Source organism: Methanolobus mangrovi, assembly GCF_031312535.1.
Taxonomy (GTDB): Archaea; Halobacteriota; Methanosarcinia; order Methanosarcinales; family Methanosarcinaceae; genus Methanolobus; species Methanolobus mangrovi.
Genome location: NZ_CP133594.1, coordinates 1,037,821 through 1,095,491 on the forward strand (window position 1 = coordinate 1,037,821; position 57,671 = coordinate 1,095,491).

Annotated in this window: 41 protein-coding genes and 3 pseudogenes; 21 read left to right on the top strand and 23 right to left on the bottom strand. The window is 39.8% G+C overall.

Annotated features, from left to right (window positions below; all coding sequences use genetic code 11):
• The first annotated feature begins 190 nt into the window (after positions 1–190).
• Positions 191–2,974, top strand: coding sequence for an aconitate hydratase AcnA (gene acnA / locus RE476_RS05055; protein ID WP_309309317.1), 2,784 nt, complete (start codon positions 191–193; stop codon positions 2,972–2,974).
• 162 nt (positions 2,975–3,136) lie between these two features.
• Positions 3,137–4,234: a citrate/2-methylcitrate synthase gene (locus RE476_RS05060; protein WP_309309318.1), complete on the top strand. Its 1,098-nt coding sequence runs from the start codon at positions 3,137–3,139 to the stop codon at positions 4,232–4,234.
• An 8-nt stretch (positions 4,235–4,242) separates the two neighbouring features.
• Here RE476_RS05060 and RE476_RS05065 read toward each other — a convergent pair whose 3' ends face one another.
• The gene (locus RE476_RS05065; RefSeq protein ID WP_309309319.1) at positions 4,243–4,677 is read right to left on the bottom strand and encodes an SRPBCC domain-containing protein; all 435 of its coding nucleotides are present in this window, start codon (positions 4,675–4,677) and stop codon (positions 4,243–4,245) included.
• 367 nt (positions 4,678–5,044) lie between these two features.
• On the opposite strand from RE476_RS05065, the gene RE476_RS05070 reads away from it, so the two are divergent.
• Complete coding sequence (locus RE476_RS05070) at positions 5,045–5,251, top strand: hypothetical protein (RefSeq protein ID WP_309309320.1); 207 nt, start codon at positions 5,045–5,047, stop codon at positions 5,249–5,251.
• Between the two features lie 51 nt (positions 5,252–5,302).
• Here the strand turns inward: RE476_RS05070 and RE476_RS05075 are convergent, their stop codons facing one another.
• From RE476_RS05075 to RE476_RS05115, 9 genes are all read right to left on the bottom strand, one after another.
• Positions 5,303–5,707 (bottom strand): molybdopterin dinucleotide binding domain-containing protein, encoded by a 405-nt coding sequence (locus RE476_RS05075; RefSeq protein WP_309309321.1) that lies wholly within the window; start codon positions 5,705–5,707, stop codon positions 5,303–5,305.
• Entirely contained in the window at positions 5,707–6,960 is a 1,254-nt protein-coding gene (locus RE476_RS05080; RefSeq protein WP_309309322.1) for a formylmethanofuran dehydrogenase subunit B, read from the bottom strand. The genes RE476_RS05075 and RE476_RS05080 overlap by 1 nt, the downstream gene beginning before the upstream one ends.
• 36 nt (positions 6,961–6,996) lie before the next feature.
• The gene (locus RE476_RS05085; RefSeq protein ID WP_309309323.1) at positions 6,997–7,458 is read right to left on the bottom strand and encodes a (Fe-S)-binding protein; all 462 of its coding nucleotides are present in this window, start codon (positions 7,456–7,458) and stop codon (positions 6,997–6,999) included.
• 68 nt (positions 7,459–7,526) lie between these two features.
• The gene (locus tag RE476_RS05090) at positions 7,527–7,805 is read right to left on the bottom strand and encodes a ferredoxin-thioredoxin reductase catalytic domain-containing protein (RefSeq protein ID WP_309309324.1); all 279 of its coding nucleotides are present in this window, start codon (positions 7,803–7,805) and stop codon (positions 7,527–7,529) included.
• A 135-nt stretch (positions 7,806–7,940) separates the two neighbouring features.
• Positions 7,941–8,279 (bottom strand): cupin domain-containing protein, encoded by a 339-nt coding sequence (locus tag RE476_RS05095; RefSeq protein WP_309309325.1) that lies wholly within the window; start codon positions 8,277–8,279, stop codon positions 7,941–7,943.
• Between the two features lie 68 nt (positions 8,280–8,347).
• A complete protein-coding gene (gene hcp, locus RE476_RS05100) occupies positions 8,348–10,033 on the bottom strand; it encodes a hydroxylamine reductase (protein ID WP_309309326.1) in 1,686 nt (561 codons plus the stop codon).
• Between the two features lie 317 nt (positions 10,034–10,350).
• Entirely contained in the window at positions 10,351–14,295 is a 3,945-nt protein-coding gene (locus RE476_RS05105) for a PAS domain S-box protein (RefSeq protein WP_309309327.1), read from the bottom strand.
• A gap of 322 nt (positions 14,296–14,617) precedes the next feature.
• Positions 14,618–15,283: a winged helix-turn-helix transcriptional regulator gene (locus tag RE476_RS05110; RefSeq protein ID WP_309309328.1), complete on the bottom strand. Its 666-nt coding sequence runs from the start codon at positions 15,281–15,283 to the stop codon at positions 14,618–14,620.
• A 64-nt stretch (positions 15,284–15,347) separates the two neighbouring features.
• Entirely contained in the window at positions 15,348–15,803 is a 456-nt protein-coding gene (locus RE476_RS05115; protein WP_309309329.1) for a peptidase domain-containing protein, read from the bottom strand.
• A 461-nt stretch (positions 15,804–16,264) separates the two neighbouring features.
• On the opposite strand from RE476_RS05115, the gene hdrA2 reads away from it, so the two are divergent.
• From hdrA2 to RE476_RS05150, 7 genes are all read left to right on the top strand, one after another.
• Positions 16,265–18,619, top strand: a complete 2,355-nt coding sequence (hdrA2, locus tag RE476_RS05120; protein WP_309309330.1) for a CoB-CoM heterodisulfide reductase HdrA2 — start codon at positions 16,265–16,267, stop codon at positions 18,617–18,619.
• Between the two features lie 41 nt (positions 18,620–18,660).
• Positions 18,661–19,935 carry a 4Fe-4S binding protein gene (locus RE476_RS05125; protein WP_406600988.1) on the top strand — a complete coding sequence of 425 codons (1,275 nt, stop codon included), beginning with the start codon at positions 18,661–18,663 and terminating at the stop codon, positions 19,933–19,935.
• 84 nt (positions 19,936–20,019) lie between these two features.
• Positions 20,020–21,921, top strand: coding sequence for a Glu-tRNA(Gln) amidotransferase subunit GatE (gene gatE, locus RE476_RS05130; RefSeq protein ID WP_309309332.1), 1,902 nt, complete (start codon positions 20,020–20,022; stop codon positions 21,919–21,921).
• A 76-nt stretch (positions 21,922–21,997) separates the two neighbouring features.
• Positions 21,998–23,005, top strand: coding sequence for a TolB family protein (locus RE476_RS05135; protein WP_309309333.1), 1,008 nt, complete (start codon positions 21,998–22,000; stop codon positions 23,003–23,005).
• 93 nt (positions 23,006–23,098) lie between these two features.
• Complete coding sequence (carA, locus tag RE476_RS05140) at positions 23,099–24,196, top strand: glutamine-hydrolyzing carbamoyl-phosphate synthase small subunit (RefSeq protein ID WP_309309334.1); 1,098 nt, start codon at positions 23,099–23,101, stop codon at positions 24,194–24,196.
• Positions 24,196–27,420, top strand: a complete 3,225-nt coding sequence (gene carB / locus RE476_RS05145) for a carbamoyl-phosphate synthase large subunit (protein WP_309309335.1) — start codon at positions 24,196–24,198, stop codon at positions 27,418–27,420. Before carA ends, carB begins: the two co-directional genes overlap by 1 nt.
• A 26-nt stretch (positions 27,421–27,446) precedes the next feature.
• The gene (locus tag RE476_RS05150) at positions 27,447–28,628 is read left to right on the top strand and encodes an argininosuccinate synthase (RefSeq protein ID WP_309309336.1); all 1,182 of its coding nucleotides are present in this window, start codon (positions 27,447–27,449) and stop codon (positions 28,626–28,628) included.
• A gap of 167 nt (positions 28,629–28,795) precedes the next feature.
• Here the strand turns inward: RE476_RS05150 and RE476_RS05155 are convergent, their stop codons facing one another.
• Positions 28,796–29,236, bottom strand: coding sequence for a universal stress protein (locus RE476_RS05155; protein ID WP_309309337.1), 441 nt, complete (start codon positions 29,234–29,236; stop codon positions 28,796–28,798).
• An 87-nt stretch (positions 29,237–29,323) separates the two neighbouring features.
• Positions 29,324–30,637 (bottom strand): type IV pilin N-terminal domain-containing protein, encoded by a 1,314-nt coding sequence (locus RE476_RS05160; protein WP_309309338.1) that lies wholly within the window; start codon positions 30,635–30,637, stop codon positions 29,324–29,326.
• A gap of 360 nt (positions 30,638–30,997) precedes the next feature.
• Between RE476_RS05160 and RE476_RS05165 the strand changes: the two genes are divergently transcribed.
• From RE476_RS05165 to RE476_RS05180, 4 genes are read left to right on the top strand one after another with little or no spacing between them, the layout of a single operon-like run.
• Positions 30,998–31,663: an acyltransferase gene (locus RE476_RS05165; protein WP_309309339.1), complete on the top strand. Its 666-nt coding sequence runs from the start codon at positions 30,998–31,000 to the stop codon at positions 31,661–31,663.
• A 56-nt stretch (positions 31,664–31,719) separates the two neighbouring features.
• Complete coding sequence (locus RE476_RS05170; protein WP_309309340.1) at positions 31,720–32,805, top strand: DegT/DnrJ/EryC1/StrS family aminotransferase; 1,086 nt, start codon at positions 31,720–31,722, stop codon at positions 32,803–32,805.
• Positions 32,799–33,737 carry a UDP-N-acetylglucosamine 3-dehydrogenase gene (locus RE476_RS05175; protein WP_309309341.1) on the top strand — a complete coding sequence of 313 codons (939 nt, stop codon included), beginning with the start codon at positions 32,799–32,801 and terminating at the stop codon, positions 33,735–33,737. Before RE476_RS05170 ends, RE476_RS05175 begins: the two co-directional genes overlap by 7 nt.
• Positions 33,738–33,742: 5 nt before the next feature.
• Positions 33,743–35,176 (top strand): nucleotide sugar dehydrogenase, encoded by a 1,434-nt coding sequence (locus tag RE476_RS05180; protein WP_309309342.1) that lies wholly within the window; start codon positions 33,743–33,745, stop codon positions 35,174–35,176.
• 19 nt (positions 35,177–35,195) lie between these two features.
• Here RE476_RS05180 and RE476_RS05185 read toward each other — a convergent pair whose 3' ends face one another.
• From RE476_RS05185 to RE476_RS05195, 3 genes are all read right to left on the bottom strand, one after another.
• The gene (locus RE476_RS05185; protein ID WP_309309343.1) at positions 35,196–35,804 is read right to left on the bottom strand and encodes a VanZ family protein; all 609 of its coding nucleotides are present in this window, start codon (positions 35,802–35,804) and stop codon (positions 35,196–35,198) included.
• A 48-nt stretch (positions 35,805–35,852) separates the two neighbouring features.
• The gene (locus tag RE476_RS05190; RefSeq protein WP_309309344.1) at positions 35,853–36,752 is read right to left on the bottom strand and encodes an NAD-dependent epimerase/dehydratase family protein; all 900 of its coding nucleotides are present in this window, start codon (positions 36,750–36,752) and stop codon (positions 35,853–35,855) included.
• A 122-nt stretch (positions 36,753–36,874) separates the two neighbouring features.
• A complete protein-coding gene (locus RE476_RS05195; RefSeq protein ID WP_309309345.1) occupies positions 36,875–37,033 on the bottom strand; it encodes a hypothetical protein in 159 nt (52 codons plus the stop codon).
• A gap of 420 nt (positions 37,034–37,453) precedes the next feature.
• Between RE476_RS05195 and RE476_RS05200 the strand changes: the two genes are divergently transcribed.
• On the top strand, positions 37,454–38,347 hold the full coding sequence (locus tag RE476_RS05200; RefSeq protein ID WP_309309346.1) for an MraY family glycosyltransferase: 894 nt from the start codon (positions 37,454–37,456) through the stop codon (positions 38,345–38,347).
• Between the two features lie 354 nt (positions 38,348–38,701).
• Here RE476_RS05200 and RE476_RS05205 read toward each other — a convergent pair whose 3' ends face one another.
• Positions 38,702–43,273, bottom strand: coding sequence for a putative Ig domain-containing protein (locus RE476_RS05205; protein ID WP_309309347.1), 4,572 nt, complete (start codon positions 43,271–43,273; stop codon positions 38,702–38,704).
• 307 nt (positions 43,274–43,580) lie between these two features.
• On the opposite strand from RE476_RS05205, the gene RE476_RS05210 reads away from it, so the two are divergent.
• Positions 43,581–44,564, top strand: a complete 984-nt coding sequence (locus tag RE476_RS05210) for a glycosyltransferase (RefSeq protein ID WP_309309348.1) — start codon at positions 43,581–43,583, stop codon at positions 44,562–44,564.
• Positions 44,565–44,656: 92 nt separating this feature from the next.
• Positions 44,657–45,011: pseudogene (locus RE476_RS05215) on the top strand (transposase); the annotation flags it as partial.
• On the opposite strand, the gene RE476_RS05220 reads toward RE476_RS05215, so the two are convergent.
• Positions 44,989–45,729, bottom strand: coding sequence for a glycosyltransferase family 2 protein (locus tag RE476_RS05220; RefSeq protein WP_309309349.1), 741 nt, complete (start codon positions 45,727–45,729; stop codon positions 44,989–44,991). The pseudogene RE476_RS05215 and the gene RE476_RS05220 sit on opposite strands and share 23 nt — an antisense overlap.
• A 491-nt stretch (positions 45,730–46,220) precedes the next feature.
• Here RE476_RS05220 and RE476_RS05225 point away from each other — a divergent pair, with 491 nt between their 5' ends.
• Positions 46,221–47,471: a glycosyltransferase family 4 protein gene (locus RE476_RS05225; protein WP_309309350.1), complete on the top strand. Its 1,251-nt coding sequence runs from the start codon at positions 46,221–46,223 to the stop codon at positions 47,469–47,471.
• 156 nt (positions 47,472–47,627) lie between these two features.
• Here RE476_RS05225 and RE476_RS05230 read toward each other — a convergent pair whose 3' ends face one another.
• Entirely contained in the window at positions 47,628–48,167 is a 540-nt protein-coding gene (locus RE476_RS05230) for a class I SAM-dependent methyltransferase (RefSeq protein ID WP_309309351.1), read from the bottom strand.
• Between the two features lie 314 nt (positions 48,168–48,481).
• Positions 48,482–49,603: pseudogene (locus tag RE476_RS05235) on the bottom strand (ISNCY family transposase).
• A gap of 201 nt (positions 49,604–49,804) precedes the next feature.
• On the opposite strand from RE476_RS05235, the pseudogene RE476_RS05240 reads away from it, so the two are divergent.
• Positions 49,805–49,960, top strand: a pseudogene (locus RE476_RS05240) (IS5/IS1182 family transposase); the annotation flags it as partial.
• A gap of 29 nt (positions 49,961–49,989) precedes the next feature.
• Here the strand turns inward: RE476_RS05240 and RE476_RS05245 are convergent.
• From RE476_RS05245 to RE476_RS05255, 3 genes are all read right to left on the bottom strand, one after another.
• Positions 49,990–51,291 carry an ABC transporter ATP-binding protein gene (locus tag RE476_RS05245; protein ID WP_309309352.1) on the bottom strand — a complete coding sequence of 434 codons (1,302 nt, stop codon included), beginning with the start codon at positions 51,289–51,291 and terminating at the stop codon, positions 49,990–49,992.
• Positions 51,292–52,128, bottom strand: a complete 837-nt coding sequence (locus RE476_RS05250) for an ABC transporter permease (RefSeq protein WP_309309353.1) — start codon at positions 52,126–52,128, stop codon at positions 51,292–51,294. It lies immediately after the preceding gene.
• Between the two features lie 131 nt (positions 52,129–52,259).
• Positions 52,260–52,871 (bottom strand): PIG-L deacetylase family protein, encoded by a 612-nt coding sequence (locus RE476_RS05255; protein WP_309309354.1) that lies wholly within the window; start codon positions 52,869–52,871, stop codon positions 52,260–52,262.
• A gap of 613 nt (positions 52,872–53,484) precedes the next feature.
• Here RE476_RS05255 and RE476_RS05260 point away from each other — a divergent pair.
• Complete coding sequence (locus RE476_RS05260) at positions 53,485–54,888, top strand: flippase (protein WP_309309355.1); 1,404 nt, start codon at positions 53,485–53,487, stop codon at positions 54,886–54,888.
• A gap of 581 nt (positions 54,889–55,469) precedes the next feature.
• Positions 55,470–56,462, top strand: a complete 993-nt coding sequence (locus tag RE476_RS05265) for a glycosyltransferase (RefSeq protein WP_309309356.1) — start codon at positions 55,470–55,472, stop codon at positions 56,460–56,462.
• Positions 56,463–56,662: 200 nt separating this feature from the next.
• On the opposite strand, the gene RE476_RS05270 is transcribed toward RE476_RS05265, so the two are convergent.
• Positions 56,663–57,343: a WbqC family protein gene (locus tag RE476_RS05270; RefSeq protein WP_309309357.1), complete on the bottom strand. Its 681-nt coding sequence runs from the start codon at positions 57,341–57,343 to the stop codon at positions 56,663–56,665.
• Positions 57,344–57,671: the final 328 nt, after the last annotated feature.

Sequence of the window (57,671 nt, forward strand, 5' to 3'; positions counted from 1 at the left end):
TATTTCAATGCCGGTTTTTATTCCCTAGTCTGAACACCCTGCAGACATGTTACTATTATAGTTAGTATATGCAGAGAATACAAGTGGATGGATAGGAGTGCCATAAGGCACAGGTACTAAATCCGACAGAAAGTCGGTTTTAAACTTATACGAATATCATAATCAAGGATACATTTGAATAGGTGACATTATGACATGTGATGATTTTAAAGACCCATTCAGGGCCAAACAGACCATCAATATTGCTGATAAAAAGGTAACCATTTATCGCTTACAAAAACTGGAAGAGCTTGGAATAGCCAACATTTCCAGGTTACCTTACTCCATTAGAGTCTTGCTGGAAGCTGTATTAAGGAATGTAGATGGAAAGGTAATTACCGAAGATGATGTAAAGAATCTTGCTGGCTGGAGTCCTGATGGGGTTCCTGCACTGGATATACCTTTCATTCCATCAAGAGTTATAATGCAGGACTTCACAGGTGTCCCTGCAGTAGTTGACATTGCTGCCATAAGGTCTGCCATGCAGAGACTTGGCGGTGACCCTTCAATAATCAACCCCGTGATACCTGCTGACCTCGTAATTGATCACTCCATACAGGTAGATTACTACGGTACATCTTATGCCCGCAACTGCAATGAGAAATATGAGTTCCATCGCAACAAGGAAAGATATGAATTACTGCACTGGGCACAGAATGCTTTTGATAATATGAGAGTAGTGCCTCCTGCAAGTGGTATTATTCACCAGGTCAACCTTGAGAACCTGGCATCTGTTGTCCACCTTAAAGAGAAATGCGGAGAACTGATCGCTTATCCAGATACACTCGTAGGTACTGATTCCCACACAACAATGATTAACGGACTTGGTGTCCTTGGTTGGGGTGTTGGCGGTATAGAAGCTGAAGCTGTTATGCTTGGCCAGCCATACTACATGCCAATTCCGGAAGTAGTAGGCTTTAAGCTTACAGGCGAGCTCCGGGAAGGAGTCACATCCACAGACCTTGTACTTACTGTCGTGGAAATGCTCAGAGCACACGGTGTTGTCGGCAAGTTCGTGGAATTCTACGGACCCGGTTACAAGGCACTGGAACTGACCGACAGGGCAGTACTTGCTAACATGGCCCCTGAATACGGCGCTACAATGGGATTCTGCCCGGTAGACGAAGTCACTCTTGACTACATGATAATGACAGGCAGAACCGAGGAACATGTTGACAGAGTAAGACAATACTGCAAAGAACAGGGCCTCTTCATGGAAGATGGACTGGCAGATCCGGACTTCACATCAACACTGGAACTTGACATCAGCACAGTAGAACCATCCCTTGCAGGACCTAAGAGACCACAGGACCGCATACCTGTACAGGAAATGTCAAAAGCATTCCACCAGACAATGAAAGATGTCTTTGCCGCAAAGAGTGGTAAAAAGCCAAACGGAGATGACCCTGATTACAGCCGCTGGCTTGGAGAAGGCGGATACAGTGTCTCTGAGATCACACATCCTCATCACACCGGTATTACAAAGATAAAATGTGCAGACGATGTAGTTGCAGTTACACACGGTTCTGTTGTCATTGCATCCATAACATCCTGTACTAACACATCCAGCCCGTCACTTATGATAGGTGCCGGACTGGTTGCAAAGAAAGCTGTTGAAAAGGGACTTAAGGTAAAACCTTTCGTAAAGACAAGTCTTGCACCTGGTTCCCGTGTAGTTACTGATTACCTTGAAGAAGCAGGTCTCATGCCATATCTCGATGCACTCGGCTTCCACCTTGTAGGCTATGGTTGCCTGACATGCATAGGAAACAGCGGACCACTCAGAGAAGCAGTTTCAAACGAAATCGAGAGCAAAGACCTTACGGTTGCTGCAGTTCTCAGTGGTAACAGGAACTTTGAAGGCAGGATCAATTCACAGGTAAAGGCCAACTATCTGGCTTCACCGATGCTTGTGGTGGCTTATGCACTTGCAGGTACAGTTGACATTGATCTTATGAAAGAGCCGATAGCCTGTGATCCTAACGGTCAGCCAGTTTATCTGAAGGATATCTGGCCAGGTAAGGAAGAACTCGATGAATGCATCAGCAAATCCGTAACCCCTGAGATGTTCAAGGAACAGTATGCTAACGTCTATCAGGGAACAGACCTCTGGAGGAGCCTCGATGCACCTAAGGGTTTGCTTTACGACTGGGATAATGATTCCACATACATACAGGAACCACCTTTCTTCAAGGACTTCCCGCTTGAAGTGACCGAATTGGCGGATATCGAAGGAGCACGTGCTCTTGCCCTGGTAGGAGACAGTATAACCACTGACCACATATCCCCTGCAGGCTCAATTCCAACGAGCTATCCTGCCGGCCAGTACCTGCTCTCAAAGGGTGTCGATGAAAAGAATTTCAATTCATATGGCTCCAGGCGTGGTAACCATGAGGTCATGATGAGAGGAACATTCGGAAACGTGCGCCTTAAGAACAAACTCGTCGGAAGCAAGGAAGGCTCATGGACCATACACCAGCCAGATGGACAGGAAATGCCGATCTATGATGCTGCAATGAAATACGTGGAAGAAGGAACTCCACTTGTGGTTATTGCAGGAAAGGAATATGGTACCGGAAGCTCACGTGACTGGGCTGCAAAGGGTACTCAACTGCTTGGCATTAAAGCAGTTATTGCTGAATCATATGAGAGAATACACCGCAGTAACCTTGTTGGTATGGGAGTACTTCCACTGCAGTTCAGGGAAGGAGAATCCGCAGAGAGCCTTGGACTTAACGGGAAGGAAATCTACGAGATCAGAGGTATCGATGCACTCAAACCATTCGGTGAACTCACAGTTATCGCAAGATCAGATGATGGAGAAGATAAGACCTTTAATGTCCTTGTCCGCCTGAACTCTGATATTGAAATAGAGTATTACATGAACGGTGGTATCCTCCATAAATTCCTGAGGGACGGAATAAAGGGTGAATGATTGGTTCATTCCCCTTTTTAATTTAATATAAAGCTTCACTATTTTTCTAGTTAATTATATATTATGACTATGAAATTCGAGCAAACTTTATATATCGACAATTAAAAGTTAATATTGACATATTTTATCAAAACGTACACTTAATCCATCGGGGGATTTTTAATGGAAGAGATGAAGAAAGGCCTTGAAGGCGTAGTAGCTTTGGATACCAAAATTTCCTTTATTGATGGTATCCAGGGAATCCTGATGTATAGGGGGATCAAAATAGAGGATCTTGCTGATCTCTCTTATGATGCGGTTTCCTATCTCCTCATCAATGGAAATATTCCCAATGAAACTGAGTTGTTAGAATACTCTCAGGAAATCAAAAAGAACCGTCAAATAAATGGTAAACAAATAGAAGTGCTCAATGAATTCGATTTTGGAATTGAGGCTCTTGACGGTTTAAGAACCGCTATTTCATGTACAGCTCACTTTGATCTTGAAAACAACCATCATTCACCTGATGCGAATAAGAACAAATCCATCAGGCTTGTTGCAAAATTCCCAACTATTGTTGCAGCTTTGCATCGGGCAAGTTTTGGTCAGGAACCATTAGAACCGAATGATGAACTATCCCATGGTGCCAACTTCCTTTACATGCTTACCGGCAAGATCCCAACAGAACTTGAAGCTGAAGCAATGGAAAAGGACCTTATACTGAGTGCTGAGCATGAATTGAATCCATCAACATTCTCTTTGAGAATTGCAGCATCAACCCTGTCAGACCTGTACTCGGCTGTTATATGTGGTCTTTGCACCCTAAAAGGACCTTTACACGGTGGTGCCAGAAAAGGTGTAATGGATATGCTGGATGAGGTTGGAACTATAGAGAACGTCCAGAGTTACGTTCTTGACAAACTCGAAAAGAAAGAGAAGATCATGGGATTCGGGCATCGTGTCTATAAGACGTATGACCCCAGAGCTAGAATATACAAAGATGTCGCAAAAAGGTTATCCATAGAAAAACAAGACAGCAGCTGGTTTGATATGGCTGAGGAAATTGAGCGCATTCTTTACCACGAATTCGTAGAAATAAGAGGAAAGTCGCTCTATCCGAATGTGGATTTCTATTCTGCAGTGGTATACAAGTATCTGGATATTCCCGCTGAACTTGCAACTTCCATATTCGCAATCGGAAGGGTTTCAGGATGGATAGCCCATTGTATGGAACAATATGCCGATAACCGGGTAATCAGACCAAGGGCACATTTTGTGTGAGCCCTTATCTATTCTTTTTCACATTCCTTTTTCAGGTTATTGTTCATACTTTCAAAACCCTGTCTGGTCCTTTCACCTATCAGGGACAGTATAAGCGGTGCAAGTATACCCCGGAACCTTTCACACTGTATGAATCTCGTCCTGCTATTTTCAAGTTCCTCGATTCTGAATACATGTTCACCGTCAAAGATACCTTTTACCCATAAATTGCCTATCCACCTGTATTCGTGCACAGGCTCTACTTTTGTGATAACCGGATTGAAATTTACACCTTTCATGCCCGGTGGCTGCATATAAACATCGAGCCTTGATCCGGGTTCAAGTTCACCTTTTATTCTGGTGATGAACGGGTTCCATTTGTCAAAACTTTCAAAATCTGTAAGGAGGTCCCAGACCTCATTAATAGGAGCTTCAATTATGATATCAGTACAAATCTTATGCATTGTGAGGTAAACCTCCGGTAAAAAGGAAGTTGAAAGAAAAAAATGATTTATTGTTCACACTAATTCCCTGCTTTTCTGTGAAACCGATTTAGCGCTCATTAAATATATAATTTTAGATGATATTAAAATAGAAAACATAAAGAACAAAATCACCTGCTGATTGAGAAAGTATATTTAGAGAATTTAGTTGTAAGCATTTATATCGTCGCCTATCCCTGTCTAAGGTTTACATGGATTAAAAGTTTTACTGTTTTAGACGGTATCAACAAAACTATCCATACAAGCAGAAACATTACCTCATGTGAGTGTTTTTATACAGCAAAATTCATATAATGTATAGTTATCGTTTACAATACAGGTAATAATCATGGGTAACAAAAGAACATATGGCGTGCCGGCACTATTATCATTTTTCATACCGGGACTGGGACAGATAATTAAAGGAGAGTTATTCAAGGCAATAGGCATATGGGTAGTTCTGGCTATTTGCTTTATATTGCAATTCATTCTCATAGGTTACCTATTGGGAGCCATTGTCTGGGTCTGGCAGATCTATGATGCATATAACAATTGATTAAAAGAGAAGGAAATATTACCCTCTTTTTTCTTCAATGAAAAAACAAACCTAAAATATCTCCCGGATACCTGTAACCTTCTCGCCCTTTGCACCCTGCACGGTTACATCAAAATCCTTGAATTTTGGAACACCCTTGCCACCTGTTTCATCAGGCACAAGAGCATTGGACCACGGGCCATTCACCATATAGGCGATCCCGGAGTGTTCTTCCTCGTATCCTGATTTCTGTGCTTTGACAACAACTTTTCCAAAGCCATTCTTCACGATTACAGTGTCATCTTCTTTAATGGAAAGTCTGGATATATCCTTTGAATCAAGTTTGACAACCGCTGAAAGCTTTTCATACTCTTCACCAAAACGTGAGGATTCCTGGGCAGTGTTCTGGAACACGTCCCTATAGGTAACTATCTTCAGTTTAATTTCCGGTGCAGCAAGGAATTGTCCAAATCCCATCAGATCGCCTCCGTAATTCTTGTCAGTATTTCCTCATCAGAAAGATTATCAGTTTCAATGATCTTTTTCAATTCGATTTCCACACCGTCCATACGTACAGCAGTGCCACCGGCTTCAACTCCGCCAAGTGCACATGGTATTGTTACTGTTGACCTTGTTGCTGTCAGGTTCTGGCATGGATCAATGGTTATAAGCGGAATCTCTGTAAGATAGCGTGCAACAGATAGTGGCAGACTTGATAAAGGGTCCGAGCCAATGATGAGTGCTGCGTCCACAGACTTGTTTTTAAGAGCTTCGACCACTGAATACTCAGCTCCGTGGTCGGTATTGCCGGTTTCACCGTTGAACTTCAGACGGTTGACAGACCCAGTTTCTGCAAAGAGGTTCTGGTTAAAACCCCTCATATTGTACTGACCAACCATGGGTATAAGATGGAAATTGGAAACTTCATTTAGCTTTTCCATCAATTTGAACAGGGGCTCAAGTTCTTCAAGGGAATAAACAAGTCCAAGCCCGACACAGATAACACCGAACTTTGCCTTCTTCATTACATTTGCAAGTTCCAGTATCCTTTTCTTGTCGAAATCAAAGGATGTTTTAGGAACTTTACTTGACAGACCACTTACAAGAGCATCCATGAACTCTGCATCCGCGCTCATTGGTATCTGGTAGAATCGGGTATCTCTGCATATCTCGGCAGTCGATGATCTCCTTATATCGATGGTTATTGCAGTCCTGTCCTCTTCCCATCCCCTCTGGCGCTCCTTGCCACGGGGGAAATATGAATATCTCGAAAGATGGCGAGGGTGAGAGTTGGAAGGATCAGCTCCCCAGAAAATGATAACATCAGCCTTGTGCCTGACATCATCCAGAGTGCATGTCTTGAGCTTTTCCTGAAGAATCGCTTCTATTATAGGCCCCTGACAGAATGAGGAAGTATCATCAATGTACGCACCGGTCTTCTTTGCGAGTCCGATGGATACTTTTTGTGCTTCTGAACTTGAATTACCATGACCGAATATCAGCGGGTTCTTCGCATTCTTGAGTATGGAAGCAGCTTTTGCAATAGCAGAATCAATATCAGCCTTCTCTCCATCCACTGTGCATTCCAGAGGATTACTGCAACCTTTCATGCGTGCAACACCTTTAAGGCATGCAGCATGCACTTTGCTCAGTTTACCATCTTCTGTTTCAACCTCTATATCATCACAGAGAAGAGCACAGCCTGTACAAACATAATATTCACTGCTCAAATCATCACCACATTAAAAAATAAGGATTCAGTTCGTTCAAACGAACTCTATTGCCTTTGTAGGACATGTATCTATACATGCAACACAAAGAATCCTGTTATCTCCGAAACGACGGCATTCCTGCACGTTCCTTGCCCTTACAACACCATCTTCTACCTTGAAGATGACCTTGTCAGAAGTTGGAGCTTTTCCACTGCCTGCACCCAACGGATCATTTGCTACGTTCACAGGGCATGCAACTACACAATTACCACAGCCGATGCACTTCTCGTTATGAACTATCAGACCGGTTTCAGTGACATCCTTCACGGAACCGAACATCTCCAATAACTTCTCGTAATTGGCTTTGTATTTTGCTTCATTCATAAGTGGAGGACAATCATCCACCTTTACCTTACGTCCAGGAAGATCAACAGCAAATGCCATACATGTGGCTTTCCCACATTCCTTACAATTCGTTTTTGGGAGTAACTGGTATATTTCCATCACATTTGCCATTATTATCACCTTCGAAGTGAGTATCCAGTATTAATTTACTGAAATGATCGTTTTTCCTTCGGATGCCTTCAAACTTTGAAGAACAAAGAACAGTGGCAATTGCCATCTTCATCGATCTCATGCTCGTGATAGACACATGGACAGATTATCTTGCGGTCCTGTTCTTCATCACCGCTTATTATTCTGCATGGACAGTACTGTTTTCCATGTTCATGCTTGTTCCTTGAAAGGCCCTCAATGACCATATGAAGCATTTCTTCATCCGGATTCAGAATGAAACCTCTCTTCTTTGCATATTTTGAAGCCCATTCATGTGTTTTTTCCATTATAGGTGCAAGGTCGGTCATAGATAATCTCCGATATAGTGATTTAAAAGTATGAAAGGTATATTCTGGATATCATTATTTATCTATTTCCCACAGACAACGGTCTAGCTATCAAAACAAAGGGGCAAAAAAGTAGAATGCCGGATACAGTCCGGCTTACATCATTTTAGTCTGCTCGGTCTGGCGTGGAACCTTCACTACCAGAAAACGGAAAAGACTGTCACTTTCATTCATCAGCCTGTGGGGTATCTTTGCAGGACTTTCAATAAGCATATCCCTGGTGACAGTTTGCTGCTCATCACCGATCTCTACGATTCCCTCACCCTCAAGGACGTAAAAGAACACATCAACAGGTGTTGAATGTTTCTTCAGTGCATCACCCGGTTTTAGTTGCATGTGCATTACCTGGGCATGCTCTGTATCATAGAGCTTGTGAACGGTCACTCCATGTGGATTGTCCTTCTTCTCTGCATCTTTGTAATTTGTTATTATCATTTATTCACTTCCTTAAATAAAATGAAATAAAGGTAGTTATTTAAGTAATGTATTTTCCTGTAAAAAGATTAGAGAAGGACCTTGAGGTCCTCTTCTACTGTGGAATTTGGCCTGATATTGAAGTTCTCGACCAGGACATTGAGAACATTTGGTGAAACAAATGCTGGCAGTGTAGGACCGAGCATGATGTTCTTGACACCGAGACTCAGCAGTGCAAGCAGGACAAGGACTGCCTTTTGCTCGTACCATGCTATATTGTAAGATACCGGCAGGTCGTTGATATCATCAAGTCCGAATGCCTTTGCAAGAGCCTGTGCTATGACAACCAGTGAATAGGAGTCATTACACTGACCTGCATCGATTACTCTTGGGATTCCACCGATGTCACCGAGATCAAGTTTGTTGTAACGGTACTTTGCACATCCTGCTGTAAGGATAACAGTATCCTTTGGAAGAGCTTCTGCAAAGTCGGTGTAGTAGCCTCTTTCCTTGTGTCTTCCGTCACATCCTGCCATGACAACGAACTTCTTGATCTGTCCTGCTTTTACAGCATCGATTATCTTGTCAGCAACAGAGAGTGCGGATACATGTGCAAAACCACCCATGATGGTTCCTTCTTCAAGCTGCTCAGGTGATTTGCATGTCTTTGCCTGCTCGATTATAGAAGAGAAGTCCTTGCCGCCATCCTCACCAGCATTGATGTGAGTAACACCGTCAAAGCCGACTATTCCTGTTGTATATATCCTGTTTATGTAGGATTCCGATGGGGGAACTATACAGTTTGTGGTCATGAATATAGGACCATTGAACTTTTCGAATTCCTCTTTCTGCCTCCACCATGAACCTCCATAATTTCCAACAAAGTTATCATATTTCTTGAATGCAGGGTAAGAGTTTGCAGGCAGCATCTCACCATGGGTATAAACATCGACACCTGTGCCCTGTGTCTGCTCAAGAAGCTGTGCAAGGTCACGAAGGTCATGTCCACTGATAAGTATTCCAGGATTGTCCCTGACACCTATGTTAACTGCGGTCGGCTCAGGATTTCCATAAGTTGTAGTATTTGCTTTATCGAGCAGTGCAAGGGTAGTGACACCCATTGAACCACATTCCAGTACCATTGGAACCAGTTCATCTACACCCATATCATCATCCATTGTTGCCAGAAGTGCCCTCTCGATAAATGCCATGACCCCATCATCCTTGTAACCAAGGACATTTGCGTGATGAGCATAGGCTGCCATGCCTTTGAGACCGTAGATGAGCAATTCCCTGAGAGAGCGGATATCCTCGTTCTCTGTTGCAAGTATTCCTGTATTTATATTGACGAGACTTTCAGGTGTGACCTTTGCCATTATTGGCAGTTCCTCGCCTGCATTGGGACTTGCACCAAGGAGTTTCTCCTTGATCCATCTTGGGAAGGATGAGCCGGACTTCTCTGTGATGACCTTTGCATCCATGAGTTTCTTTTTGATGCCGTCCTTTATCTCAAACCCTTCGTTGATAAGTTTTTCAAAGTCAGCCTTGCTGAAATTGGTATTTGTAACAGTGGCAAAAAGTCCGTCAAGAATGAACTGGTCGGTCTTTGCATCATTGAGATTATTTGCCCTTGCCTTTGAATTATAGAATGCAATGCTTTTCAGGACATAGATAAGATCATCCTGAAGGTCTGCAACTTCACCTTTCTTTCCACATACACCATTTTTCGTACAGCCGGTAGCGTTCAAAGTTTCTTCACATTGATAACAGAACATTTTATTCACCATGCTTCCTATTGTTGATATCTTTAAGATACTGCTATATAAGAGATACTTAGATATAAGGAGGGCAGTTTCCAGGTGGATACCGTGCCGGAAAAATAAAACCAGCATTCAAAATGACCGGATTATCATTCTGCATTCATGATCTATTTCTAGAAGTACAGATGTCGCTGTCCCTTCCCATAACTTTACCCAATTTTATTTAGCAACCCAGACATTATAAATCTATCTTATAAGATAGACCGGTCTTGCAATAGGTATCTGATTCAGAAAAAAGAAAAAGTGGACAAAATAAAGATACAAAATATGCATTACACATTCTTAAGTTCTTCAACCAACAGGTCATACTGCTTTTCAAGCTCAGGCAAAATTATATCCATTTTATCAACCTGATTCTTGTTGCCAGCAACTTCCATCTGTGAGGCAACAGCACTTAAAGCCACACCTCCAATGTTTGCAGAAGCACCTTTTATTTTGTGTGCATATGCATTTACGTTTTCAAATTCTCTTTTCCCTATATCATCCTTTAGAGCAATTACATGTTTGGGCATATCTTCAAGGAAAATAGCTATCAATCTTCGGGAAAGGTCCTCATCGTTCATTACCCTTTCAAGAAGTGCAGGCCTGTCAAATACAAGAAGATCAGTTGGGTCTTTCGTCCCCTCTGCAGACATACCACTCCACATGATTTCGTGTTCCAGCATACTCTGCCATTTCTCCAGCAATTGCATCAGGGACTGCAATGAAACCGGTTTTGCGATATAATCATTCATACCGGCTTCCAGGCAACGTTCTTTGTCCCCTTTCATCGCGTATGCGGTCATTGCAACGATAGGAATTTCATGATCAAGGACTGCGGATTGTGAATCCCGTACAAGACGGGTGGCCTCAAGTCCATCCATGTCAGGCATCTGTACATCCATAAGCACCAGATCATAGGGCAACATTTCCAGCGCTTTTATTGCTTCTATACCATTTGCAACAGTATCCACATGATAGCCCAATTTTTGTATCATACCCTGAGCTACCTTTTGGTTTACTATATTGTCTTCAGCCAGCAATAACCTCAAGTTCTTATGGTTCTGAGAAGAACTGGAAGGAGTGTTAACACGAGTATTGACCTTGCTCTTCTGCTTTTCCATATTCAATATTCCGGATAGAACATCCAGCAATTCCTGATGCCTTACAGGCTTGGTTAAATATGCTGCAAAATGTCTCTCCCCCATATTCTGGAGATTGGAACGTTGCCCTAAAGAACTCAGCATCACCAGAGGGACAGATTTTAGCTTTGCATCGGATTTAATGAACCTTGCCACAGATTCTCCATCCATTCCGGGCATATGCATATCGAGGATAACCACATGGTATTGCTCACCGTCTTCATGTGCACGATATAGGGCTTGCAGTGCAGTAGGACCATCAACGGCCTCATCTACTTTTGCACCCCATGAACTTATACGCTTGTTGAGAATCTCGCGGTTCGTGGCGTTATCATCAACAACCAGAACATAAGAATCCATGATTTCTGCAGAATAGACTTTCTTACGGCGGCCTTCCGGCTGCTTTACAAGGCTTATTCTAAACCAGAATTCTGAGCCTTTGCCCTTCTCACTTTCCACACCGATATCACCGCCCATCATCTCAACCAGTTGTTTGGAGATAGCCAGTCCAAGTCCTGTTCCACCATATTGCCGTGTGGTCGATGCATCCACCTGATAGAATTTGTCAAATAGATCATGTATTTTATTTTCAGGAATTCCAACACCAGTATCCCGAACTGAGAAACGCAATAATGCTTCTGTATCAGTCTCTGATTCCAGAGTCACCTGCACGACTACCTCACCCTCATGGGTAAACTTGACCGCGTTTCCGGCAAGGTTGGTCAGTACCTGCTGTAAACGTCCTGGATCTCCCTGAACACATGCAGGCACACCGGGTGCAGGCGCACAGATGAATTCCAGATCTTTCTCATGGGCCTTTATTGAAATCATGGAACCAAAATCATCCAGCATATTATGGAGATCAAAGTCCACCATTTCCAGTTCAAGTTTGCCAGCTTCTATCTTGGAGAAGTCCAGGATATCATTGATAAGTTGAAGTAGTGATTCACCGCTCAGTCTCACGGTTTCAGCATAATGCCTTTGTTCATCACTGAGCTCAGTATCAAGAAGCAGTCCCGTCATACCGATAACACCATTCATAGGTGTGCGTATCTCATGGGACATATTTGCCAGGAACTCGCTTTTTGCCCTTGTGGCTTCCTGAGCTTTTTCCTTTTCAATGAAAAGGGTGTTTTCCAGCTCCTTCCGCTCTGTAATATCACGAGATACTCCTAAAATCCCAATAAATTCACTCTGTTTATTGTACATTCCACCAATTGTGGCCTCAGTCCATACTGCAGACCCATCTTTGCAAGGTTGTTCAAGTTCGAACCTCTGTGGGGGAAAGTCTGCCCCTGCCTGAACAATCTCTGCAACTAATTTTAGTCCTTCAGAATAGTGCTGTAAAGAAGCAGGAGTCAGGAATTCTTCTGGCTTTTGTTTTATCACTTCTTCAGGCGTATAACCACGTAGTTTTTGAACAGAGGGACTTAAGTATGTAAACCTGCCATCGATATCCATTGTCCAGATCACATCTGTTGAATTGTCTGCCAACAACCTGTGTCTTTCCTCGCTTTCTTTTAATTTTTGTTCTATAAGTTTGCGGTCAGTAATATCACGCATAATTCCCACTGAGTGCCAGCCATCGGGAAGTTCGATAACAGAAAGTGACAGTTCAACTGATATTTCCCGTCCATCCTTACAAAGAGCCTCTAATTCCAGAGTTTTGCCCACAGCATTGCCCTGACCTGTTTTGAGGAATCGTGTGAGGGCTTCCTGCTGAGATGCATGATAGCGTTGCGGTGCCAGTAGTAAATGCAGGTTTTGCCCAATAGCTTCCTCTACAGAATATCCGAAAATTCTTTCAGCAGCCGGATTCCAGAAGGATATATCACCTTGCGGATCCATCATCTGGATTGCATCCTGTGCTGACTCAGCAATCGCTCTTATTCGAGCTTCTTCTGCTAACAGAGCCTGTTCCGAACGTTTGCTTTCAGTGATGTCTGTCAAAATGAGAGTGAGACCGGTAACATTCCCTTCGTCATCATTAAGGGGACTGTACATATTCGCATACCATCGTCGGTCAATTGCTGAATCTCCGTATTCCTCTATAAGAGTGAATGATTCACCTGCAAGTGCACGGTCAAAATTCTCTTTTGCTTTTTCCCTGTCTTCAGCACTTTTAATGTAGTCGAGCATGCTAACGCCAATTTCAATATTGACACCCCATATATGCCCCATTGTCAACCGATGATTTGTATTGAAAGAAAGGTACCTATATTCCCTGTCAAGTGCAAATATGACAACATCTTTTGGACTTTCAATAACACCCTGTAAGATATGGTATGCTTTTCTATATCTCTGCTCTGCCTGTTTTAACGTTTCTTCAGCGCTCTTTCTATCGGTAATGTCTCTGCAGACGCAGAAAACCAGTTTCTGACCAGCAAGGCTAGCTCCGTTCGAGCTTACTTCAACATCGATTAGAGTTCCATCTTTACGACGGTGTAGTGTCTCAAATGTGCGACCAGATTCACCAGTGTTCTTTATCACTTCAATTAGTTCTTCGGGTGTCCATTTGTCGTCCCAATCCCATACGTGTAACTGGAGCATCTCATCCATGGAATAGCCCAGTGTATCCGCATATTTTTGATTAGCTTCGACAACCTCACCTTTGCCATTGACAACTACTATGCCATCATTGGACTGCTCTACAAGAATACGTCTTCTTGTAGTTTCTTCTGCAATCTTTTCTTCAGCTTTCTTACTCCTACTTATATCTGAGAGAATGCCCTCAATACGCACAGGAATATTCTCAGTATCGTATTTGATCTCAGAACTTTCACGAACCCAACAAATGCTTCCGTCAGGTTTTAATATACGATACTCTGCTGAAATCTCGCCTTCCAGTTCCCTTTGTTTTGTAGCATCCTGAACAATGTTGATATCCTCAGGATGAACTAATTGATACAACACCTTATTTTCCTTTACAAACTTCTGAGGGTCAATACCTAGAATGAGTTCAGATGATGGACTAATATAAAGTAGTTCAAGATCAGGAAAGGTTGCAGACCAGACAACCATATCTACTGACTTCAAAATAAGATTAAGATACTCTTTTTCACTGCATGTACTTCCTTCAATACCGTTTTCGATCATATGATCACCCTATTAGTTCACCTTGAATCAAGATATTCTTTGAATAAACAAATTAACAATACACATACTGACGATGTAAAACACATAAACATAGATAACTAAATGTTACACATATAGGAGATACCTAAATATATATAAATATACTGATTTAACTAAATTGAGTAGATAGATACGGTATTTATGTTTACTAAAACTAAAATAACCAGAAATTAAAAGTGCAGTAATATAGAAATAATATGTGCTCAAGAAATAGAACACACAAACACTTTGTAAGGCAATCGGAGCAAAACTGACAGAAACAAGCTGTAAAAGAAATTGAGAATTATTGCACTCTTTCAAAGAAAGGCAAAGTGTCCGGATGATAATCTTCCCTGATGTAATAGTTTTTAAACTTGCCACTGGTTTCCACTTCAAGACAATCCATATCCTCCAATGTCCTTATATGCGAGCGAACAGTCCCTTTACTGATCCCTAACCTTTCTGAAAGCTCCATGTTTGTTATACCGGGATTCTCAAATATAAGCCTGCAAACTTTTTTACACATGACTCCCTGTAAATGCGGCTCTATAGTCTGCCCATGACTCTTGTTCCATAGGTCACTCTCATTCCTGAACATGCTTACATAGTTCCCATTCCTGAACAAGAGGATCTTACCTGCATCTTTCAAAGCATTAACATGATAACGGACTGTCCCCCGTTTAAGATCAAGATCCTTTTCGATCATATTAACAGTGCTGCCCGGATTATTCTCAATGAAATTCAGAATCTTCAGACGATTCTCATTCTTCGGGTCTTTCTTTGCCCATGCAGTAAGTAATGCTACGATCTTCCAGCCGAGTGCAAGGATAATGGCGACTATGGTTATTATCTGGAAGTAGAGTGGGAGGTCCCAGAAAGAATCGGTCATTTTTGCACCATCCGCATAGTTATTAACAGAAATATTATTACCGTCATAAGGTTCAATTGAAGGATTACCATAACAAGGCATTACAAAAATGAAAAAAATAATAAAAAATGTGACAGGTATTTTTTTCATACCCATCATACGAACTTTAGATAGAATAATCTTCTGTTCCACTAACAGAATAACCATAAACCCTGTATCTCCAAGTTCCTCGTTCTATCCCGTCATTATCAATTACATTCAAATGAATCCTACCGTTAATTGATCCATCTGCTGAATCATAAAAATAGCCAAGACAATTGTAACTTGGATCATATATATAGAGTTTGAGTGAATCGCTGGTATCTCCCCAGTTAAGGTCTACCTCTATGCTAGTATAATATGAACTTATCACAAAAGAATGCCAGTTTGTTTCTCCCTGAGTAATTATATCAGAAACAGTCCTTACTCCAATACTTCCGTCGTCTGATTTTGCAGGGACGATCTTGTATCCTAAGTCGGATGCAGAGATCAATGTGAATTCGTTGTCTGTTTCAGATGTACTTGCACTTGCAACTGAAATGCACAGCAAGAATATTATAAATCCGATTGCTATTGTTTTCATGTTTGTACTCCTACTAGCTTTTACTAGTTATTGAGGAAGATGAAAAAACCTTGTATATAACTTTTCTAGCCATTTATCAAACTAAAAAAAAGTAGATATATGGAGGAATTTTGTTGCAGAGTATAGAGTATTAGTGCATTGGTTTGAAGGAGAAGGACATGAAACATGCCCTCCTGTTCCCTCAGTTTCCGTGCAAGTTTGTGCTGGTTGGGTACAAACAATTCATTGTACACAGAATTATAATAAAACCATTATGGCCATTGGTCAAACTGTTCTTAAAATGATGATACATTTTATTCATGATGATATTTCAAAATACATATTTGAATTTTTAACTCAATAAATATGAGAACAGTTGCTGGAAATTTATAAATAAAAGTCCAATTAAATGGTTTTTCACAGAACATCCAAAACTATATCTTCCACAAAGTCATCATTTCCTGCTGTAAGGAGCCAACAATATGCGAATCGGAGTATACATCTGTCACTGCGGACTTAATATCGCACATACCATAAACGTCAACTCACTTAGGGACAAGGTCAGCAAGCTGGGTGGTGTTGCAGTGGTAAAGGACATACAGTTCATGTGTTCTGATTCGGGACAGGATTCAATTGTCCAGGATATAACGGACCTTGATCTTAATCACATACTTGTAGCAGCATGTTCTCCCCATCTGCACGAGCAGACATTCAAGAGAGTGCTTGAAAAGGCGGGTCTCAATCCTTTCATGCTGGAAATGGTCAACATCCGTGAGCAATGCTCATGGGTTCACATGGAAGACCCGCAGATGGCAACCCAGAAAGCATTCGACCTCATCAGGATGGGTATAGCCAGGCTCAAACTGCTGGACCCGTTGCAGCTAAAGAAAATACCTGTGACAAAGGATGTACTAATTATCGGCGGCGGTGTTGCCGGAATAGAGGCTGCACTTACTCTTGCAAACTCAGGTTATCAGGTTCATATGGTTGAAAAAGAGCCTACAATTGGTGGAAAAATGGCACTGCTCAACGAAGTGTTTCCCACCAACGACTGCTCTATTTGCGTGCTCGCCCCCAAGATGACAGATGTTCACCAGCACCCGAATATCGACCTTATCACACTTGCAGAGGTTACTGAGGTCACAGGCCCAGTAGGTAATTTCAATGTTACAGTTACCAAAAAACCCAGATATGTCATAGAAGACAAATGCAAGGGCTGTGTGGACGAATGCGGTCGTGTATGCCCGGTGGAAATACCCAACAGATTCGACTGCGGGCTTGGAAAGACAAAAGCCATCAACATGCCGATACCACAGGCAGTACCGCAGGTGGTCTATATAGACAACGAATTCTGTGTGGGCTGCGGACTATGTAAACAGGCATGCCCGGCTGATGCAGTGGACTATCATCAGAAAGAGGAAACTCTTGAATTTACCGTTGGAGCCATAATACTGGCAACCGGATACAGTCATTTTGATGCTTCCCGCAAGCAGGAGTATGGTTATGGCATCTACCCTGATGTAATTACCAATATGGAACTCGAGCGCCTGCTTAACGCAGCCGGTCCGACACGGGGCAAAGTACTTTCCCCGGCAACAATGGAAGTACCGAAAAAAGTTTCCTTCATCCAGTGCGTTGGTTCAAGGGACGAAAAGGTCGGCAACCCTTACTGTTCCAGAGTATGCTGCATGTCCAGCATGAAGAATGCACAGTTGCTCAAGGAGCGCTATCCTGACATTGACATTACAATTCATTACATCGATGTACGTGCATCCGGTGAGATGTACGAGGAATACTACATCCGCAGCCAGGAAATGGGCATCAATTTCATCCGTGGGAAAGTAGGAGAGATTCTACAGGACGGACAGGGTAAACTGAACCTGCGTTATGAAGACACTCTCAATGGTGAGATATACGAAGAACCATCTGACCTCGTTGTCCTTGCAACCGGCATGGAAAACGTAAGGGATGCAGACAGGATATCAAGAGTGCTGAACCTCACCAGACGTACAGACCGTTTCTTCTCTATAGCCCATCCCAAGATGCGTCCGGTCGATTCCCATGTGAAAGGCATATACATAGCAGGCTGTGCATCAGGCCCCAAGGAAATCCAGGTATCGATAGCACAGGGCAGTGCTACTGCCGCCAAAGCCATGCAGCTTCTGTCAAAAGGAGAACTGGAGATGGACCCACTCAGCGCCCATGTGAATCCGGATAAGTGTATCGGCTGCGGTATATGTGTGGATGTCTGCAAATTCAACAAGATCAATATAAGAGACCGCAAGGCAGTGGTCGATGAACTCTCGTGCATGGGCTGTGGTGCATGCAGTGCATCCTGTCCGGCTGATGCCATATGGATGCGTAACAGTACCGATGAACAGATAGTTGCCCAGATACACGCTGCCACCGAAATCAAATCAGAATTCCCTCTTATCGTAGCTTTTCTTTGTAACTGGTGTAGCTACACATGTGCTGACCTTGCAGGCACATCAAGGATACAATACCCCACAAACATCCGTGTCATCCGTGTCATGTGTGCCGGACGTGTAGACCCTTCCTTTGTGCTTGAAGCTCTTGACAGCGGCGCAGATGGTGTTCTTGTTGCAGGATGCAGGCTTGGGGAATGCCACTATATCTTTGCCAATTACAACGCAAAACACAGGATGGAAGCCCTGAAGGAAGTGCTTGCAGATGTCGGTATAGACCCCGGAAGACTCAATGTTGAATGGATATCGGCTTCCGAGGGAGAGAGATTCGCCAATTCTATTGAAGACTTTGTTGAATATCTGGAAAAGATAGGTCCTATAGGTACTGAACTCAAGGAGGCAGAACAGTGACAGAAGAATGCAGGGAAGGTTCACTCTGTGTCGATAAGGACATGGATATAGACGGTTCCCATTTCACCTATCGCCAGATAAGCAATCAATCTATTAAATTCCTTGATTACAATTACAAGAGATGCGTAGGTTGTGGTATCTGTGTTGGCCTTTGTCCCGCAAAGGCTCTGGAACTTGGCCCTATGCAGGAGATCTCCACAGGACTCGATGCTCCACCTGTAATGATGGACCTTGAGAAATGCACATTCTGCTCCATGTGCGCCAACTTCTGCCCGGTGCATGCCTTTAAGATGACAGAAGAAGGTGATTTCCCGGAGAAGGATGAGTTCCCAGTATATGACTCCTATGTCACTATGAACGAGAAATGCCTTCCATGCGCACTTTGTAAGGCCGCATGCCCGGAGGATGCCATAGAAGTGGAATTCACTTTCAGGAAAAAAGAGGAGATAGCGCCTTTCAAGGAAGATGTCGAGGGCGAGATAGAGATAGATACCGATAAGTGTAATTTCTGCGGGTTGTGTGCAGAGTTCTGTGATGCCTTCCTGCTTGTGGAAAAAGAAGCAACACCTACAGATCCCATACCATTTGACCTGTTGCTGGTGGACGAGGACAAATGTGATTACTGCGTGCTCTGCCAGGACCTATGTCCTGAGGATGCCATAAAGGTAAAAGGCGAGAAAAGAGGCGAGGCTCCTGAGATAGAAGGTATCGTTACAGTGGATGATGAGAAATGTACCCGGTGTACCTGGTGCCAGGTGGTTTGTCCCTATGATGCAGTTGATATCAAAAAGCAGTTTGAGGGTGAGCTTACCCTTATAGATGTTAACGTCGATAAATGTGATCCGCAAGGATGTCATGGGTGTTTCAACGTTTGCCCCTCACATCTCTGGTACGTACCTGAGGATGGGACAAAGATTGCAATAAAGGCTGATTACTGTACCTACTGTGGTGCCTGTGTCAATGCATGTCCCAAGGATGTAATGAAAGTTACCCGTACAAAGGTGCATCATACGGACATACCAGATTCTCCCTGGGCCAGCCAGTGGAGAGATGCAGTGGATTCCATGGTCACTGAAAAGAGGAACTACCCGGATGTTTCCAGAACTCTTGAAGTGGAAAAAGAAGCGCACAAAGAGCATGTTGAGGTAGAATTTCCGCAGATTGACGGTTCACTCCTTAGACTTGCAAAGGAACGTATCGAAAAAACAAAACCACTGCTTGACAATATCAAAATAAGGAAGATGCTTGAGAACGATCTTTCTGGTACCATGAAGGAAGAGTTCCATAAAAGAATACAGAAGCAAAGCGAACAATAACTATATACATGCTTGTGCGTTTTGTTGTGTAAATATCCTATAACAATTAATTGCAATTATTCATTTATATCGGTGAGATTTTCCATGAGTGATAAATTCAACTATGCTGAACTTGGCCTGAAATGCGGGCTTGAAATTCACCAGCAACTTGACTCAAAACATAAGTTGTTCTGCAAATGTCCTACAAAAATAAGGAACATCGAGGAGTACAACCACGAATTCTTCCGCTATCTTCGCCCTACGGCAAGTGAGATGGGAGAAACAGACAGGGCCGCACTGGAACAGTCCAAGCTCAGGCGCAAGTATGTTTACAAGGCATACGACAGCACATGTCTAGTGGAGAATGATGATGAGCCACCTACAGAGGTAAACAGGGAAGCTCTTGAAATAGCGCTCAGCATCATAAAGCTCATGAACATGGTGCCTGTGGATCAGGTACATATGATGCGTAAGATAGTGGTTGACGGCTCCAATACATCAGGTTTCCAGAGAACTGCTTTCCTTGCAAAGGACGGTTATCTTGACACATCCGTCGGTCCTGTTGGTGTCGGTGTGCTCTGCCTTGAAGAAGAAGCATGCCAGAAGATAGAGGATAAAGGAGATTCTATAATATACTCTCTTGACCGTCTGGGTATCCCACTGGTTGAGATCGGAACTGACCCTGACATCATTTCCCCGGCACACGCTAAGGAAACCGCACAGCAGATAGGTATGCTGCTGCGTTCCACAGGAAAAGTGAAGCGTGGGCTTGGAACCATACGCCAGGATGTCAACATATCCATTGCAAAGGGTGCCCGTGTTGAACTTAAAGGTGTTCAGGCTCTTGATATGATAGAGACCATGGTTGAGCTTGAGGTAGAGCGCCAGGTCAATCTCCTTGCAATAAGGGATGAGCTGCTTGAACGCGGTGCATCAGTATGTGATACTATTTTTGATGTAACTGAATTGTTCAAGGAAACTCAGTCCAAGGTTATCAAGAAGACAATCAAGAAAGGCAAGGTCTATGCCATCCTGCTTCGTGGATTTAGTGGATTTGTCGGCAGAGAGGTACAACCGGGAAGACGTCTTGGTACCGAATTCTCAGACCGTGCAAAGACATCAGGTGTTGGAGGTATATTCCACACAGACGAACTTCCGAACTATGGTATTACCGAAGGAGAGGTTCAGGCACTGCGTATGGAAGTTGGTGCCGGTGAGAATGATGCTGTTATCATGGTTGCAGACCGCGAGGAGCGTGCCAGAGGCGCTATGATAAGCGTGATAATACGTGCAAAGGAAGCACTTGAAGGCGTTCCTGAGGAAACACGCAGGGCACTTCCGGATGGAAACAACTCTTACCTGAGACCTCTGCCCGGCGCTGCAAGAATGTATCCTGAAACAGATGTTCCGCAGGTGAACATTTCTCCTGAATACTTCAATGCTATCGAAAAACCCGAACTACTCACAGAAAGGGCAAAACGCTTTGAATCAGAGTTCGGACTTCACATGGAACTTGCCGGAAAGATAGCATATTCAACATACCTCCCTCTTTTTGAAGAGATAATGCAGCTACTTGGTGCTAATCAGACCGTTAACGCAACACTTGTAGTAAGGACACTTACCGGAACACTGCCGGAACTGAAACGTGACGGTGTGGAAATTGACAGGTTAGAGGACGGCCACTTCATAGATATTTTCAATTTCATCGCAGAAGGCGGAGTTTCAAAGGAAGCCATTGATGACCTGTTGCGTGCCATAGCCGATGAACCTGCACTGTGCGCAAAGGATGCTGCTTCAAAAATGGGACTTGGAAGCCTTGATATATCCGAGGTTGAAAGAATAGTTGAAGCAATCATCGAGGAACGCCAGGATTTCGTAAAGGAGAAGGGAATGGCAGCTGTGGGTCCTGTCATGGGAATTGTAATGAAAGAAGTAAGAGGAAAGGTTGATGGAAAGGTTTTAAGTGAGATGCTTAAACAAAAGATTAATAAATATATAAATATATAATATATTATTTATGTGGTTGCCTTTTAAAATTCAATTTAGAGGATCTTTAAGCAGGGCTTTTATCCTGCTTACTTTTTTGATTTTATTAATATCATATTCATCTGCTGCTGTGAACATAGATAGCGATGAAAAGCTCACCAACATTACAAATGCCAATCATCCATCATGGAGTCCCGATGGGAAAAAGATCGTCTATGCTGCCAACCAGGCAATATGGATCATGAACAGTGATGGTTCCGGACAAAAGAAGCTATATGACGGGATGGCCTGGGAAGGGGAACCTGAATTTAATGATGATGGTACAATGATCTATTTTGCTGCTGAAAGCAAAAAAGCATATTCTGCACGTTATATTAGTATCCATGTTATGAATACTGATGGTAGCAACGGCCAGAAACTCACCGAGACTGCTGATTCCAGGGCACCATCAGTAAGTCCTGACGGTACAAGAGTGGCATATGCCTCACGTGTTTCAGGGAATTACGATATATGGACCATGGCAACTGACGGAACAGATCAGGTCCGACTGACGGATGCTACTGGCGATGAGAGTTCGCCCTCATGGAGTAATGACGGGAACACGATAGTCTATTCTTCAGCAGGCGACATATTCACTATCGGCATTAATGCTGTAAAACCAGTTGAACTCACACATGACACATATAACAATGTTGAACCAGCCTATAGTCCTGATGGAAACATGATAGCCTATGCTTCTGATATCGGCGGGGATTATGACCTCTGGATAATGGATTCAGAGGGTAATTCCGAAATTAAAATAACCAGTGATCGTTCATCAGAGAGAGCACCAGCATGGAGTCCTGATGGCAGGAAGATTGCTTATGTGTCTAACAGGGACGGGGAATACAATATATGGGTCATGACCCTTGGAAACGAGGTGATCGAATTTGAGGTCCCTGAAAAAGCGATAGAAATAGAAGAGAATTCAATAAGCAACACCCATATTGTAAAATTGCGTGAGTATGCAATCAGTAAGCCCAGAGAGTTCATAGGTATAGTACTTTTGGTATCATTTGTATTTGTTGTAACTATTGTGGGATCTTTTTTGCGTAAGATCTCATAATATTCCTGTTTTTGCTTTACTTTCTACAAAAAATAAACAAATCCATCGCAATGCTTATAGCCTATTCATCACATCTCTTCGCAGGTTCTAAAGATGAATGCAGTAATAGGATTAGAAGATGGGACAATTATAAAAGGCACTGGTTTCGGTGCCGAAGGTATCGTTTCCGGGGAACTTGTTTTCACAACTCAATATACTGGCTATGAGGAGGCTCTCACAGATCCTTCCTATAAAGGCCAGATTCTTATGTTTACTTATCCTCTCATCGGCAATTACGGCGTCAGTGGCAACTGTTTTGAATCCGATGGTGTAAAAGCTGAAGGTCTTGTAGTGAGGGAGGCTTGTCCCGAGCCATCCCACCACATGTCAAAGAAGACCATTTTCGAGCTTATGGAGGACGAAGGCAAGCCCGGCATTGCAGGCGTGGACACACGTATGCTAACTATAAAGACCCGTGAACACGGGACAATGCGCGCAGCCCTTATCAACGGAAGTGATGACGGTGAAGAGGCAGTGAGAATTGCCCGCGCACAAAAGAGCATTTCAGATATTGATTTTATATCACAGGTGACCTGTCCAAAACCGTTTAAACTGGAAAGCCCCAGCAGAGATCCAAATAACCCCCTCAATGTGGTCCTTGTGGACTGCGGTCGCAAACTGAGTATTGAAAGAAGTCTGCTGGCCAGAGGAATGGATGTGACAGTTGTACCGGGTAACTCCTCGGTTTCAACTATAGAATCCTACGATCCTGACCTCCTGTTCTTCTCAAACGGACCGGGAGACCCAACGCAGGCACAGGATGCAATTGCAGCAGTGAAGCACTTCACAGGCGAATTGCCAATTGTAGGCATATGCCTGGGTCACCAGATCATCTCCCTTGCAATGGGAGCTGAGACATATAAACTGAAGTTCGGACACAGGGGTGCCAACCAACCGGTGAAGGACCTTGAAACAGGAATTGTGCATATCACATCCCAGAACCATGGTTTTGCGGTTGATGGCGATTCACTCGAAGAGGCAGAAGTGGCTGTAACACAGTATAATACTAATGATAAGACAGTGGAAGGTATTGCCCATAAGTATCTGGACATATTCAGTGTACAATATCACCCGGATGCACATCCAGGTCCAATGGATTCTGAAAAATTGTTCTTTGATAAGGTGCTCAAACTTGCAGGAGGGAAAAAATAATGCCAAAACGTGAAGACATTAAAAAAGTACTCCTGATAGGCTCAGGACCTATAATGATAGGACAGGGTGCAGAGTTTGACTTCTCAGGAAGTCAGGCATGCAGGTCCCTTAAGGAAGAAGGTTTGCAGGTTGTACTTGTAAACTCGAACCCTGCAACCATCATGACCGACCCTGAAATGGCAGATGCAGTCTACATCGAGCCAATTGAAGTAAAATCAGTAGAGAAGATCATTGCCAAGGAAAGACCTGACGGTATCATTGCAGGTATCGGAGGTCAAACTGGTCTTAACATCACAAGTGAACTTGCAGAGCAGGGAATACTTGAAAAATACAACGTCAAGCTTCTTGGAACAAACCTTGAAGCTATCAAGAACACCGAGGACCGTGAGCTGTTCAAGCAGACCATGGAAAGGATCGGTGAGAAAGTACCTCGCAGCAAGGCTATATCAACACTCAAGGAAGCAGAGGAGCTTATAGATGAGCTGGGATTACCACTTATAATCCGTCCCGCATACACCCTTGGTGGTGCAGGTGGCGGTATCGCTCATTCAAGGGAAGAGCTCCTTGAGATCACAGAAAGGGGTCTTCGCCGCAGTCGTATCAGCCAGGTGCTTATCGAGGAAAGCGTACTTGGATGGAAGGAATTCGAGTATGAGGTCATGCGTGATGCGAATGACACATGTATAGTAATATGTAACATGGAGAACCTCGACCCGATGGGAGTACACACAGGTGAATCCATTGTTGTCACACCATCCCAGACCCTTAATGATGAAGAGCACCAGATGCTCAGGACTGCTGCTATCAAGATCATCAGGACTTTCGGTATTGAAGGTGGATGTAATATCCAGTTCGCTGCCAAGGACGGTGACTATCGTATTGTGGAAGTTAATCCACGTGTATCAAGATCATCAGCTCTTGCATCAAAGGCAACAGGTTATCCGATTGCCAGGGTTACAGCAAAGATAGCTATTGGCATGACGCTGGATGAAATACTTAATGATGTAACTAAGAAAACTCCGGCATCATTTGAGCCGACCATCGACTACATTGTTACAAAGATCCCAAGATGGCCATTCGATAAATTCGTCAACGCTGACAAGACCCTCACAACTGCAATGAAGAGTACCGGAGAGGTAATGTCTATTGGACGTACCATCGAAGAATCTCTCTTAAAGGCTGTACGCTCCCTTGACATTAAAATGGACTTTGGAACAGATGAGTGGTCTAATAACGAGATCAAAACTCTTCTACAGACACCCACAAGCGAACGTCTCTTTGTGATGTATCATGCCCTATGTAATGGTTTCACCATCGAAGATGTATCCAGCTTAACAGGTATTGATATATTCTTCATCAGGAAGCTCAAGAATATCATTGACATGGAAGATATGATCAGGGAAGAAGGTTTCTCCGGCAATATTTCCGATGACCTGATGAGGGATGCAAAACGCATTGGACTTACTGATGCACGTATTGCAGAACTTACCGGCAAGACCCGGGAGGAGATCAATGACCAGAGGCGTAATGCAGGTATCATATCCACCTACAAGATGGTAGATACATGTTCTGCGGAATTTGCTGCAGAAACTCCATATTATTACTCATGTTACGAGGAGATGTGTGAAGCAGAGCCTTCTGACCGTAAGAAAATACTGATACTTGGTTCAGGCCCTATACGCATAGGACAGGGTATTGAGTTCGATTACTGTACGGTTCATGCTGTTGCAGCTATCCGTGAAGCAGGAATCGAAGCTCATATCATCAACAACAACCCGGAAACAGTATCAACTGACTATGATACCTCTGACAAGCTCTTCTTTGAGCCTCTCACACTTGAAGATGTGATGAATGTCATTGAAAAAGAAAATCCGGATGCAGTGCTTGTGCAGTTCGGAGGACAGACTTCGGTGAACCTTGCGCTTCCTCTTGAAAAAGAACTCAAAAGGCGCAGTGACCTGAAAACTGTTATCCTGGGTACTTCCCCTGAAGACATTGATGTTGCAGAGAACCGTGAGAAGTTCAACCTCAGGATGAGCAAGCTGGGAATCAACCAGCCGGATGCAGGTTATGCAACCTCACAGGACCAGGCAATCGAGATTGCTACAAGAATAGGTTATCCGGTACTGGTACGTCCATCCTATGTGCTTGGTGGCCGTGCAATGGAGATAGTTTACGACCAGAATGACCTTGAGCGATACATGCGTGAGGCGGTTAAGGTATCCCCCGAACACCCAATCCTTATTGATGACTTCCTCGAGGGAGCCGTTGAAATCGATGTCGATGCTGTGTGTGATGGCAAAGACGTGCTCATTGGTGCTATCATGGAGCACATCGAGGAAGCAGGTGTCCACTCAGGTGACTCTGCATGTGTCATCCCACCGCAGTCACTCTCAGAGGAAGTTCTTGAGATTGTACGCGATTATACCCGCAAGATTGCCCTTGCACTCAATGTGAAAGGTCTTGTGAATATCCAGATGGCAAAGAAGGGAGACAAGATCTATGTCCTTGAAGCAAATCCACGTTCAAGCAGGACTATCCCATTCGTATCCAAAGCAGTTGGTCTGCCTCTTGCAAAGATCGCAGCTCGTGTAATTATGGGACAAACTCTGGAAGAGTTGGGCTATTCAACATGCAACGAACCAAAGGTCAACCATGTATCCGTGAAAGAAGTACTCCTGCCTTTCGACAAGCTTCCAGGAGCAGACCCTGTGCTTGGTCCTGAGATGAAGAGTACCGGCGAGGTCATGGGTATCGATTACGATTATGGAAGAGCATTCTTCAAGGCACAGCTCAGTGCTGACAACTTGCTGCCTCTTATCGGAAAGGTCTTTGTGTCCGTAAAGGACGAGGACAGGGAACAGCTTCTCAATGTTGCAGGCAAACTTAAAAGTGCAGGGATCGAACTGCTTGGTACCAAGGGTACTGCAGATTTCCTTTCAGAGCATGGTATTGAAATGGGCATTGTTAAGAAGGTGCATGACGGCAGTCCAAATGTCATTGACATGATGCGCAGGTATGAGGTTGCTCTTGTGATCAATACTCCAAATGACAAACTCTCCCGTGAGGACAGTTCAAGGATACGCCGTGCAGCAGTTGACTTTAAGGTACCTTACATCACCACTATCCAGGCGGCTATCGCAGCTTCTGATGCCATAGTCTCTATGAAGCAGGGTGAAGGAGAGGTTAAGTCAGTAAATGAATATCATAAGGAGATCGCATAGATCTCCTGCATCCAGGATCAGATATTATGACAAAGAAAGTAGTACTTGCTTATTCAGGCGGGCTTGACACTTCCGTGTGCATCCCGCTGCTTAAAGAAGAATACGGTTACGACGAGGTAATCACAGTAGCAGTAGATGTTGGACAGCCGGAAGAAGATGTTAAGCAGGCTGAAGAGAAGGCACAGAAGATCAGCAACAAGCACTTCACACTCGATGTACGTGAGGAGTTTGTCAATGATTATATCTTCCCGCTTATCAAAGCCAATGGCGACTATGAAGGATATGTAATGGGCACATCCATCGCACGTCCCCTTATCGCTAAGAAGGTCGTTGAGATTGCAGAGAAGGAAGGTGCTGTTGCACTTGCACACGGATGTACCGGCAAGGGTAATGACCAGCTCCGTTTTGAAGCGGTTTTCCGCATGACCGACATGGATGTCATTGCACCAATGAGGGACATGAACCTCACCCGTGAATGGGAGATCGAGTATGCTAAGAAACACGGCATACCTGTAAGTGTTACAACCGCAAAGCCATGGAGTGTTGATGAGAATATATGGAGCCGCAGTATCGAAGGTGGCAAACTGGAAGACCCCGGATTCATCCCACCAGAAGAGATCTACCAGTGGACCGTTTCCCCTGAGTCAGCACCTGCCGGACAGACCGTGGTAATTGGTTTTGAGAACGGTGTTCCGGTATCCCTTGATGGCGAGAAGATGGACGGTGTAAAGCTTATCATCAAGCTCAACGAAATTGCAGGTTCCCACGGTATCGGCAGGACCGATATGATCGAGGACCGTGTTCTCGGGCTTAAAGCACGTGAGAACTACGAGCACCCCGCAGCTACAGTTCTGCTTACAGCCCACAAGGACCTTGAGAAGCTTGTGCTCACAAGGGCAGAGCTGAAGTTCAAGAGAGGTGTAGATGAACAGTGGTCAGAACTTGCCTACTATGGCCTTGTGGACGAACCGCTCTATGCAGACCTCAATGCTTTCATTAACAAGACACAGGAACGTGTAACCGGTACTGTAACAGTGAAACTGCACAAGGGCAGTGTCATCATACTTGCACGTACATCCCCCTATGCACTTTACTCAGAAGACCTCGTGTCCTTTGACAGTGCAACCATCGATCAGAAAGATGCTGAAGGCTTTGCCAAGTATCATGGTTTCCAGGCAAGGATGTACAGGAAAGTTATTGAGAAGTAAAATCGTATGCCGGGAAACCGGCAACTTATCTATTTTCTACTTTTCCCCTCATAAAAATCAATTAGGATACATCTTTAATTAGCGTATGAAAAATAAAAGGTAACATCAGCGATGTTACCTCAAGATATTAAGAAGAATTTCCCGCTTTGACAGATACTCTTCAGACCTTATGGAATGACAAGTACCGGTCTTTTTGCATGTCTTACCACATTCTCTGCAACACTTCCAAGCAGGATATGACTGAGCCCTGTTACACCTAGTGTTCCCATCACGATAAGGTTTGTGTCGTTCTCTTTGGCAAAATCCACGATACCGTCTGCGGGTGTCTTACCATCAATGATCACCGGCTCCACTATTAAACCTGCTTTTTTACCAGCTTCAACTACATATGCAGTCGCTTTTTCGCCTTCATCCTTCAGGTGGTTTTCCAGTGCCTTTGACCACATCTCCCCACGCATAGCAAGAGTAACACCGGTGTGAGGTACAACATAAAGAGCACTGACCTTAGCACCATTCGCTTTTGCCAGTCCTATACCCCATTCTACTGCGTTCATTACGTTCTCAGAACCATCCGTAGCTATTGCTATAGTTTTTATTTCTGCACTCATACTTAATCCCCAATAAGTAATCAAGATTCAAGTAACATATAACTGACGAGTACAGTCTTATTAAATGGATGAACGCCTACATGAAGGTCAATTTATCATATGATTCGCGTCAAATCCTTCTATATTAGTATAAGTCGAATTGAACTCAAACATGAAATAATTACCATCTGCTGGTGTTACGTTATACAGCCAGATCTCTGAATCATCTATGCCGTTTATGAGCACATTAGCATCTCCGTTCTCACTGAAATATGTCTGGGAGAGATCAGATGGCAGGTAGTATGAAATTGTGGATTCAAAGTTATCTGCTTTGCTTATGTAAATGTTTGTTATATCGCCGGTTTCTTCAAGAACATTGTTCAAGTAGAAATCAACATTGAAGTCATATGCTGTAATCTGCCAGGAAACTCCAGAACCCCCTATGATAGCTTGACCGGATGGTTGCTGGCCATTCATCACAAACATGACATTATCATTATTTTTTATAGATTTTGTGACTCCATTGATAGTTATGGAGCTACCCCCACCTCCGGTCTTGAACTTGATATAGTCTCCGTTTGCAACATACCCCCCGATATTGGCTTTCAGGAGATGCATATTAATTCCGGAACCATTGGCAGGTGTTGTTTCTGATATTACTGTCCACGTCCATTCCAGTGAATCGGTGAGCAATTGGTCAGTGGTATTCTTTGCGACCAGAGTTAGAGTGTATGTGCCTGCGAAAGCACTTGTGTTTGTATAAAATGGACTTGTCCCGTTGGACCATGCAAGATGCTGACCGTTCAGCAGAAACTCATTAATGGATGATTGGCTGCTGATTGCACTGAACGTTACAGACTGTGATGTATTGCTCTGGTACGAAGTTAGCGGGTTCTGACCTGACAGGACCGGAGCTGTTAGTGTTGGTGTGGGTGTTGAACCATTGGTGGATGATATTACATTCGATACATCACCAAGCAAGGTTCCACTTTTGAGCACGAAATTTGAATCAGTGGTTATCATGACAATACCAACGTAATCATTCTGACCTATACTGTCAGACCACAATTCAGAAGTATTGATCCTGATGGTTTCACCCAGATTCCAGGCAGTATTACCTTTTATCTGTATCAATTCAGATGATGTGAGATCCCTTCTGGTTCCGTTGATGTTCAATACAATGCGAATTCCGGAAACATCAATTGTTTCTCCCCCGGTATGACGCAGGTAAATGGTATCAGAATCTACATCGGCCCATCCCTGAATATCAGCATGCACCTTTTCCTGGGGGCTGGCATATGAGAATATAAAAACAGCAACAACAGAGAACGCAAGTACTGCAATTGCTGTCATTAATACCTCTCCTATGATCTCGGAGACAGCATCAGTATTTTCCAGGAAAGTGTTTCTTCGGCTGTTCATGCGGGACCTGCATCAGTAAATATTGTGTGCAATTCACATTCAAGCTATGAGTATTGCTCACTCAAGCATACCTTTTTGCTTATTCATGGCCACTACAAGCTTATAAAATAATAATATTGCACTCAATATATATAATGAGTGGTATTTTATCACAAGCAAAAACAATCACTGTCTGATAAAGACGGCTGGGGGCTATATCTTTCCGTATTACAGGCACATGCCATTCCAAGAAACTTTGAACAAACAAATTGATGAATGAAGTCCTGAATACTAAAAATATCATTCTCATAATGAGAATACAAAACCTGAATAAATTTATATAAACAGAATGTCTTAAATGCAGTGAAGATTGGTGGGAGAATGCGAAAAAATACATACATCCATAGAACTGCAAAACTTTATGGTTCCAGCAGCGTGGGAGAGGACTCTGTTATTCTTGAAAATGTTACTTTAGGATACCCTCAGCACGGTATATTGATGGAGATAACAAAAGCAGGTTTTGAAATAGAAGATCATGATTTTATCGGCTCTACAATAGGAAGCAAGGCATTCATCCGAGCCGGCACTACTATTTTCAGTAACGTCAGGGCCGGAAATAATTTCAGGACCGGACATAATGCCATGATCCGAGAGAATACCACAATTGGCGATAATGTGCTCATTGGTACCAATGTCATCATAGATGGTAATGTCAGCATCGGAAACAATGTCAGTATCCAGGGCAATGTTTACATCCCGACACATGTGACAATAGAGGATAACGTGTTCATCGGACCATGTGCAGTACTGGCCAATGACAGGTACCCCATAAGAGGAGAATACAAGCCAGAAGGACCAATACTCAGGAAAGGAGCATCCATAGGAGCAAATGCTACCCTTATACCAGGGGTTGAGATTGGAGAAGGAACCATGGTGGCTGCTGGGGCATTGGTCACAAAGAATGTACCTGCATGGAAACTGGCTATCGGATGTCCTGCAAAGATAACAGACCTTCCTGAAAAACTGGAACTTTTAAATAACATATAAATTTGCAATCTTAATATGTAAATATAATTTATTTAAACAGGGATTTAAGTGATATCATGATACCCATTGCAAAACCACAGCTTGACGATGCTGAAATACTGGCAGTCAGCGATGTGCTGCGTTCAGGAATAATAGCCGAAGGGCAGCGTGTGGCAGAATTCGAGCAGGCGTTCGCAGAATATACAGGCACAGAACATGCAGTGGCTGTGAATTCAGGTACCGCGGCCCTTCATGCTGCTTTACTTGCCCATGGCATAGGTAAAGGTGATGAGGTCATCACTAGTTCCTTTAGCTTCATAGCTACTGCAAATTCAATACTTTTCACCGGTGCAAAACCAGTTTTTTCAGATATCAAAGCCGACACATTCAATCTGGACCCACAGCTTATTGAAGAGAAGATCACTCCTGCTACAAAGGCCATTATGCCTGTGCATCTCTATGGCCAACCTGCAGACATGGACCTCATGACAAACATAGCAGAGGACCACGGCCTTATCCTGATAGAGGATGCATGCCAGGCACATGGGGCTAAATACAATGGAAAGAAAGTTGGGTCTTTTGGCACCGGAGCATTCAGCTTCTACCCTACCAAGAACATGACCACCAGTGAAGGCGGTATTATAACGACCAATAACAGGGAAGTTGCAGATAAAGCACGCATGATACGCTCACACGGTTCAAAACAGCGATACCTGCATGAAATGCTTGGATACAACCTGCGCATGACAGATATCGCGGCCGCTATTGGACTGATACAACTTAGAAAACTTCCGGAATATACTGCCAGAAGACAACACAATGCTAAGTTGCTCACTGAGAACCTCAAAGATATCGAAGGAATACAATGCCCCACTGTTGGAGAAGGATGCGAACATGTATTCCACCAGTACACAATTCTTACTACGAATCGTGATGCACTTGCCGACCATCTTCGGAACGAAGGCATTGGCACAGGCATCTATTACCCCATACCAATCCATAAACAACCATATTACATGGAACTTGGATACAATGACAACTTACCGGTAACCGAAAAGGCTTCCATGGAAGTGCTTTCCCTCCCGGTACATCCGGGAGTTACGGATGAGGACATTGCCACTATCAGCAATGTTATAAAAAACTGGAGCGGTTCAAAATGTTAAAAGTAGGAGTTATCGGCGCCGGAGCCATGGGTAAGAATCACATACGCATTTACAGTGAAATGCCAGGTGTGGAACTTGTGGGAATCTCGGATATCGACAGGGAACTTGTGGAAGGACTTGCACAGCAATATAATACAAAAGCATTCACAGATTACATGGAACTCCTTGCAGAGGGACTTGATGCCGTAAGCATCGTAGTTCCTACAAAGATGCACAGGAAGGTGGCTATTGATGCCATAGAAGCCGGAGCACATGTACTTGTGGAAAAACCAATTGCCGATACTGTTGAAAATGCAAAGGCTATCATTGAGGCTGCTGACAGTAACGGTCGCTTACTTATGATTGGACACATCGAAAGGTTCAACCCTGCTGTCATCAAACTGAAAGAAATAATAGAAGAAGGCCTGCTGGGTAAGATAGTCTCGATATCCACCACAAGGGTGGGACCTTACAACCCCAGGATAAGGGATGTTGGAGTTATACTGGATATCGGAGTACATGACATTGACATAATATCATTCCTCTATGGCAGACCTGTGAACCAGGTATACGCTGTGGCAGGTGCAGATATCCATTCTTTTGAGGACCATGCAACCATCCATATGCGTCTGGACCATGAGTTCTCCGGACTTGTGGAAGTGAACTGGCTGACTCCGCACAAGGTTAGAAAACTCACAGCAGTGGGTGTTGGTGGTGTTGCCTATCTGGATTATATCGACCAGACCGTGGAACTGCATGACAGCGGCTGGGTAAGGAAAGCCAAGATAGAGCCGAAAGAACCACTTAAGAACGAACTTGAATACTTCATTGATTGCATTAACAAAGGTAAAAAGCCTGAACCTTGCGGAACAGATGGAAACCATGCACTAAAGGTCAGCCTGGCTGCCATCGAGTCCTACAAAAATGAAAAATTGATAGAGATTAAAGAGTGATCATCATGAGTCAAAAACTTGAGGACATACTAAAAGAGAAAGGCCCCATCAAAAAGATAGGTGTTATTGGCATGGGATATGTGGGCATCCCTGCTGCAGTACTGTTTGCTGATTCGGATAAATTCGACCTTGTACTGGGATTCCAGAGGGATTCACCTTCTTCAGGTTACAAAATAGACATGCTCAACCGTGGCGAGAGTCCACTTAAGGGTGAAGAGCCAGGCCTTGAAGACCTGCTGAAAAAGGTAGTTGATGCGGGTAAGTTTGAATGTACACCTGATTTTTCAAGGATATCCGAAGTTGACGCCATCACACTGGCCATACAGACACCTTTTGCAGACTCAAAGGCACTTGAACCGGACTTTGGTGCGCTTAAAGAAGGTATCCGCAATGTAGGGAGATATCTGCGACCAGGAATGCTTGTTGTACTGGAATCCACGATAACACCCGGAACCACAGAAACCATGGCAAAGGAGATACTTGAAGAGGAATCTGGCCTGAAAGCAGGAGAGGATTTCGCACTGGCACACGCTCCTGAAAGAGTAATGGTAGGCAGGCTACTCCGCAATATACAGGAACATGACCGCATTGTTGGTGGTATTGACCAGCCAAGTACTGACAGGGCAGTGGAGCTTTACAGCCCCGTGCTTACAAAGGGCAAGGTCATACCCATGAGCGCTACTGCAGCCGAAGTAACAAAGACTGCTGAGAACACCTTCAGGGACCTGCAGATAGCAGCTGCAAACCAGCTTGCACTCTACTGTGAGTCCATGGGTATCAATGTCTATGACGTCAGAGCCGGAATTGACAGCCTCAAGGGTGAAGGAATCACCAGGGCAATTCTCTGGCCAGGTGCAGGTGTTGGAGGTCATTGTCTGACCAAGGATACATATCACCTTGAACGCGGCGTTAAACTGGGAAGCGAGGCCCTTGATTATCCACAGGATGCAGAATCTATCTATGTCCTTGCACGCAGGGTCAATGATTTCATGCCAGTGCATATGTACAACCTGACAGTTGCTGCACTTAAGAGAGTTGGAAAGGATATCAATAGTTCAAAGATCGCTATGCTGGGATGGGCCTTCATCAACGATTCAGATGATGCACGTAACCCCCCTTCAGAACCTTATAGGGATATGGTTGTCGAAACAGGTGCTAATCTGCTTGTTCACGATCCACATGTGTTAAACTATCCTGAGGTAGAGATTCATAAGAATATAGACGAGGTTATTGAAGGTGCTGATGCGGTCGTAATATTCACAGGACACAAAGAGTACTTTAACCTCAAGCCAGATGACATTAAGAAAATGACCGGCATGGAAAATACTGTGATCATTGACGGCAGAAATGTTATTGATCCTGATATGTTCATCAATGCTGGTTTTATCTACAAGGGAATAGGCCGTGGCGATAAGAATGGCCATGAGATAATTAACTGATTAAATAAAAACAAACATATCAATGATTGGGTTCTTCCCAATCATCCTTACTCTTTTTTCTTTGAAGATTTATAAGAATAAGTATCACGAAGATGATCTGTGCGATGGTCACTCCAATCCCGTCAGCAAGCAGATCGTGTATACTGGAAGTACGGCCTGGTACGAATGACTGATGAAATTCATCTGTGATACCGTAGATTATGCCAAGCAGTACGGCAAAGATGGCTGCATACCTTTTCAATACAATGTTTTCGGAGTTCCTGAAGGTGAGATGTAGCAACACACCAAGACCAAAATAGAGGAACATGTGGGCTACTTTGTCCATATTAGTATACGCATATTCTGCAATATCAATAATAGAAACTAAACCCATATTCTTCAAGATATCTGCCAGCTGATACATGAGTGGTATCTTGAACATAGAGGATGGCACGCTCAAGTTAGACTGGGATGAAAGGTAGAATATGAATCCTGCGTATAGTATTGTCAGGGCAATGAGAATGTTCTTTTTATTCCTTTTATAATCAAATTTCTGTATATGAGAAACAATATCAAGTAAGAATTGTAAAAAATATTGAGCGTAAAGTACCAGATAAGCAATATATTTATTTTTTTTGAAGTTTTTCATATTCTTGATTATATAATGCTGGTAAAAGTTGAAATATCTATCCGGTCTTCAACCTATGATCTCTTCAAGGCCTTTGTAAAGGTCAACCTTCGGTTCAAATCCTATATTTTGTGCCTTTGAAATGTCAGAGTAGCTGTCCTTTATGTCACCAGGCATTGGGTCTCTAAACTCTATATCCATGTCCTTACCGAAGATATCAAGGACAATCTGTGCAAGCTCGTCTATGCGTGTGACCCTGCCTGTACCTACATTGTAGACCTCACCGTTGTCCCCTTGTCCATTGGCCAGCAACATAATCATGTTGACGACATCGTGGGCAGAAACGAAATCCCTGGTATTGGAACCGTCCCCGAAGATAATCGGAGGCATATCATCCCTTACACGGCCTATAAATTTGGATATGACACCGGAATAGGGATTGGAAGGATCCTGTCTTGGACTGTATATGTTAAATGGTCTTATGCAGACAGTTGGCAAACCATATGCATTATAATACATGCTGCAATACTTTTCACCACAGAACTTGCTGGCACCATAAGGTGACATTGGATTCTGAGGATGGTTCTCATCTATCGGAAGATATTCGGGATTGCCATAAATTGCAGCTGAACTTATGTAAATGAATCTCTCCAAGTTACCGGCACGTGCACCTTCAAGAAGATTGAGAGTTCCGAATACATTATTGTCAGCATCAAATACTGGATCATTCATAGACTTTGCAACGCTGATCTGAGCTGCCGTATGAATTATAATATCATGTTTACCAGCTAATTCTTTTGCTATAGGGGATCTGACATCCTCTTTTACGAAATGTACATGATTTGGTAATTCAGGCTCTTTGCCAGAGGAAAGGTTGTCAAGGACCGTAACATCATAGTCATCTTGCATCTTGTCAACAAGATAGCTGCCAACCTGACCGATACCACCGGTAATAAGAACCGTTTTCATGTTTTTATGATTGTAAACTAAGTATAATAAAATTACCCTGTACTGAAAAAATGTAATATACTAGGGAACTATATATAAATAATATATACTCAATATAAAAAATAAAAATAAGAAATCAGAACTTAACAAACAGTTCTGACCGGACCTGATGTCCTGGAAGTAGTCACAAATGTTGCGCGTTCCATGCAGTGAAGAGTGCAGAACATCTCTTCACGGGCACAGTTCTCATAAACATATATAGGACTACCACACATTGCGCATTTTTTCTCTAATAATTTCATTCGTACCACCTACGCGTGCCCAATATAATATAGATAGCAGAGCACTAATTAACATATAGTGACAATAACCCAATTGTCAACTTTATTTAGTTGAACCATACTATATAAATTTATGTCCGATGCAATAAATGATACTCATAATGATAATTAGAAAATAATAGGACCCTATGGAGGAAATATTAGAATATGAAATAGCAAACATATAGCAAAATAATCAGAAAGACAAATAATGAAAACACTGGTTTGTTAGCGGTAAATTCATATATAATATTAAAGCATTGAGTGAATAGATTTTTAAGAAGATTATTTAATAAATAACAAAGGATTTAAATTATGTTGGATCTTGAATCACCATCTACATTAGTGGCCTTAGTTCTTGCAAGTACCTTTTTGGCGCCATTTATAGTTACTTTTATTTCAATGCCATATTTCATCAAAAAACTGACAGAAAAAGGTATCATTGCCAGGGACTACTATAAAAGAGAAGTGACCATGATCCCGGAAAGAGGTGGCATTGCCATTCTTCTGGTTGCAATGGTATGTTTCTCATTGAACACGCTGTTCTTCAAGTTCGCAACAACAAACTATGTTGCCCTGATAGTGATAGCCATGTTCGGGCTGTTTGGCATACTTGACGATATGATAGACATAGGCAGGGTGACAAAGCTTCTTCTTATGTACTACTGCTCCTATCCTTTGATACAATATGCAACCCATACTGCATTCACACTACCAAATGTAGGTGATATTGAATTAGGTATCCTTTACCTTCAGTTCATAGTACCTACTTACGTCTTGGTAGCCTCCAATCTTGTGAACATGCATTCAGGTTTTAATGGCCTTTCCTCGGGACTTTCGGTAATAGTCCTTATAGCACTCATTGTAAAATCAGTCCTCATAGGAGATGTTGACAACATCTTTGCAGTTGTGAGCATAACCGGAGCGACCTTTGGTTACTACATGTATGACAGGTACCCCTCAAACATATTCTGGGGCAATATCGGCTCGCTTACCATAGGAGCTGCAATAGGAACCATGATAGTTATACAGGGATTCATAATCAGTGGTTTCATCATGCTGATCCCACACACAGTTAATTTCCTGATGTATGTCTACTGGAGAGTTATGAAGTTCCCTGTTGCGAAATTCGGGAAAGAAAGAGAAGACGGCACTCTGGAAGTACCTAATGCACTTACACTTAAATGGATACTGCCTTACTATCGCAGGGTTACAGAGAGACAGGCAACATGGGCAATGTATGCTTTAACAGGATTCTTCTGTTTGTTGGGGGTATTGTTGCCTGGAAGGATATGAGACTCTTTTCCTTTACTTTTTTGAAGTATGAGTGAGTAATGTAGAATGGTGAACCACATACATGTGTGTGCTATTAAATCCGTTCATTACTTATCTTTTTTAGAACTACGGATTAAGGAAAAACAAATGCCTTTTGGTTTATGTAGCTGATTGCTTAGCGTAGTATTTCTATTAATATTTGTGCAATGTGCCGCCTGCGGCGGGTAGATGCATCAGTTCTAATTCATGAACCGTTTATGCTTTCATGTCTAAAAAAAGGAAAAAAGTTATAGATATCTAATTTTGGGAATTAATCCGAATGAAAACACAAAAAATGAATTAAGCCCCTCGCAGAAGGAGCCATATGCTTCCTAATTATACAGTTTCACCGAAGTGGCCTGCTACTATTGACAGATCCTGGATGTTCACAATACCGTCCTGATTCACGTCCCAACGAGGCAGGTCGCCGGTGTAGCTTTGACCGTAGTTCTGACCTATGAGAGTTATATCAAGTACGTTTACGATACCATCCTCATTGACATCCCATCTTGGCTGCAGGTCGGTGACGGTCACGGTGCTTGAAGAGCTTATTTCGTCAATATCATCACTTACTATTACCTCAATGGTGTGAGTTCCTGCAGATTCATAGTCAAGGTTCCATGCATAGCTTGAAGCTATGCTGACCTGTGAATCATCGATCTTTATGACATAACTAAGACTCTGCCCATCCTCATCGGTTGCAACCACGTTCACATTGACAGTGGAGCCTTCCTCGAAGACTGAATTGTCTGCAGGTTCAAAGAGGCTTATCATAGGAACGTGGTTCAGCTGACTTACTGCGATACTCACACTAACTGTGTCTGTGAGATAACCATCTGTGACTTCGAAAACTGCTTCATAGCTTCCTGCATCCCCTTCCGAAGGGGTCCAGCTGAATGTGGCTGTGGCTACATCAAAGGATGCACCTGAAGGAAGTGAGGTGGCTGTATATGTGAGGTCATCCCCATCAGCATCTGTTGCGCCCACTGTGAAACTGAGGCTCTGGCCCTCATCCACAGACTTTGCAGAAATGGATGTGAACTCAGGAGCAGTATCGACCAGAACCGTAGCATAGGACGCAGTGTATGCTGCAGGATTTGAGCTAGCATCACTTAAGATAACATTGGATAATTCAAGTTCAAGGATACCTGAGTCACTGCCTGCGATCATGTCCATTGTGGCCATGACACCTGCTTGTGAAACTGTACCTGAACCCACTATTGCAGAGTACACCTGGCTTAGAATTCCAAATGTATTATCAATGCTATCATACTCAAAGGTTGTAGCAAATATATCTGGTGAGAACAGATCACCCTCGTTCACTGAAGAGACACTTGCAAGCTGGCTATAGTGAAGATCGAACTGTGAACCTGTGAGAGATTGTACTGGATCTATGTACACGTCAAGGCTGAATGATTCACCTGGTGCTACAGTGCTTACGGATGGAGATATAGTTATTGTGGAATATTGTGGTTCCGATACGATTACAGTCCATGTCCTTGAGATAGTTCCTGCAGCAGCAGTACCATCGAACCTGACCGTATGTGTACCTGCTGTATTCCAGTTTTCGACATAGGTTGTTGTGCCGCTTTCCACAAGGCCGCCATCAAGGTACCAGAGAACGCTGGTGAATTCCTGACCAGAGTCTACGGTGAATGTTGTGGATTCGCTTTTGGTTGCTGTTAGTGAGGTTGCAGAGGGGGTGAATGAGAGGCCTGTACCTGAGGAAACAGGAGATTCAGTTTCATCCACTAGATCCCATACCTGTATAACTGAACCCACTGAATTCGAACCTTGGAATATAATGGAATGATCACCATCTTCGGGAACCCAATCGTACGTCATGGAATTGGAAGCTACAAGCTCTCCATCAACATACCAGTTCATTACAATAAGATCTTCGTCAGCCCAGACTCTGAATGTTTTGGTTACACTAAGATTGGAGGGGTTATCTTCAGATGGAGCAAAACCTGTTATATGTGGACCTGTTGTGTTGTCAGGAATGACAGCTGTGATAGTGTAAGTTGGAATATTTGAATCTTCACGATACCAGCTTGCATCCGGTGAAATATCAGAAAGCATTAGGTCAGGATAACCTAACACATTAACATTGAAATCATATGTAAGAGATTCCTTTTTCAGAACTCCATTGTCACTGGTTAAGGCAAAGTCTGTCAGTACTATAGAATTGGTCAACTTAGATGAAGTGGGCAGAGACGTATGTCCATTAAGATCAGTTGTAGCAAAATCTAGTCCAAGTGCATTATACCATCTAGTGTGGGATCCACCTGTATACGTTGTGCTATGCGATGAACTTGAATCATAGTTTGTGACACCACCCTGTCCTGGCCCTTTTGCATCAGAAATATAGGTTCTATACTCATATTGACTTTCAGCCGGAAATAACGGATTCGATGATGTTGCAGATATAATTGCCCCCGAAATGGGATTTGAATTGCTATCTACCACCTTAATTGTTGCATAATATTTAGTTAATATTGATGCTTCATCATAATCATAAGTTCCATCAAGCCTTTTATGACCACCTATAACAAGTTTCCCCTCGTCATATATACAGTTTAGCAATGCAAGTGTAGACCTTTCATTTTTGTCATTGTATGTGACATAATATTCATATTTCAATGCTTTCATTGCAATTATATCTATGTTTGAAAGATCACTATCCTTAATTGTTGTTGCATTTTGTATCCATTCCCCACCTATTACCTTTAGATTTACTGAATCTTGCGGATCTATAAAAGTAATATTTTCGATTATATAGTTAGTTAAATCTATTCTCGGTACAATCCACAGTCCTTTTTCACCATATGATTGTCTTTTCTTTTGGTTAATATTCTCGTATCCACCCACTAAGGTATAATCACCATAATCTATGGAACTATGATTACTAAATATGACATTTCTTATCGATACTTCATATGGTGCATCAAGAAAGAGATTACAAGTGTTATCGATTATTGAATTTTCAACTATGAAATGTCCACGGAAATCATAAGTTGGATTATATCTTTCATTAGAACCGGTGTCACTTAAGTATCTAGCATCTTCTGGATTATATATATTTTCAGATATTGAACTTGCAAAGTTCCATATCATTGGATAATCAGTTGCAGTAATAATTGAATTTGTTATATTCAATTTAACAGCAGTTTTTGGATTTATACTTAGAGAACTAGATGAGGTGTCGACAATTAATTTCTCATTGTTTATATTTAGTTCACTACCTTCTGTTATTGAAAGATTGGTCTTTAAGATTGCTATTCTATTATCAGCGTCATACGTAATTAAATTAGAATTGTCGATTGTTTCTGAAATCTGCTGAAGAGTTAAGTTTTTACCAAATACTATTATTCCTTCATCGTCAACTGGCGAATAGAAACCGGTTGAAGGGTTTGACCTTTTCCACCATTTTGCATATGTTCCGTATTTAATAGCAGTTTCAGGATAAATATAACGATTCTCATAAATCTCAATACAATCCATTTCCAAAACATCGTTTGCTACTAATGTTAATTTTGTGGCATCACCTAATGCTTCATCGAAGTTAGCATATGCATATGGTAGCAAATTACCATTTTCCCATACACTATACCACCCATCTGGTGTTTTTATTATTGTTATTTCACGCCAGTGTTCACCATCAGATTTCCACCAATGCACACCTGGTGCTTGACCAAGCCATCTTCTTGATATTGGAATATATGCATTTGAAACTATGGAAAAATAATCATGGAACTCATTTGCCGTCCAATCTATATTCCAATTATATCCAGCCTTATCGGTAACTTTGAAATATGCACTGTCCAGAACACCAGGATTTCGTATTTTAAATTTATAAGTTCCGTACGTGATATCAAGTTTACACGTTAGCATATCGCTCAGACTTGAATCACTTCCAGTGTATACACCAGTTGCTATAAAATTGTCTTCTGCATCATATTGAGGAATTTTTCGACCCCAAGGATCTCCTATATATCCTGTTCTCCAATAGTTATTTCTATCGGAAAAATATTCAATAAAATCAGGAGCTTGGTCTTCTGTTAGGCTTGATGTTAGCCATTCTCTGATTACTTCAGTATTATTTACATATGTACCTACAACCCTTATTTCCCATATACAAGATGGGGGATTTGAAATATTCCCTGATGGCACAACAAATTTAAAATCATTTGAATCTACTGCTTGATCTTCTTTGTTTACATACCAAGTATATTTAGAAATATTCATTGCATCTGAAAGCATGATTGAAAAAGATATTTCTTCGCCTTCATCGACAATGAAAGAATATGATTCGCCTGTTTTGCTATTATAACCAATGTCAACATCAGGATCTTGCGGAGTTATAGACATATAGGGATGATTTTCAGCTGAATCTGTAGAACTAAATTTAAGATAGTTAGCATAAGCAGGATGAATCATAAAAGAATAGTAACCAGGTTCATTTACAACAGAACTAACATTGAAAGATATCCAGTCTTCTTTTACTGGCATTGCAAAATCAATAGTCGTACTTCCCCACCCGTCGCTGATAGGTCTGTTGCTATCATATGTAATTGTATCTTCGCTCCAGTCTGTTGATACCCTTGCAATGCGTGCTTTGTCAGTGACATATCCAGATTCCAAGTATAGATTAACAGTTGCGCTTTCTGTGAACTCTGGAACATAAAATGTAAGGTATGAATCTACGCTACGCTCTGATGTAGATATTGAACTAAGATAAGGATATGTTCCATAATTCGAAGATGGAGACAAAGAGTCAATAAATGCATCATCTATAGGAGTTATTTCTAAGTTCTCTGCACCAGCAATGGTTGCAAAAAATAAAATAACGATAAGTGTACAAGTAATTTTCATCCAGGTCATCTTAACTTTTTCCTTGTATTTCATATTAACCGTATATACAGAGCAAAATATGTACACAAATATATACAACAAGGCCATAAAAACAAATTTCATGAACACTGATTTCGACACTTCTTAAGTTCAACATTAAATAAGATGAGGAGGTTATTTCCATATGGTTGGAAATGCGTATTGAATTTCAGATGACAATGAAAAATACAATATTTTAATAATAAATATCATAACCATAATAAGTATTTAAGTATCACGTTTATATAATTATTTTAAACAGTATAAATCAAACATAAACGCAAAGACAAACCTTTAAAGAGTAATAAATCATTTTTGATACATGAATAAAATTGAAGTAACCATTGTAGTGCCTACTTTCAATCGTGCTAATTCAATAAGTGATACAATTGAATCTTTATGTAACCAGACATACCCTCATGAAAAGTATGAAATTATTATTAGTGATGATAGTACAACAGACGAAACATACAAATTAGTTAATCAATTGATTCAAGAAAAAGATAACAATATCAGATACATACACGCAAACAGTATTACTAAAGGGCCTGCGAATGCAAGAAATGTAGGAATAGAGAATGCATCAGGAAAACTAATAGGGTTTACTGATGATGACTGTATTGTTTCAAATGACTGGGTTAAAAAAGCAGTGGATGTTTTTGATATGTCTACAAAGGATATTTCTGGATTATATGGCAAAGTTACGACAATAGGCAATTGCAAAAGTCGATATCGGATCTCAAGAGAAGTCAGTGTCGAAAATGATGATGGTTCTTATGTAACTCCTAACGTATTTTATAAAAAAGATGTATTGCTTGATGTTGGTTGTTTTGATGTAACTCAAAGATATCTTGAAGATATTGAATTAGGCTGGCGTGTTGAAAATGTTGGTGAGATTTTATTCTGCCCATCATTAAAAGTTAACCATAAGATTCTATGCCTTTCAATTAAAGATTATATTTCAAGACTAAAAGTCATTGAATATTGGGTTATGATGCATAGTAAACATCCAAATCATATTGGAAAGGGCAAATACATACATAAACGGATGCAAAGCATGAGACCACTATACATAGTATCATCTTTTATAGCAATCTTGTCTTTGATTTATTCTGCACATTACGCTTATTTAATAGTAGGTATGACACTCTTGCTTTATTCATTTCAATATGTTTTTTTTGATCAAAAAGTACAAAAATATCCAAAACGTTTGTTAAAATTTCCGGTTGTATACATTGTAGATTTAATGAAATTATACTATTCAACAAAGGGAAGCATCAAATACAAATATTTCATGATGTACTAAATCTCAGCAAATGATGACTGAGAAATCTACTGCCAGAGTTCTTTTGTAATACTACGAAATTGTTGAAGCAATACCATAAAACTCACAGATAAAAGTACTACGTAATGGACAATGGTTACGATTCTGAGAGTATACATTTACTAACAAAAGATGCTCTAGAGGCAATAGCTATGATCCCCCTAAGACAGAGAAAAGGAAGAAGATCAAAAGTAAGCATCGTAGAAAAATGGAATGGAAATTTGACAAAGAATTTTATCATAACAGAAACCTGGTTGAAACGATGTTCTCTGTTCTGAAAAAAAGTATGGGGAAGAAATTAGATCAAAAAAGTATTGGAATCAAGTTAAAGAGGTTAAATTCAAGCTGCTAGTTCATAACCTTGACAGGTATGTCAAGGTTATATTTATTGTTCAAATGAGGATTTCTACAAAGCCAATTTTTTTATAAGTTTTTTAGTAAGCCAATATATATATAGTTCTACCTTATTAAAATGTTCAATTACTGCTTTGTTCCGTTCTTCTTGCAATAATTTGAAGGTTTGATCCAAACTACTAATACCACCTTCTCTATAAATGGCAATTACTTGTGGATAATAGCATGTAGTGAGATAATATTTGTAAAAAGCTCTTAATTCCCATTCATAATCTCCAGCTATCTTATAAGTATCATCAAACAAGCCTACCTTATCAAAACTTTTTTTAGTGAAAAATATTCCCTGTTGACATATTGCATTGTCTATAAAAAATGATTTTTCCACTCTATTATGAGATTTAACAAATGCTTCGTTTGTATCAGGATCCACTCTGATTATAGACCCATAAACGATTTCTGCTGCTACATTTCTATGAAAAAATCTAACAACATTCTCTATAACATTATAGTCATAAAATTGATCATCTGAATTCAGAAAATAAAGTATTTCCCCAGATGAGGCATTAATCCCTTTATTCATAGCATCATAAATACCTTTATCAGGCTCACTTAAAAAGAATGCGATTTTAGATTTATACTTGTTGACGATGTCGATTGTATTATCTTTTGAAGCACCATCAATAATAAGGTATTCTATATTTTTATATGTTTGATTCAAAACGCTATTGATAGCACGTTCAATAAATTCTTCGGCATTATAACAAACTGTAATAACAGAAACTTTTGGATTCATATAGCACCTTTTGAAATAATAATCTCTAAATGATTTTTTAATTAAACTGTTAATACCTAATTATCATTGAAATAGAATATTAATTTTAACAAATCATATTAAAAGTAGAACGGTTATGGTAAATAAATAAGCTGGTCATACAATGTAATCCATTGCAATTTCCCTTTCGTTCTGTTCCAAAAGACCATCTTTGTATAATGCAATGTCTTAAATTTAATTAGATTATTTAAAGTATGGAGGAAACTTGCTTTCCAATTTGCTATATGGACGTACGCTATATTTTCGAACCATATTTTCTGCTTCATCCAATATTTTTTCAAGTAATTTGCTGTTTTTGATTATCATGTATCTGAATCCCCCAATGGTGCTGCTGGATATTTGTGTTCTCACTAACCAATAGGTTTAATAAAATTACAATCAATTATATGTCTTTAAAACCAAAAATTATATTGCAACACCACATAACAAATATTTATAAATAAGAGGAAACTATGCATATTAAAGTTCTTCACGTAGTAGCTGGGGATTTAACAGAAGGAGCAGCAAAAGGCGCATATTGGCTTCATAAAGGTCTGTTGATGAAAGGCATTGACTCAAGGATGGTTGTTCAATATTACTATGGAAATGATGAAAATGATTCTACTATTGAAGCTATAAATCAAACCAATATTGGAAAGAGATTGAAATCACTAAGACACAAAATGGATATTTTCCCAACAAAACTATATCGAAACCGTGAAAAGTTTATTTTCAGTACGGGAATAAGTGGATATGATATTAGAAAACTAGATGCTTACCAATGGGCAGATATAATCCATTTACATTGGATTAATAATGGTATGGTTAAAATTAAAGCACTAAGCAAGATTGACAAACCAATTGTTTGGACTATGCGAGACATGTGGCCAATGACTGGGGGTTGTCACTATTCATTAGAATGTAAAAGTTATGAAAACGGATGTGGTTATTGCCCTCTATTAAAAAGTCACCATAAAAAAGACTTGTCATATATACTTACACTATATAAAAAAAGATATTATCCGAAGAATTTATATCTTGTTGCAATAAGCAATTGGTTGGCAAAATGTGCCAAAAAAAGTTATTTATTTAATGATTTTAATATTGAAGTCATTTCTAACGCAATTGACACTCAGATTTTTTATGCAGTGGATAAAAAGATAGCAAGAGAAGCCCTTGGTTTGGATAAATACAAAAAAATTGTCCTTGTCGGTGCAACAAACATACATGATGAATATAAAGGTTTTAAGAAATTCCAAGATTCAATTCCTCATTTACATAATGATTATTTGTTCATCTTCTTTGGTAATGTAAATACTATGAAGCTTAATAGTCTTGGTATCAACTACAAAACACTAGGTTATCTAAATGACAGCATATCTTTAAGGTTAGCTTATTCTTGTGCAGATGTTTTTGTAGCTCCATCAACCCAAGAAGCATTTGGGAAGACATTGATTGAATCTATGGCCTGTGGTACACCGGTAGTCGCTTTTGATGCCACGGGTCCAAAAGATATTGTTGAGCATAAAGTAACAGGTTATCTGGCAAAACCCTTTGATTCTTCAGATTTAGCTAAAGGAATAGACTGGATTTTTGAGAATCACGAAAAACCTCTATCCTTACAAGCAAGAAACAGAGTTGAAAATAATTATACTATGGAATCGATAGCAAATAAGTATATCAACTTGTACTGTGAAATACTGTCTGAAAAATTACATAACTGAAATATGCTCTGTATATGTTTACGTATATTGGACATCCTCATAAGGACTTATTATTTAAGAAAACATTTAGTGCATCGAAACATATATTTTATAATAACTTAATCGGATTACTTTGTTTACTTAAAATTATGGATAGTTAACTTTTAATTTGTTACCTCAAATGTTGAACGCTGACTTTGATCGTCCAATTGCAATTCCACCTTTTACATAACTCTTGAAAAATTGTATTCCTAATTCTGTTTCCCACATTCCAATAATTTGTTCTTCACCTGAACGGTCAATGTCATCTAGAATGATACAGTAATCATCCGAGAGTTTGCTATGAATACAGGGAATTGCAGGGTATCTGCTCAAAGCTAAATCATTCAAATATGCTGGTGGACCATCAACAATTATCAAATCTACAGGGGTTATTATTTTTGAACGCACTATATTTTCATCATACCATTTACAATTGTCCAAACAAAACTTTGACTTGCTAAGGGGAGCAAAATTTACTGAAACAGACTTGTTTAAATTGTTTTCCTTCAATAATTTTGTTATAATATGAACCCAATTCTCATCGTGTTCAAATGAATTCAGTCTTCCTCCGTGTTCTTTTAGTAATTTTGCTATATATATAGTGGAAATGCCACTGCCGAACTCAACTATTTCTTTCCTGCCATTTATTATAATTTCATTTAGTATAGTTGTCACCGCACTGGGTCTCATTGAAGAACTGGACCAAGGTACATAATTATCAGTAAGTGGGGAAAGTATTTGCAATGAATATATGTCCTCTAATTTCTTACGATAATTAAAGGCTAAACGCTTATGTATCTTATTCAATAGTAACGCCTCATTAGACTACTTTATGCATCATATCAGTTGAATATTAATTACATTCCTAAATATACATACTACATTTACTCTGATTGCTAATAAAATTGTTGATTTTATTTCTGTTATATAATCGAGATCATCAAATTAGCTCATAATTTCCCTCATTCTAATTTGATAAGCATTTTTCCTCAAATATAATTCGCAAACGAATTTGGATTTCTAACATTATTCTGCAAATTGGCAAGCAACATCAACTGGTACACCACAAAGTTCAGCGTAACATACAGTTGTCTGCTTTCTTTTCTGATCAATCGGACATCAAATTTGAGAATGTGTTTCAAGTGTTTATGTAATCTTTCACAATTTTGTCTTGTATCTTTCTTCTTCTGTAATTCTGCATCATTCATACCCTGATTTCTCAGATACATACCCACTTGTTTTTCTCTTCCATGATTGTAAAGGAATTTCAATTTTCTGTTTAGTGGAAAGTGGGGATCTCCTCCATTTTTCCACATTTTGTTATCCAATGATCAATTCGTTTCATTTTTCCTTCTGCACTGACAATAGCATCAGAAGGAAGCGATATTGTAGGATTTACATTCAAATAATTCCATATATCTGCATAATTAGTAAATGAATCATAAGCACCATCTAACGCATATGAATCAACTTCAATATTCAAATCTTTCAAGAATTCGATATGCGATTTTATTAGAGAGGAATCATGGGCTAATCCCTTTGTGTATGTCATATACAAAGGATAAGTTCCAATCAATGTGATGTGTGCTTTATCCTTTTTACATCCATAATGTGGATTCATAATGTGGATTATAATCGCTGTGTCTATCGTATCTTGAAGCTTCAAAAGGTGTAGAATCTGTATTCAGATTTCTAAATTGTGTGAGCTTCAATATCCTTCCTGCTATTTTTTCCATAATTTTCTGGAATCCATCCTCCCCTAATCCGTATTTCACAAAATGGTGAAGTGTTGCACCTGTTGGTAACGAAATATTTCCATCTGCATCAACAAAACGAAGAAGCAGAGCTTCTTCATCGGTGAGTGATGAGATGGTTTTGTCAAACGAAAGTTTTCTGAAACATTTTACAATGGTGAGTTTTATCATAGAAGAAATACGATACTTAAAATGCCAGTCTTTATTGGAATAATGGTTATTTTCAACATGCTGTGCGATGTCTTCAATGTTAAGAAAATGTAACAATCAGCAAACTAGCACATTTTCCTTATCGCAATCGTTTCGAATGGAGTCCTCGAAGAGGACTCCCTTATACACAGTATAAATATCCTCCATGAGACTGCCCTAATTTAGGCTATATAAATATATTGGCAGAGCAGATAGCTTTTTTTGGGGGGGGAGGGGAAGCCGAATCTTATGGAAAAAAGAGGTAACTTTTTAAATCAAAATTCTAATTTGATGGACTCATAATCATTGATCAGAAAATAAAATAGGGTATTTTGCCTCAATATGAGTCAATGTAATCAAGTATAGCCAAAAAGAAAATATGGAGAAGAAATTTGGGCAAAGAAATACTGGAATCAACTAAAAGAAGTTAAATTCAAACTATTAGTGCATAACCTTGATAGGCATGTCAAGGTTGCACTTATTGTTCATATGAGGATTCTACAGAGCCTTAATAGCTTCAAATAATATGGAAATTGTTTTCTATAAAATCGATATTAGAGATTTTCACATGGATTTTCCATATACCCACCTATCTTTTTTATCGACCAGTTTAGAAGTGGCCTAATAACTCCACGCCTTGGTTCTGGATTATGTGTGCCTACTCCATTTAATGCTTCGATTTCAAGTTTTAAGATGTTATCTTCTGCAAAATGAACTTTTTTCATAGGAATTGTTGAAGAAATTCTTACATAATAAAACCCATTGTTCAATAAATTTCCAGGAATGAAACACTGCGTAATATAGATTCCTTCTGATTCTTTATTTGAGGAATCTAAGAAGTCAATATCATTAGAAGTGAAAACACAGGTTCCATCATCTGCAAATAACGTAACTCCAATTTTTGTTGTCGTAGCCTTTTTTAATAAAACATATTTAATTTCAATAACAAATGAACTGGATATATCAGTGCATGAAATTATTTTATCAAACTCATTTTTTATAGCTACATGGATTAATTTTATAGTGTCGTCGCCTGGACTATTGTTTAGACAATCCCAAACTTTAAACCCTTCGCCTTCATTCCCCTCATTTATATATTTTGTAACGATATCATGTGTATCCCCTATTTGTCTAATTAATCCCGATTGTAGCCATATTGCTTTGCTGCAAAGGTTATTTACAGCCCCCATGTTGTGACTTACAAATAGCACGGTTCTCCCACCCTCAGCTACCTCTTCCATTTTACCCAGACACTTCTTCTGAAACGCTGCATCTCCAACGGCAAGTACTTCATCGACAATGAGTATCTCAGGATCTAGATGAGCTGCCACAGAGAAACCAAGACGCACATTCATGCCACTGGAATAGCGCTTAACAGGGGTATCTAGAAATTTCTCAACGCCTGAAAACTTGACAATCTCATCAAACTTTTCATCAATTTCCTTCTTTTTCATACCAAGAATGGAACCATTAAAATAAATATTTTCTCTGCCCGTAAGTTCAGGATGAAAACCAGTACCTACTTCAAGAAGACTTCCTACACGACCTCGCATCTTTATCTCACCTTCTGTAGGGTAGGTAATCCGCGAAAGAACCTTGAGGAGAGTACTCTTGCCAGCACCATTCCTACCAATAATACCAACAACGTCTCCCCTTTCAACTTCGAAATTTACATCCTTGAGAGCCCAGAAAGCATTATTTGTTCGGAAACTGTTCTTTAACGTCATTAATGGATGTCTCACTGCACAGGTTAAACTGTCTGAAAGCGTCTTGTATGTCTTGTCCATTCCAATAGAATACTGCTTAGAAAGGCCTTTAACCTCTATTATGGGTTCTTTTTTGCTTGACGCTACCATTTAAATCAAATCCGCAAAGTATTTTTCTGTACGTTTGAGATAGAGTATACCACTCACAAAAATAATGATTGTTAACACAGTTGAAATTGCAAGTCCAACAAAATCTACAGGAACATGACCAAGCAGGCATGCCCTATGAGCATTTATTAATCCTGTCATAGGGTTCAAGTAAAGTAACCATTGGAATTTCTCACCTACTACATCAACAGGGTAAATAACTGGTGATAAAAATAAAAGCATCTGGATGAAAAATGAGAGTATGAACTTTACATCCCTATATTTAATGCAAATAGATGAAAGCCAGTACCCCATTCCTGATGAAAGTAGAATTGTAATTAATACTATGAAAGGTAACAGGATTATTTTACTATTCGGAACAATTTGGTAGTATAGCATCATCAGTGCAATGATACTTGTAGCAATCACATAGTCAACAAGCGATGCAAGAACAGGAGCGGTTGGTATAAATATTCGTGGTATGTAGACCTTTGAGAGAAGACCACCACTACCAACAAGACTAAGGCTTGAAGCAGATAGTGAAGTTGAAAAATAAGTCCAGAGAATAAGACCGGAATACGAGAATAATGGATAAGGAATTCCTTCAGACGGCATCTGCGCTAGCCCACCAAAGATCAGCGTAAAAACAATCATCGAAAAAAGAGGTTGTAGAACTGCCCATGATGCACCCATGATAGTCTGTTTATACTTTATCTTAATTTCCCTTAAAGCAAGGAAGAATAAAAGCTCTCTGTACTCTACCAGTTCCTTCCAGTTCAGATCCAAAAACCCGTATTTTGGGCGGATTACAAGTTCGTAATTAGTTGTAGTTTCAGTCATGGTAAACACATTTATACTTCCCCGTAGACAGTTTAGTATTCACTTATAATATTCCACGATAAATATATTCCTATATTATATATAAATATCTAATTATATGTAGGCATAATCACACAGAAATGTATAAAAAGCTACCAATTAAATAGTCTAGCAACTTCAAATGCTTCAGCGTAGTCAACACCAATGACACTGCCTCTACTCCTAGCTAAACCCATTATCGAAAGTTTTTCCATATAACTTTTTTCTTTTTGTGATGAAAATACTTCAATGCACTTTAGTTTTTGTTCAAATACACCCGTAATATCCTTATAAGCTGTCGGTCTGAACTCTATAGTTGTTGAAGGAGACTCGTAGAAAAAAACACTATTTTTCATCTGCCTTGATGCAGAAAGAGCAGACAATGACATTGCAGCATGATCTTGGTGATAATCTTTAGGAGAATGTACATAAATTATGTCTGGATTTAATTGATTGACATATTGATCTAATAAGCTTACAGTAATTCCGTCGTGTTTAATCATTGTATCTGGCAAATTCAAAAAATAAACATCCTTAACACCAATAATATCCATTGATTCCAAAGCTTCTTTCTGTCTAACAGCTTCATTTCCACTTTTTCCACCATTTGAACCTATGAGACAAAAAACACTATCGTTCTCTTGAGCATGAGAACAAAGAGCACCACCACAACCTAACTCAATATCATCAGGATGAGCACCAATAGCCAATATGTTTTTTTTCATTCAATACCACCTATAAATTCAAAAGAGCACATCAGTAAATTACTCTGTTTAGAGTGAGTAAAGTGAAAATACATTATAAATATGATGGTGTAATAAATCCTTAATATTCACAAATATAAGGTTTATTACATTCAATTTACTTCGAACAGATAGATATTGATTTCATTTTTATTTTATAATAGTCTTATTTTTATTTTATAATCGTCTTATTTTAATTATAAATATAGGCTAAAAATACCTACCAATATTATTTTATTGTTTAAATGATAATCTCTACAGAGATGGACTTTGATATCCGAAAAAGACTAGACAGTAGAATACTCCAATCTCTATTCACTTTTGTAGTGGCATAAATTACTGATTCTTACATAAGTAAAAAATAAATAGTAAACAATATAATTATTTAGAATATTTATGAAGAAAACTTTATACCATGAAATACTACTGTTATCGAAGCTAATTTTATATTATCCATCAATTCCAAACAAAAATAAGAACACTTTTATTACTGTTGACTCCCCAAATAAGAAGATGAAATCCTGAAAACATAATAACTATCCTGAAATGAGTCCTAGTTGTAGAATCAAACCATATCAATACTGGTTGTACTTTTATGAAAACTGCGTACCATATAGCAAAAAATACATTTTTTATTGTATTCAGCAATGTTACAACTAAAATAATCGCCATTATAATAACAATTTACTTAGCACGATACCTAGGAGCTTCTGATTTTGGAAAATATACGTTTGTGATAACATACTTGATGATGTTTGGATTTATAGCAGGATTTGGTCTTGATCCAGTTGTAATAAAAAATATTGCAAAAAACACAACTACTGCTGAAAAAATGATGAGCAATTCTATATTAATTCGAATTCTCACTTCATCAGCATCAATTTTTCTGGCTGTTGCAGGAATACATATCTTGAATTATCCACCGGATACAATATACTATGTACAACTATTGTCTGGCATCCTCTTATTCCAAGGAATTAGTTATTTAATTGAATCTTTTTTTCAATCCCAATTGAAAATGCAATTTTCAGCAATTTCACAAATTTGTTCAAAACTTGTTCTTGGAATACTAATATATTATGCTGTTCAAAACAAATGGGGATTAAGTGATATATTTTTAGCATATGTTTTTTCAGAGATGCTTAGAACATTTATATCATTCATTTACTCAAAAAGAATGTTACATTATAAGCTGCAATTTGAACCAAGATATTGCATGAATCTAATAAAGCAGTCATTACCTTTCGTATTTGGATATGGATTATTAGTTGTATTCAACCGTTTTGATATCCTAATGTTATCTATAATGAAAGAAGATATAGCTGTTGGTTTTTATTCTGCAGCTTTTAAGCTGACAGAATCAGTTCTATTTATACCTAGTGCATTATCTGCTACATTAATGCCCATAATGGCAAAACAATTCGATACGAACATTGAAAAATTGAAATGCACATATAAGATAGGAACAAAATATATATTTATGATTATTTTTCCGTTAATAGTTGGTGGCACCATACTAGGAGAAAAAATAATCATATATATATATACAGAAAACTTCAGCAATTCGATTTTTGTGTTTCAATTATTAACTTTAACTATCATTTTTAATTCATTAAATTCCATCCAGACTTCAATAATAGTTTCCGTAAATAAACAACAATTAAACAACTTGTCAATATCTATATGTATTATTTTAAATATAATGCTAAATTTGATATTTATACCCAAATACAGCTATGTCGGAGCTGGTATTGCAACATTTGTATCTGCAATTGTTCTATATTTGTTTGGTTTTTATTTTATATATAAGATGCTTGACATACAACCTCTAAACTTTGAAATTATTAAACTGGTATTATCATCAATTTTTATGGCAATTATATTAATTAGTACTAATTTAAGTTTGATAGGTGAAATATTAATGGGATTTACTATATATATGATAACTATAGTACTAACAAAGTGTATTAGTATGGATGACTATCGTATTTTAAAATAACAGTACCATAAAAACAATATTGTTGCGCAAAAAGTGCCTCTATTTGCTAACTCCCGTACTTTCCCTACATAGAAGATATTTCAAAACATATGGAATGTGAATTTTATAGCGACAAAAGTATTCTCCGCAGAAAAACCCTCAAAATGAAAATCATTCAAACAAAATGACATATTTTTTCAATATGTTACTGTATATTTTCAATTAGTATTGACTTAGAATCACTATATCAGTGAGAGATGCTGTCAAATAAAATATTTATAATTGTATACATAAAGGTGTGAGTTTTCAGATGAATCTAGCATTGTATCAACAATCTTAAGCACCTATAAAGCAAAGTACCAGCATCTTGCTGTCGGTAGCAAATGATACCGGAGCTTTTTTATTGACATATTAAAATAAAAATATAGTCTATTTTTTACGAAGCTAAGAGAACCACAAATTTTATCATCTTTTAATTAAGTACATGCATAATAAGCTGTTACCTCTAGCAAATAACATGTATTGGCTAATCAATTTAAAAAATGATAACATGAATTATTTGTTAAAACTGTGCATAAAAAAGTAGATAGAAAGGTGGATTGATGGACGTTTCAATTATCGTGCCAACTTTTAATAGAAAAGATTCATTAAAAAAGACATTGCAATCTTTAATTAATCAAAAATATCCACATGACAAGTATGAGATTATTGTTTGTGATGACGGTTCCACCGATGATTCAGCAGATATGATTCATGACATTTCAACACGTTCGGATGTAGAGATCAAGTATATCACCCAAAAAAATAGTGGGCCTGCTGTTGCAAGAAATCTTGGAATTCCTTTATCAAAAGGAAAAGTAATTGGATTTATAGATGATGATTGTGTCGCAGTTCCTTGTTGGTTATATGCAGCTGTGAAGCAATTTGAGAACAAAAATATTGGTGGTGTACAAGGACCAACTTTACAGGCAAGCAAAATACCGCTTCGAAAAAAATTGTTTCATTATGCCAGGACTTCAAATGTCACAGAACAAAACTATTTTTATGCATCGTGTAATATTTTTTACCGAAAAGATATACTTGATAAACTAGGTGGTTTTGACAGTAGCTTCCCAGTACCGTGTTGGGGAGAAGATACAGATTTAGGTAATAGGGTTCTGCTAGATGGTAATATCATTGTTTTTGATAATCAGGTGAAAGTTTATCATGATATTCAATATATTCCATTTTTATCTTATCTAAAAAGTCTTAAAAAATATACATCCAGAGCATTACTTTTTAAAAAATATCCATTCATGCGAAAAAGGTCAATCCTTGGTTTTATTGGAATCAGATCTCATGTCTATCCTTTTTTTATCCTTTTTACTCTACTAGCATATTCTTTAAGCAAATTAATTGGTTTAAATGATTTTTATTTTTATGCGACAGGGTTTTTTACTTTGGTATTATATCTTTGGGGAAGAATAATAACTGATTTGAACTATAAATTATATCCCCTGAGAATTATGTCATCCCCACGTTATTTTTTGATTGATTTAATTGGTTTATATTACACACTTAAAGGTGATATCAAGTACAAAACACTCTTATTATAATTACTACACATCGACCATAGAAAACCCATCTAAATCAACACAATCTAGATTTAGTAAATAAATTTTATCAATGTAATGCAGTACATTTCAACTAACTATTTATTATTAGTCTACAGAACATTGATGATTTCTACAGAGCCATAATAATATGTAGCTCTACGCAATTATAATTTTTATTTAAATTATATTTTTAAATATATTTACTTATATTTATCACCCATAAAACCAGCATTCAGCAAAGCATCTAAAGATGTCATGTTAGGCATAAATCCATTATATTGCTGATCATAAATCGGATGCTTGAAATCTTGAAATATTAATTCAATTCCACACCTATCAAACTGCTCAATTTCCAAGTAATTCTTCCCACAAGATCCTGATAAATACTTATTCCCACCTACTGCATCTACAAGGTCTAATATTTTAGATGTAGATTTCGAATTAAACCCAAATTCGCTAGAGCACACAATTTTTGTTTTTATATTAAATGAATCAGAAAGAAACTGAATCAATCGCATATTTAAATCAACTAAGAAATCATAATCTTCATTATATATGTTTTCAAGTTCTGTTATGAATTTTTGATAGAATGGTGCTTTTGAATAATTATTTTGAATGTCCCCTAGATGGCTAATATTCCATTTATTATTTCCAATAAGAAGATCATTCCGAATTCTTATTTTATTTATAGATATCAATTTTTTTTCAACAGGAACAGTCAGCCACTTTGAACCATTCGGAGTTCGAATTTTGTTTCGATGATGAAAATCACCTTTACTAAACTGGGCATCGTCATAAAGAATAAATATATCTGATTTTTTTAACTTATCAAAAAAACCAATGTATGGGAGGTAATTTGGCTGATGAATTCCTACAATCATATATGTCTATTTTACCGCTTTTAATATATGGGTTTACCTCTGCAGAAAATCAAGATTAACGAGCTTATCTAATTTGGGCATAATTTCCCCACCACAATTTGATCACTCAGTTAATTAAAATATTAGATTAAGATAAATTATTTGATTTAAGGTTGTAAATTGGACTCTGTTGGAAACTATCTAACCAATATCACTCAACAAATGTGATGAATCCCCTCAATATTATAAAGTAATATAAAATATTTGAGAGCTTTAATTATTACCATTATAGTGAGGATCTTATAGAACCAAAATTAAAGACTTCAAATTGCAGATGAGCTATATATAA

Excerpts from the sequence above, each read along its gene's own strand:
- acnA (WP_309309317.1), top strand. The coding sequence starts at position 191 with ATGACATGTGATGATTTTAAAGACCCATTCAGGGCCAAACAGACCATC.
- RE476_RS05060 (WP_309309318.1), top strand. The coding sequence starts at position 3,137 with ATGGAAGAGATGAAGAAAGGCCTTGAAGGCGTAGTAGCTTTGGATACC.
- RE476_RS05065 (WP_309309319.1), bottom strand. The coding sequence starts at position 4,677 with ATGCATAAGATTTGTACTGATATCATAATTGAAGCTCCTATTAATGAG.
- RE476_RS05070 (WP_309309320.1), top strand. The coding sequence starts at position 5,045 with ATGGGTAACAAAAGAACATATGGCGTGCCGGCACTATTATCATTTTTC.
- RE476_RS05075 (WP_309309321.1), bottom strand. The coding sequence starts at position 5,707 with ATGGGATTTGGACAATTCCTTGCTGCACCGGAAATTAAACTGAAGATA.
- RE476_RS05085 (WP_309309323.1), bottom strand. The coding sequence starts at position 7,458 with ATGGCAAATGTGATGGAAATATACCAGTTACTCCCAAAAACGAATTGT.
- RE476_RS05090 (WP_309309324.1), bottom strand. The coding sequence starts at position 7,805 with ATGACCGACCTTGCACCTATAATGGAAAAAACACATGAATGGGCTTCA.
- RE476_RS05095 (WP_309309325.1), bottom strand. The coding sequence starts at position 8,279 with ATGATAATAACAAATTACAAAGATGCAGAGAAGAAGGACAATCCACAT.
- hcp (WP_309309326.1), bottom strand. The coding sequence starts at position 10,033 with ATGTTCTGTTATCAATGTGAAGAAACTTTGAACGCTACCGGCTGTACG.
- RE476_RS05105 (WP_309309327.1), bottom strand. The coding sequence starts at position 14,295 with ATGATCGAAAACGGTATTGAAGGAAGTACATGCAGTGAAAAAGAGTAT.
- RE476_RS05110 (WP_309309328.1), bottom strand. The coding sequence starts at position 15,283 with ATGCCTTGTTATGGTAATCCTTCAATTGAACCTTATGACGGTAATAAT.
- RE476_RS05115 (WP_309309329.1), bottom strand. The coding sequence starts at position 15,803 with ATGAAAACAATAGCAATCGGATTTATAATATTCTTGCTGTGCATTTCA.
- hdrA2 (WP_309309330.1), top strand. The coding sequence starts at position 16,265 with ATGCGAATCGGAGTATACATCTGTCACTGCGGACTTAATATCGCACAT.
- RE476_RS05125 (WP_406600988.1), top strand. The coding sequence starts at position 18,661 with ATGGATATAGACGGTTCCCATTTCACCTATCGCCAGATAAGCAATCAA.
- gatE (WP_309309332.1), top strand. The coding sequence starts at position 20,020 with ATGAGTGATAAATTCAACTATGCTGAACTTGGCCTGAAATGCGGGCTT.
- carA (WP_309309334.1), top strand. The coding sequence starts at position 23,099 with ATGAATGCAGTAATAGGATTAGAAGATGGGACAATTATAAAAGGCACT.
- carB (WP_309309335.1), top strand. The coding sequence starts at position 24,196 with ATGCCAAAACGTGAAGACATTAAAAAAGTACTCCTGATAGGCTCAGGA.
- RE476_RS05150 (WP_309309336.1), top strand. The coding sequence starts at position 27,447 with ATGACAAAGAAAGTAGTACTTGCTTATTCAGGCGGGCTTGACACTTCC.
- RE476_RS05155 (WP_309309337.1), bottom strand. The coding sequence starts at position 29,236 with ATGAGTGCAGAAATAAAAACTATAGCAATAGCTACGGATGGTTCTGAG.
- RE476_RS05160 (WP_309309338.1), bottom strand. The coding sequence starts at position 30,637 with ATGAACAGCCGAAGAAACACTTTCCTGGAAAATACTGATGCTGTCTCC.
- RE476_RS05165 (WP_309309339.1), top strand. The coding sequence starts at position 30,998 with ATGCGAAAAAATACATACATCCATAGAACTGCAAAACTTTATGGTTCC.
- RE476_RS05170 (WP_309309340.1), top strand. The coding sequence starts at position 31,720 with ATGATACCCATTGCAAAACCACAGCTTGACGATGCTGAAATACTGGCA.
- RE476_RS05175 (WP_309309341.1), top strand. The coding sequence starts at position 32,799 with ATGTTAAAAGTAGGAGTTATCGGCGCCGGAGCCATGGGTAAGAATCAC.
- RE476_RS05180 (WP_309309342.1), top strand. The coding sequence starts at position 33,743 with ATGAGTCAAAAACTTGAGGACATACTAAAAGAGAAAGGCCCCATCAAA.
- RE476_RS05185 (WP_309309343.1), bottom strand. The coding sequence starts at position 35,804 with ATGAAAAACTTCAAAAAAAATAAATATATTGCTTATCTGGTACTTTAC.
- RE476_RS05190 (WP_309309344.1), bottom strand. The coding sequence starts at position 36,752 with ATGAAAACGGTTCTTATTACCGGTGGTATCGGTCAGGTTGGCAGCTAT.
- RE476_RS05195 (WP_309309345.1), bottom strand. The coding sequence starts at position 37,033 with ATGAAATTATTAGAGAAAAAATGCGCAATGTGTGGTAGTCCTATATAT.
- RE476_RS05200 (WP_309309346.1), top strand. The coding sequence starts at position 37,454 with ATGCCATATTTCATCAAAAAACTGACAGAAAAAGGTATCATTGCCAGG.
- RE476_RS05205 (WP_309309347.1), bottom strand. The coding sequence starts at position 43,273 with ATGAAATACAAGGAAAAAGTTAAGATGACCTGGATGAAAATTACTTGT.
- RE476_RS05210 (WP_309309348.1), top strand. The coding sequence starts at position 43,581 with ATGAATAAAATTGAAGTAACCATTGTAGTGCCTACTTTCAATCGTGCT.
- RE476_RS05220 (WP_309309349.1), bottom strand. The coding sequence starts at position 45,729 with ATGAATCCAAAAGTTTCTGTTATTACAGTTTGTTATAATGCCGAAGAA.
- RE476_RS05225 (WP_309309350.1), top strand. The coding sequence starts at position 46,221 with ATGCATATTAAAGTTCTTCACGTAGTAGCTGGGGATTTAACAGAAGGA.
- RE476_RS05245 (WP_309309352.1), bottom strand. The coding sequence starts at position 51,291 with ATGGTAGCGTCAAGCAAAAAAGAACCCATAATAGAGGTTAAAGGCCTT.
- RE476_RS05250 (WP_309309353.1), bottom strand. The coding sequence starts at position 52,128 with ATGACTGAAACTACAACTAATTACGAACTTGTAATCCGCCCAAAATAC.
- RE476_RS05255 (WP_309309354.1), bottom strand. The coding sequence starts at position 52,871 with ATGAAAAAAAACATATTGGCTATTGGTGCTCATCCTGATGATATTGAG.
- RE476_RS05260 (WP_309309355.1), top strand. The coding sequence starts at position 53,485 with ATGAAAACTGCGTACCATATAGCAAAAAATACATTTTTTATTGTATTC.
- RE476_RS05265 (WP_309309356.1), top strand. The coding sequence starts at position 55,470 with ATGGACGTTTCAATTATCGTGCCAACTTTTAATAGAAAAGATTCATTA.
- RE476_RS05270 (WP_309309357.1), bottom strand. The coding sequence starts at position 57,343 with ATGATTGTAGGAATTCATCAGCCAAATTACCTCCCATACATTGGTTTT.